This is a genomic window from Streptomyces sp. Inha503 (genome assembly GCF_047215865.1).
In the GTDB taxonomy this organism is placed as follows: Bacteria; Actinomycetota; Actinomycetes; order Streptomycetales; family Streptomycetaceae; genus Streptomyces; species Streptomyces lycopersici.
Window position 1 is genome coordinate 5,034,575 of sequence record NZ_CP178360.1, and the last position, 56,953, is coordinate 5,091,527.

At 71.0% G+C, this 56,953-nt stretch carries 50 protein-coding genes (2 of these 50 cut by a window edge); 23 read left to right on the forward strand and 27 right to left on the reverse strand.

Going from position 1 to position 56,953, the window contains the following annotated elements; all coding sequences use genetic code 11:
• The 6 genes from ACJX2R_RS20540 to iolC form a co-directional block, all read right to left on the reverse strand.
• Positions 1-526, reverse strand: partial view of a hypothetical protein gene (locus tag ACJX2R_RS20540; protein ID WP_413101318.1) — the beginning only. It extends 2,225 nt beyond the left edge of the window; only the first 526 of its 2,751 coding nucleotides appear in the window; its start codon is at positions 524-526; its stop codon lies beyond the left edge, outside the window.
• Positions 527-726: 200 nt separating this feature from the next.
• The gene (locus ACJX2R_RS20545) at positions 727-2,223 is read right to left on the reverse strand and encodes a CoA-acylating methylmalonate-semialdehyde dehydrogenase (RefSeq protein WP_413101319.1); all 1,497 of its coding nucleotides are present in this window, start codon (positions 2,221-2,223) and stop codon (positions 727-729) included.
• Between the two features lie 28 nt (positions 2,224-2,251).
• The gene (gene iolD, locus ACJX2R_RS20550; protein WP_413101320.1) at positions 2,252-4,138 is read right to left on the reverse strand and encodes a 3D-(3,5/4)-trihydroxycyclohexane-1,2-dione acylhydrolase (decyclizing); all 1,887 of its coding nucleotides are present in this window, start codon (positions 4,136-4,138) and stop codon (positions 2,252-2,254) included.
• Positions 4,135-5,055 (reverse strand): 5-deoxy-glucuronate isomerase, encoded by a 921-nt coding sequence (gene iolB, locus ACJX2R_RS20555; protein WP_413101321.1) that lies wholly within the window; start codon positions 5,053-5,055, stop codon positions 4,135-4,137. The genes iolD and iolB overlap by 4 nt, the downstream gene beginning before the upstream one ends.
• A gap of 29 nt (positions 5,056-5,084) precedes the next feature.
• On the reverse strand, positions 5,085-5,972 hold the full coding sequence (locus ACJX2R_RS20560; protein ID WP_044575027.1) for a hypothetical protein: 888 nt from the start codon (positions 5,970-5,972) through the stop codon (positions 5,085-5,087).
• A gap of 123 nt (positions 5,973-6,095) precedes the next feature.
• On the reverse strand, positions 6,096-7,043 hold the full coding sequence (iolC, locus tag ACJX2R_RS20565; RefSeq protein WP_413101322.1) for a 5-dehydro-2-deoxygluconokinase: 948 nt from the start codon (positions 7,041-7,043) through the stop codon (positions 6,096-6,098).
• A gap of 290 nt (positions 7,044-7,333) precedes the next feature.
• On the opposite strand from iolC, the gene ACJX2R_RS20570 reads away from it, so the two are divergent.
• From ACJX2R_RS20570 to ACJX2R_RS20595, 6 genes are all read left to right on the forward strand, one after another.
• Entirely contained in the window at positions 7,334-8,344 is a 1,011-nt protein-coding gene (locus ACJX2R_RS20570) for a substrate-binding domain-containing protein (RefSeq protein ID WP_262699651.1), read from the forward strand.
• A gap of 7 nt (positions 8,345-8,351) precedes the next feature.
• The gene (locus ACJX2R_RS20575; RefSeq protein ID WP_413101323.1) at positions 8,352-9,422 is read left to right on the forward strand and encodes an ABC transporter permease; all 1,071 of its coding nucleotides are present in this window, start codon (positions 8,352-8,354) and stop codon (positions 9,420-9,422) included.
• A gap of 5 nt (positions 9,423-9,427) precedes the next feature.
• Positions 9,428-10,303, forward strand: coding sequence for an ATP-binding cassette domain-containing protein (locus ACJX2R_RS20580; protein ID WP_413101324.1), 876 nt, complete (start codon positions 9,428-9,430; stop codon positions 10,301-10,303).
• A 171-nt stretch (positions 10,304-10,474) separates the two neighbouring features.
• Complete coding sequence (locus tag ACJX2R_RS20585; RefSeq protein ID WP_262699654.1) at positions 10,475-11,395, forward strand: sugar phosphate isomerase/epimerase family protein; 921 nt, start codon at positions 10,475-10,477, stop codon at positions 11,393-11,395.
• Positions 11,396-11,489: 94 nt separating this feature from the next.
• Positions 11,490-12,509 (forward strand): Gfo/Idh/MocA family protein, encoded by a 1,020-nt coding sequence (locus ACJX2R_RS20590; RefSeq protein WP_413101325.1) that lies wholly within the window; start codon positions 11,490-11,492, stop codon positions 12,507-12,509.
• Positions 12,510-12,818: 309 nt separating this feature from the next.
• Complete coding sequence (locus ACJX2R_RS20595) at positions 12,819-13,028, forward strand: helix-turn-helix transcriptional regulator (RefSeq protein WP_020871200.1); 210 nt, start codon at positions 12,819-12,821, stop codon at positions 13,026-13,028.
• A gap of 199 nt (positions 13,029-13,227) precedes the next feature.
• On the opposite strand, the gene ACJX2R_RS20600 is transcribed toward ACJX2R_RS20595, so the two are convergent.
• Positions 13,228-15,627, reverse strand: a complete 2,400-nt coding sequence (locus ACJX2R_RS20600; protein WP_413101326.1) for an MMPL family transporter — start codon at positions 15,625-15,627, stop codon at positions 13,228-13,230.
• Positions 15,628-15,794: 167 nt separating this feature from the next.
• Here ACJX2R_RS20600 and ACJX2R_RS20605 point away from each other — a divergent pair, with 167 nt between their 5' ends.
• The 3 genes from ACJX2R_RS20605 to ACJX2R_RS20615 all read left to right on the forward strand — a co-directional run bounded on the left by ACJX2R_RS20605 (position 15,795) and on the right by ACJX2R_RS20615 (position 19,285).
• Entirely contained in the window at positions 15,795-16,454 is a 660-nt protein-coding gene (locus ACJX2R_RS20605; protein WP_413101327.1) for a TetR family transcriptional regulator, read from the forward strand.
• Positions 16,455-16,663: 209 nt separating this feature from the next.
• A complete protein-coding gene (locus ACJX2R_RS20610) occupies positions 16,664-16,888 on the forward strand; it encodes a heavy-metal-associated domain-containing protein (RefSeq protein ID WP_413101328.1) in 225 nt (74 codons plus the stop codon).
• Between the two features lie 87 nt (positions 16,889-16,975).
• Positions 16,976-19,285, forward strand: coding sequence for a heavy metal translocating P-type ATPase (locus ACJX2R_RS20615; protein WP_413101329.1), 2,310 nt, complete (start codon positions 16,976-16,978; stop codon positions 19,283-19,285).
• Positions 19,286-19,874: 589 nt separating this feature from the next.
• Here the strand turns inward: ACJX2R_RS20615 and ACJX2R_RS20620 are convergent.
• Complete coding sequence (locus ACJX2R_RS20620) at positions 19,875-21,164, reverse strand: citrate synthase (protein ID WP_262699660.1); 1,290 nt, start codon at positions 21,162-21,164, stop codon at positions 19,875-19,877.
• 152 nt (positions 21,165-21,316) lie between these two features.
• Positions 21,317-23,560 (reverse strand): ATP-dependent RecD-like DNA helicase, encoded by a 2,244-nt coding sequence (locus ACJX2R_RS20625; protein ID WP_413101330.1) that lies wholly within the window; start codon positions 23,558-23,560, stop codon positions 21,317-21,319.
• A 187-nt stretch (positions 23,561-23,747) separates the two neighbouring features.
• Between ACJX2R_RS20625 and ACJX2R_RS20630 the strand changes: the two genes are divergently transcribed.
• From ACJX2R_RS20630 to ACJX2R_RS20665, 8 genes are all read left to right on the forward strand, one after another.
• Positions 23,748-24,764, forward strand: coding sequence for a LacI family DNA-binding transcriptional regulator (locus ACJX2R_RS20630; protein ID WP_413101331.1), 1,017 nt, complete (start codon positions 23,748-23,750; stop codon positions 24,762-24,764).
• A complete protein-coding gene (locus tag ACJX2R_RS20635; RefSeq protein ID WP_262699663.1) occupies positions 24,761-26,329 on the forward strand; it encodes a sugar ABC transporter ATP-binding protein in 1,569 nt (522 codons plus the stop codon). Before ACJX2R_RS20630 ends, ACJX2R_RS20635 begins: the two co-directional genes overlap by 4 nt.
• Entirely contained in the window at positions 26,319-28,268 is a 1,950-nt protein-coding gene (locus ACJX2R_RS20640; RefSeq protein WP_413101332.1) for a substrate-binding domain-containing protein, read from the forward strand. The genes ACJX2R_RS20635 and ACJX2R_RS20640 overlap by 11 nt, the downstream gene beginning before the upstream one ends.
• 19 nt (positions 28,269-28,287) lie before the next feature.
• Complete coding sequence (rbsK, locus tag ACJX2R_RS20645) at positions 28,288-29,214, forward strand: ribokinase (RefSeq protein WP_413101333.1); 927 nt, start codon at positions 28,288-28,290, stop codon at positions 29,212-29,214.
• Complete coding sequence (rbsD, locus tag ACJX2R_RS20650; RefSeq protein ID WP_413101334.1) at positions 29,211-29,606, forward strand: D-ribose pyranase; 396 nt, start codon at positions 29,211-29,213, stop codon at positions 29,604-29,606. Before rbsK ends, rbsD begins: the two co-directional genes overlap by 4 nt.
• 331 nt (positions 29,607-29,937) lie before the next feature.
• On the forward strand, positions 29,938-30,351 hold the full coding sequence (locus ACJX2R_RS20655; protein WP_413101335.1) for a hypothetical protein: 414 nt from the start codon (positions 29,938-29,940) through the stop codon (positions 30,349-30,351).
• Positions 30,352-30,420: 69 nt separating this feature from the next.
• Positions 30,421-31,053, forward strand: coding sequence for a SigE family RNA polymerase sigma factor (locus ACJX2R_RS20660; RefSeq protein WP_413101336.1), 633 nt, complete (start codon positions 30,421-30,423; stop codon positions 31,051-31,053).
• The gene (locus ACJX2R_RS20665; protein WP_413101337.1) at positions 31,050-31,415 is read left to right on the forward strand and encodes a hypothetical protein; all 366 of its coding nucleotides are present in this window, start codon (positions 31,050-31,052) and stop codon (positions 31,413-31,415) included. Before ACJX2R_RS20660 ends, ACJX2R_RS20665 begins: the two co-directional genes overlap by 4 nt.
• Before the next feature lies 1 nt (position 31,416).
• Here the strand turns inward: ACJX2R_RS20665 and ACJX2R_RS20670 are convergent, their stop codons facing one another.
• From ACJX2R_RS20670 to ACJX2R_RS20685, 4 genes are all read right to left on the reverse strand, one after another.
• Positions 31,417-32,061 (reverse strand): response regulator, encoded by a 645-nt coding sequence (locus ACJX2R_RS20670; protein ID WP_413101338.1) that lies wholly within the window; start codon positions 32,059-32,061, stop codon positions 31,417-31,419.
• Between the two features lie 4 nt (positions 32,062-32,065).
• Positions 32,066-33,451, reverse strand: a complete 1,386-nt coding sequence (locus tag ACJX2R_RS20675; protein ID WP_413101339.1) for a sensor histidine kinase — start codon at positions 33,449-33,451, stop codon at positions 32,066-32,068.
• A gap of 69 nt (positions 33,452-33,520) precedes the next feature.
• On the reverse strand, positions 33,521-34,747 hold the full coding sequence (locus tag ACJX2R_RS20680) for a Clp protease N-terminal domain-containing protein (protein WP_413101340.1): 1,227 nt from the start codon (positions 34,745-34,747) through the stop codon (positions 33,521-33,523).
• 160 nt (positions 34,748-34,907) lie between these two features.
• Positions 34,908-35,564: a TetR/AcrR family transcriptional regulator gene (locus ACJX2R_RS20685; protein WP_413101341.1), complete on the reverse strand. Its 657-nt coding sequence runs from the start codon at positions 35,562-35,564 to the stop codon at positions 34,908-34,910.
• A 162-nt stretch (positions 35,565-35,726) separates the two neighbouring features.
• Between ACJX2R_RS20685 and ACJX2R_RS20690 the strand changes: the two genes are divergently transcribed.
• The 5 genes from ACJX2R_RS20690 to ACJX2R_RS20710 all read left to right on the forward strand — a co-directional run bounded on the left by ACJX2R_RS20690 (position 35,727) and on the right by ACJX2R_RS20710 (position 41,746).
• A complete protein-coding gene (locus ACJX2R_RS20690) occupies positions 35,727-36,737 on the forward strand; it encodes a hypothetical protein (RefSeq protein ID WP_413105913.1) in 1,011 nt (336 codons plus the stop codon).
• Between the two features lie 442 nt (positions 36,738-37,179).
• Complete coding sequence (locus tag ACJX2R_RS20695) at positions 37,180-38,514, forward strand: family 43 glycosylhydrolase (protein WP_413101342.1); 1,335 nt, start codon at positions 37,180-37,182, stop codon at positions 38,512-38,514.
• A gap of 48 nt (positions 38,515-38,562) precedes the next feature.
• Positions 38,563-40,035 (forward strand): sulfatase, encoded by a 1,473-nt coding sequence (locus ACJX2R_RS20700; protein ID WP_413101343.1) that lies wholly within the window; start codon positions 38,563-38,565, stop codon positions 40,033-40,035.
• A 79-nt stretch (positions 40,036-40,114) separates the two neighbouring features.
• Positions 40,115-40,723, forward strand: coding sequence for an N-acetylmuramoyl-L-alanine amidase (locus tag ACJX2R_RS20705; RefSeq protein ID WP_413101344.1), 609 nt, complete (start codon positions 40,115-40,117; stop codon positions 40,721-40,723).
• Between the two features lie 60 nt (positions 40,724-40,783).
• Positions 40,784-41,746: a formylglycine-generating enzyme family protein gene (locus ACJX2R_RS20710; RefSeq protein ID WP_413101345.1), complete on the forward strand. Its 963-nt coding sequence runs from the start codon at positions 40,784-40,786 to the stop codon at positions 41,744-41,746.
• Positions 41,747-42,101: 355 nt separating this feature from the next.
• On the opposite strand, the gene ACJX2R_RS20715 is transcribed toward ACJX2R_RS20710, so the two are convergent.
• The 11 genes from ACJX2R_RS20715 to ACJX2R_RS20765 all read right to left on the reverse strand — a co-directional run bounded on the left by ACJX2R_RS20715 (position 42,102) and on the right by ACJX2R_RS20765 (position 54,112).
• Complete coding sequence (locus ACJX2R_RS20715) at positions 42,102-42,935, reverse strand: sugar phosphate isomerase/epimerase family protein (RefSeq protein WP_413101346.1); 834 nt, start codon at positions 42,933-42,935, stop codon at positions 42,102-42,104.
• On the reverse strand, positions 42,932-44,101 hold the full coding sequence (locus ACJX2R_RS20720; RefSeq protein ID WP_413101347.1) for a dihydrodipicolinate synthase family protein: 1,170 nt from the start codon (positions 44,099-44,101) through the stop codon (positions 42,932-42,934). Before ACJX2R_RS20720 ends, ACJX2R_RS20715 begins: the two co-directional genes overlap by 4 nt.
• A complete protein-coding gene (locus ACJX2R_RS20725; protein WP_413101348.1) occupies positions 44,098-45,258 on the reverse strand; it encodes a Gfo/Idh/MocA family protein in 1,161 nt (386 codons plus the stop codon). The genes ACJX2R_RS20720 and ACJX2R_RS20725 overlap by 4 nt, the downstream gene beginning before the upstream one ends.
• A gap of 115 nt (positions 45,259-45,373) precedes the next feature.
• A complete protein-coding gene (locus tag ACJX2R_RS20730; RefSeq protein WP_413101349.1) occupies positions 45,374-47,206 on the reverse strand; it encodes a hypothetical protein in 1,833 nt (610 codons plus the stop codon).
• Positions 47,203-47,787: a hypothetical protein gene (locus tag ACJX2R_RS20735; RefSeq protein WP_413101350.1), complete on the reverse strand. Its 585-nt coding sequence runs from the start codon at positions 47,785-47,787 to the stop codon at positions 47,203-47,205. Before ACJX2R_RS20735 ends, ACJX2R_RS20730 begins: the two co-directional genes overlap by 4 nt.
• 2 nt (positions 47,788-47,789) lie before the next feature.
• Positions 47,790-48,662 carry a carbohydrate ABC transporter permease gene (locus ACJX2R_RS20740; RefSeq protein WP_037953065.1) on the reverse strand — a complete coding sequence of 291 codons (873 nt, stop codon included), beginning with the start codon at positions 48,660-48,662 and terminating at the stop codon, positions 47,790-47,792.
• Positions 48,659-49,621: a carbohydrate ABC transporter permease gene (locus tag ACJX2R_RS20745; protein ID WP_413101351.1), complete on the reverse strand. Its 963-nt coding sequence runs from the start codon at positions 49,619-49,621 to the stop codon at positions 48,659-48,661. The genes ACJX2R_RS20740 and ACJX2R_RS20745 overlap by 4 nt, the downstream gene beginning before the upstream one ends.
• On the reverse strand, positions 49,618-50,925 hold the full coding sequence (locus ACJX2R_RS20750; protein WP_413101352.1) for an ABC transporter substrate-binding protein: 1,308 nt from the start codon (positions 50,923-50,925) through the stop codon (positions 49,618-49,620). Before ACJX2R_RS20750 ends, ACJX2R_RS20745 begins: the two co-directional genes overlap by 4 nt.
• A 319-nt stretch (positions 50,926-51,244) precedes the next feature.
• A complete protein-coding gene (locus tag ACJX2R_RS20755) occupies positions 51,245-51,985 on the reverse strand; it encodes a cupin (protein ID WP_413101353.1) in 741 nt (246 codons plus the stop codon).
• Between the two features lie 14 nt (positions 51,986-51,999).
• The gene (locus tag ACJX2R_RS20760) at positions 52,000-52,947 is read right to left on the reverse strand and encodes a PmoA family protein (RefSeq protein ID WP_413101354.1); all 948 of its coding nucleotides are present in this window, start codon (positions 52,945-52,947) and stop codon (positions 52,000-52,002) included.
• Positions 52,948-52,954: 7 nt separating this feature from the next.
• Entirely contained in the window at positions 52,955-54,112 is a 1,158-nt protein-coding gene (locus tag ACJX2R_RS20765; RefSeq protein WP_413101355.1) for a Gfo/Idh/MocA family protein, read from the reverse strand.
• Between the two features lie 180 nt (positions 54,113-54,292).
• Here ACJX2R_RS20765 and ACJX2R_RS20770 point away from each other — a divergent pair, with 180 nt between their 5' ends.
• Complete coding sequence (locus ACJX2R_RS20770; RefSeq protein ID WP_413101356.1) at positions 54,293-55,342, forward strand: LacI family DNA-binding transcriptional regulator; 1,050 nt, start codon at positions 54,293-54,295, stop codon at positions 55,340-55,342.
• A 51-nt stretch (positions 55,343-55,393) separates the two neighbouring features.
• Here the strand turns inward: ACJX2R_RS20770 and ACJX2R_RS20775 are convergent, their stop codons facing one another.
• The 3 genes from ACJX2R_RS20775 to ACJX2R_RS20785 all read right to left on the reverse strand — a co-directional run.
• The gene (locus tag ACJX2R_RS20775) at positions 55,394-55,684 is read right to left on the reverse strand and encodes a hypothetical protein (protein ID WP_413101357.1); all 291 of its coding nucleotides are present in this window, start codon (positions 55,682-55,684) and stop codon (positions 55,394-55,396) included.
• The gene (locus ACJX2R_RS20780; RefSeq protein WP_413101358.1) at positions 55,681-56,274 is read right to left on the reverse strand and encodes a hypothetical protein; all 594 of its coding nucleotides are present in this window, start codon (positions 56,272-56,274) and stop codon (positions 55,681-55,683) included. The genes ACJX2R_RS20775 and ACJX2R_RS20780 overlap by 4 nt, the downstream gene beginning before the upstream one ends.
• A gap of 167 nt (positions 56,275-56,441) precedes the next feature.
• Positions 56,442-56,953 carry the end of a helix-turn-helix domain-containing protein gene (locus ACJX2R_RS20785; protein WP_413101359.1) on the reverse strand. Its footprint extends 721 nt past the window's final position, so only the last 512 of its 1,233 coding nucleotides appear in the window; its start codon lies off the right edge, out of view; it ends in the stop codon at positions 56,442-56,444.

A 56,953-nucleotide genomic window follows, 5' to 3' on the forward strand; every position in this document is an offset into this window, starting at 1 on the left:
CCGCGATCCAGCCCGGCCCCGCCGTACTGCCCGCCGCGCCGTCACCGCCTTCGCCGCCGAACGCCCACAACGCCCGCAGCAGCGGCCCTCGTTTGAGCCGCTGTGCGTAGGCGTGGTCGCGCAGCGCGTCGCCGTCGGGCTCGGCGGCCCGCGGGTCCAGCGCCTGCTCGACGATGTCCCGCATCAGCCAGAAGTCCGCGAGCCGCAGACCGCCGGTGCGGCGGGGCACATCGACGCACAGCTCCCGGCCGAGGTCCAGCGTCAGCGGCCGCCGCCCGGCGGCCGCGCGGACCTCATCGGGGCCCAGCGCCGCGTACGGCACCCGCTTGGCGCCATCCGGATTGAGCATCCGGCGCAGCCCCCGCATCGCCCGGTGGGCGCGGCCCGGCGCCCCCTCGCCGCTCGCGAGCAGCAGCACGGGCGGCAGCAGATCCCGCGCCTTGGCCTTTCGGTCCCGAGGCACCACGGCGCCCTTGAACGCCTCGATGAACTCCTCGGTCCCTTCTCCCTCCATGAACCCAGGCACGTCGGCTCCCCCGCTTTCCCCCGGCTTTCCGTGCTTGTTGCGCCTGGGATCCCCGCCCCTCACAACGGCGAAACCCCCTGCCGGACCGGGTCCGGCAGGGGGCGGTGAAACCACTCAAACGTGCGAATCACACGTCACATACGCCTCAGTGGTTCTACAGCTACGCCTCGGTGGTTCTTCACCCTCAGCGGTTCCACGCCTCAGTGGTTCTTCGGGAAGCCGAGGTTGATGCCGACCTCCTCCGACGGCTCAGGCCAGCGGGTGGTGACGACCTTGCCGCGGGTGTAGAAGTGCACCCCGTCGTTGCCGTAGATGTGGTGGTCGCCGAAGAGCGAGTCCTTCCAGCCGCCGAAGGAGTGGTAGCCCACCGGCACCGGGATCGGCACGTTGACGCCGACCATGCCCGCCTCCACCTCCAGCTGGAAGCGGCGGGCGGCGCCGCCGTCGCGGGTGAAGATGGCCGTGCCATTGCCCCACTGCGAGCTGTTGATCAGCGCGATGGCCTCGTCGTAGGTCTCGGCGCGCACCACGCACAGCACCGGGCCGAAGATCTCGTCACGGTAGGCGTCGGCCGTCGGCGGGACCCGGTCCAGCAGTGAGACGCCGATGAAGAAGCCGTTCTCATGGCCCTCCACGGTGTACCCGGTGCCGTCCACGACCACCTCGGCGCCCTGGGCCGCGGCCCCGTGCACATAGGAGGCGACCTTGTCGCGGTGCTCCTTGGTGATGAGCGGGCCCATCTCGGAGGCCGGGTCGTTCCCGGGGCCGATCCGCAAGCGGGCGGCCCGGTCGGCGATCTTCTTCACCAGGTCGTCGCCCGCGTCGCCGACCGCGACCACGACGGAGACCGCCATGCAGCGCTCACCGGCCGAGCCGTAGGCCGCGTTGATGGCGTTGTCCGCCGCGAAGTCCAGATCGGCGTCGGGCAGCACCAGCATGTGGTTCTTGGCGCCGCCGAGCGCCTGCACCCGCTTGCCGTGCTCGACGGCCCTGGACTGGATGTACTTCGCGATCGGGGTCGAGCCCACGAAGCTGACGGCCGCGACGTCCGGGTGCTCCAGCAGCCGGTCGACGGCCACCTTGTCGCCGTTGACCACGTTGAGCACGCCGTCCGGCAGCCCCGCCTCGGAGGCCAGCTCGGCCAGCCGGCGGGAGGCCGAGGGGTCCTTCTCGCTGGGCTTGAGGACGAAGGTGTTACCGCAGGCGATGGCCACCGGGAACATCCACAGCGGCACCATGGCCGGGAAGTTGAACGGCGTGATGCCCGCGACCACACCCAGCGGCTGGCGGATCGAGGAGACGTCGACCCCGGTGGAGACCTGGGTGGACAGCTCGCCCTTCAGCTTCTCGGCGATCCCGCAGGCCAGCTCCACGATCTCCAGACCGCGGGCCACCTCGCCGAGCGCGTCCGAGTGGACCTTGCCGTGCTCGGCGGTGATCAGCTCGGCGATCTCGTCGCGGTGGGCGTCCAGCAGCTCGCGGTACTTGTAGAGGATCGCGGTGCGCCTGGACAGCGAAATGGTGCCCCAGGAGCGGTACGCCTCCTTGGCCGCGGCCACGGCCGCGTCGACCTCGTCCACGGAGGCCAGGGCGACCTGGGTGTCCTGGGCGCCGGTGGCGGGGTTGTAGACCGGTCCGTACGCGCCGGTCGCGCCCTCGACGGTCTTGCCGCCGATCCAGTGGTTGACGGTCTTCATGGGTGCGGAGCCTTTCTCTAGAAAAACGTCAGAGGTGGCGGCGGCGTGCGGCGGCCTGCCGGTCGTAGTCCTCGCGGGCCTTCACGGCGGCCGGACGGGTCGCGGTCTGGGCGACAGGCACATCCCACCACGCCTGTGCCTCGGGTGCGCCGGACACTGTGTCGGCCGTTTCGGTCTCCACATAGACACATGTGGGCCGGTCCGAGGCGCGGGCCTCGGCGAGCGCCGACCTGAGCTCGCCCACGCTCTCCGCGCGCAGCACGTCCATGCCCAGCGAGGCGGCGTTGGCGGCCAGGTCGACCGGGAGCGGATCGCCGGTGTACTGCCCGTCGGCCGCCCGGAAGCGGTAGGCGGTGCCGAAGCGCTCGGCGCCGGTGGTCTCCGACAGACCGCCGATCGAGGCGTAGCCGTGGTTCTGGAGCAGCACGATGTTGATGTTGATGCCCTCCTGGACCGCGGTGACGATCTCGGTGGGCATCATCAGATACGTACCGTCGCCGACCAGCGCCCAGACCGGGGTGGCGGGCGCCGCGAGCCGGACGCCGATGGCGCCGGGGATCTCGTACCCCATGCAGGAGTAGCCGTATTCGAGGTGGTACTGGCGGGGGGAGCGGGCGCGCCACAGCTTGTGGAGGTCGCCCGGCAGCGAGCCCGCCGCGTTGATCACCACGTCCTCGTCGCCGACGACCGCGTCCAGCGCGCCCAGGACCTGGGTCTGGGACGGGCGGGCGGTCTCGTCCCCGGCGGCGTACGCGGCGTCCACCCGGCGCTCCCATGCGGTCTTCCCGGTGCGGTACTCGGCCTCGTACATCTCGTCCACCCGGTGGCCCGCCAGCTCGGCGGTGAGCGCGTCGAGCGCGGCGCGGGCGTCGGCGACCACGGTGGTGGCACCGAGCTTATGGGCGTCGAACGGCGTGATGTTGAGGTTGAGGAAGCGGACCGCCGGGTCCGCGAACAGGGTCGCGGAGGCGGTGGTGAAGTCGCTGTAGCGGGTTCCCACGCCGATGACCAGGTCGGCGGTGCGGGCGAGGTCGTCCGCGACGGCGGTGCCGGTGTGGCCGATGCCGCCGATGTCGGCGGGGTGGTCGTAGCGCAGCGAGCCCTTGCCCGCCTGGGTGGAGGCCACCGGGATGCCGGTCGCGTCCACGAGGGCGCGCAGGCTGTCCTCGGCCTCGCTGTGGTGGACCCCGCCACCCGCGACGATCAGCGGCCGGCGGGCGGCGCGGACGGTCCGCGCGGCGGCGGCCACCTCGGCCGCCTCGGGGGCGGGGCGGCGCACGTGCCAGACCCGGTCGGCGAAGAACTCCTCGGGCCAGTCGAACGCCTCGGCCTGGACGTCCTGCGGCAGGGCCAGGGTGACGGCGCCGGTCTCGGCCGGGTCCGCCAGCACCCGCATGGCCTGGAGCGCGGCCGGGATCAGCGCCTCGGGGCGCATCACCCGGTCGAAGTAGCGGGAGACCGGGCGCAGCGCGTCGTTCACCGAGATGTCGCCCGCGTAGCCCACTTCGAGCTGCTGGAGCACCGGGTCGGCGGGCCGGGTGGCGAAGATGTCGCCGGGCAGCAGCAGCACCGGCAGCCGGTTGACGGTGGCGAGCGCGGCACCGGTGACCAGGTTGGTGGCGCCGGGGCCGATGGAGGTGGTGACGGCCTGGGCGGCGAGCCGGTTGTTCTGCCGGGCGTAGCCGACCGCGGCGTGGACCATCGCCTGTTCGTTACGGCCCTGGAGGTACGGCATGGTGTCCGGCCCGGCCTCCAGCAGCGCCTGGCCGAGCCCGGCCACATTGCCGTGGCCGAAGATCCCCCAGGTGGCGTTGATCAGGCGATGCCGCTGCCCGTCCCGCTCGGTGTACTGGTGGGCCAGGAACTCCACCAGCGCCTGGGCGACGGTGAGGCGGCGCACTGCCGAACCGTTCATCGTGGGTCTCCAGCGGGTGCTTGATAGAGGGGCAGACGGGGGTCGACGGGCTGGTCCGGCCAGGTGGAGCGGATCCAGGCGTGGTCGGGGTGGTCGCGGATGAGCCAGGCGCGCTCCGCCTCCGGGCCCGCCATGACATTGAGGTAGTACATGTCATGCCCGGGGGCGGCGATGGAGGGGCCGTGCCAGCCGTCGGGGATCAGGACGGTGTCACCGGAGCGGATCTCGGCGAGCACATCGGTGCCGCGGCCGTGGCCGGACGGGGAGACCCGCTGATAGCCGACGCCCTCGTTGCCGTGGGCCTCGGCGATCTCGAAGTAGTAGATCTCCTCCAGCTCGCTCTCCTCGCCGGGGCGGCACTGGTCGTGCTTGTGCGGCGGGTACGAGGACCAGTTGCCGCCCGGGGTGAGCACCTCGACGGCGATCAGCTTGTCGCATTCGAAACCGCCACCTGACTTTCCGGCCGCGGCGGCGAAGTTGTTGACCTGGCGCGAGCAGTTGCCGCTGCCGCGCAGCTCGACGGGGACGGCGGAGGCCGGTCCGTAGCGCGCGGGCAGCCGGCGCTCGCAGCGGGCGCCGGTGAGCGCGAAGCGGCCGCCCGCGCCGCTGGCGATCTGGGCGTGGGAGTCGCGCGGCAGATAGACGAAGTCGCTCACCCCGCTGAACACGCTCTCCCGGCCGTGCAGTTCGAACGTCTCGCCCTCGGCGATCACGGTGCAGCCGCCGCTCAGCGGCAGCACGATCCACTCGCTGTCGCCGGTGGCCAGCGAGTGCGAACCGCCGGGCGGCAGATCGAGGATCCGCAGGCTGGAGTAGCCCCAGCCGGCCCGCTCGGGGTCGATGTCCACGGCGTAGGGGCCGTCGGCCGCCTTGCCGGCCTGCACATGGCAGTCGGGGAACGGATCGGTGGTGGTCATGGCGTGAAGTCTCTGCCTTTCTTACAGCGTCACAGCAGGCCGACGGCGGTGTCCACGGCGGTCTCGACACTGCCCTCCGCCGGATAGAGCAGGGAGCGGCCGACGACCAGCCCCTGCACGGTGGGCAGGCCCAGCGCCTTGCGCCACTTCTCGTACGCCTCCTCCTGGTCCTGCGGAGACTTGCCCACGTCGCCGCCGAGCAACACCGCCGGAAGGGTGCTCGTCTCCATCACCGCCGCCATCTCGTCGGCGTCGTCGGTGACCGGCACCTTCAGCCAGGTGTAGGCGGAGGTTCCGGCGAGGCCGGAGGCGATGGCTATGGACTTGGTGACGGCCTCGGCGGACAGGTCGTTGACGACCTTTCCGCCCGTCCGCCGGGAGATGAACGGCTCGACGAAGACGGGCAGCCGCCGCTCGGCCATGTCGTCGATGGCGCGGGCCGTGGTGACCATGGTGGTCAGCGAACCGGCGTCCTCGTAGTCGATGCGCAGCAGCAGCTTGCCGGCGTCGAAGCGGAGGCGCTCGATGTCCTGGGGGCGGTGTCCGGTGAACCGGTCGTCGAGCTCGAACGAGGCCCCGGCGAGGCCGCCGCGGTTCATCGAGCCCATGACGACCTTGCCGTCGAGGGCGCCGAGCAGCAGCAGGTCCTCGAGGATGTCGGCGGTGGCGAGCACCCCGTCGACCCCGGGCCGGGACAGCGCCACGCACAGCCGCTCCAGCAGTTCGACCCGGTTGGCCATGGCCAGCTTGTGGCCGCCGACGGCGAGGGCGCCGCGCGCCGGGTGATCGGCGGCCACGATCATCAGTCGGCCGCTGTCACCGATGAGGGGGCGGCGGACCCGGCGGGCGGCCGCCTCGGCGATGGCCTCCGGGTGGCGGCTGCGCACCGTCACGAGGTCGGAAACGCTGATACTCAAGGGATTTCCTCTCATTTCGAGGCTCGGTTCGCCTCCAGCTACCGCTGGGAGGTGCCCCCGGCCGGTCGGACGGAGACACCCGTAACGATGGGCACCCAGCGGCCTCCCCACTGGGCCCCGGGGTCAGCCTCCACCGAGCAGAGCCTCGACCTCCGCTTCCGTGGGCATCGCGGAGGAGCAGGCGAGGCGGGACGCGACGATGGCGCCCGCCGCGTTGGCGTACCGCATCACGCGCTCCAGGGGCCATCCGGAGAGCAGCCCGTGGCACAGGGCGCCGCCGAACGCGTCGCCCGCGCCGAGCCCGTTGACCACCTCGACCGGGACCGGCGGGACCTCCGCGGTGGTGCCGTCGCGGTGCACGGCGAGTACCCCGCGCGGGCCCTGTTTGACGACGGCGATCTCCACGCCCGCGTCCAGCAGCGCCTGCGCGCACGCCTTGGGCTCGCGCGCGCCCGTGGCGATCTCGCACTCGTCCACGTTGCCGACGGCGACGGTGGCGTGGCGCAGCGCCTCGGCGTAGAAGGGGCGGGCGGTCTCCGGATCGGCCCAGAACATCGGCCGCCAGTCGAGGTCGAAGACGGTGGTGCCGCTCTTGGCGCGGGCGGCGAGCGCGGCGAGGGTGCTGGTGCGGCTGGGCTCCTCGCTGAGCCCGGTGCCGGTCATCCAGAAGATCCGGGCGGCGCGGATGGCGTCGAGGTCCAGCTCAGCGGAGTGGATCTCCAGATCGGGTGCCTTGGGACGGCGGTAGAAGTACAGCGGGAAGTCGTCCGGCGGGAAGATCTCGCAGAAGGTGATCGGGGTGGGGTACTCCTCGACGGGGGTGACGAAGCGGTCGTCCACCCCGAACGCCCGCAGCTCCTGGTGGATGTAGTCGCCGAACGGATCCGCCCCGGTGCGGCTGATCACCGCGGAGCGGTGGCCGAAGCGGGCCGCGGAGACCGCGACATTGGTCGCCGAGCCGCCCAGGAACTTTCCGAACGATTCGACCTGCGGCAGTGGCACACCGGTCTGGAGTGGATAGAGGTCCACTCCGATGCGGCCCATCGTGATCAGGTCGTGCGGCTCACTCATGCCTGCCCTTTCGGGAAAGACGCAGCTCAGGGTCTGGTACTCAGAACTCCGGGATCCATCCCGGCCCTTCAGGTCTAGACGTGTGCCCCGCCCACTGTCAAGACTTTGTCCTTACATACGGACGTAATCATCCGGGCCCGCAGGCCGCGTTATCGCCTCGTTACGTCCAGATGAAATGTTGTCATGACAAAGTCTTGACAGTGGCCATCCGCGGGGAGAGGCTCCCGTTCTGCAACGGCCGTGCTAATTCGACGGACCTGGCTTTGAGCTTTTGAGAGGTGCTGGAACGGATGGACCTCAGACTCAATCGACACCGCAGAGCGGGCCTCGCCGCACTCGCCACCGCGGCCGCCCTCCTGGCGGCGGGGTGCAGCAGTCAGGGTGGCAAGAAGGCCCAGGAAGCCGACGCGGGCCTCGCGGCCGGCAAGGCCGACACCCCACGGATGAGGATCGCGATGATCACTCACGCCGCCCCGGGCGACACCTTCTGGGACACGGTGCGCAAGGGCGCCAAGGCCGCGGCCGCCAAGGACAACGTCGACCTCGTCTACTCCAGCAACCCCAACGGAGCCGACCAGGCCAACCTGATCCAGAACGCGATCAACCAGAAGGTCGACGGCATCGCCGTCACCCTCGCCAAGCCCGACGCCATGAAGGGCGCGATAGCCAAGGCGAAGAAGGCCGGGATCCCGGTCGTCGCCTTCAACGCCGGACTCGACCAGTGGAAGGACATGGGTCTGCTGGAGTACTTCGGCCAGGACGAGAACATCGCGGGCCAGGCGTTCGGCAAGCACCTCAACGAGATCGGCGCCAAGCACGACATCTGTGTGATCCAGGAGCAGGGCCATGTCGCCCTCGAGGCCCGCTGCGCGGGCGTGAAGAAGACCTTCAAGGGCAAGACCGACATCCTGTACGTCAATGGAACCGACATGCCGTCGGTCAAGTCGACGATTTCCGCGAAGCTCAAGCAGGATTCGAGCATCGACTATGTCGTCACCCTGGGCGCCCCGTTCGCCCTGACCGCCGTGCAGTCCGCGAAGGACGCCGGTGACAAGGCCAAGGTGGCCACCTTCGACCTCAACAAGGACCTGGTCTCGGCCGTGCAGAGCGGCGATGTCCAGTTCGCCGTCGACCAGCAGCCGTATCTCCAGGGCTATCTGTCCATCGACTCCCTGTGGCTCTACAAGAACAACGGCAACTTCAGCGGCGGCGGCGAGCAGCCCGTACTGACCGGGCCCGCGTTCGTCACCAAGGACAACGTGGACACCATCGCCAAGTTCGCCCAGAAGGGAACGCGGTGAGCCGGTCATGACCCATACCGCCACCCCCGCGGCGGCGACACCGCCCGCCTCCCCCGCGGTCCCGCCGAAGAGCCGCACCGCCGAGCGCTCGCTGGCCCGGCGGGCGCTGGCCCGGCCCGAGATCGGGGCGCTGGTCGCGGCCGTCGGCGTCTACCTCTTCTTCTTCGCCGTGGCCCCCACCTTCCGGCAGGCCGACTCCTTCGCCACCGTCCTCTACCAGGCGTCCACCATGGGCATCATGGCGCTGGCCGTCTCCCTGCTGATGATCGGCGGCGAGTTCGACCTGTCGGCCGGAGTCGCCGTCACCTCCTCGGCGCTGGCCGCGAGCATGCTCAGCTTCCAGCTCACCACCAATGTCTGGGTGGGTGTGCTCGTCGCCCTGCTGGTCTCGCTCACCGTGGGGCTGATCAACGGACTGCTGCTGATCAAGACCGGGCTGCCCAGCTTCCTGGTCAGCCTCGCCAGCTTCCTGATGCTCCAGGGCGCCAACCTGGCCATCACCAAGCTGCTGACCGGCAATGTCGCCACCGACTCCATCAGCGACATGGACGGCTTCGACCAGGCCAAGTCGGTCTTCGCCGCCGAGATCGACGTCTTGGGCGTCGATGTGAAGATCACCGTGCTGTGGTGGCTGCTCTTCGCCGCCATCGCCACCTGGGTGCTGCTGCGCACCAAGTTCGGCAACTGGATCTTCGCGGCCGGTGGCTCGAAGGAGAGCGCCCGGGCCGTGGGCGTCCCCGTGAACCTCACCAAGATCGCCCTCTTTATGACGGTGGGCTTCGCGGCCTGGTTCGTGGGCATGCATCTGCTCTTCGAGTACAACACCGTGCAGGCCGGCGAGGGCGTGGGCAACGAGTTCTACTACATCATCGCGGCCGTGATCGGCGGCTGCCTGCTCACCGGCGGCTATGGCTCCGCGATCGGCGCGGTCCTCGGCGCCTTCATCTTCGGCATGGTCAACCAGGGCATCGTCTACGCCAACTGGAACCCCGACTGGTTCAAGTTCTTCGTCGGCGTGATGCTGCTGCTCGCGACCCTCGTCAATCTGTGGGTGCGCCGTCAGGCCGCCAGGAGGTGATCGGAATGGCAACGAACATCACCAAGGACAGCGCCGCACAGGCTCCCGCACCGGACGAGGAGCCGGTGATCCGGCTGCGGGGCGTGGGCAAGCTCTACGGGAACATCCGCGCCCTGGAGGGCATCGACCTGGCCGTCCGGCCGGGCCGGGTGACCTGTGTACTCGGCGACAACGGCGCAGGCAAGTCCACCCTGATCAAGATCATCTCGGGGCTGCACCAGCATGACGAGGGCGAATACCTCGTGGACGGCAAGCCGGTGCGGCTGAACACCCCGCGCGACGCCCTGAACCTGGGCATCGCCACCGTCTACCAGGACCTGGCCACCGTGCCGCTGATGCCGGTGTGGCGGAACTTCTTCCTCGGCTCCGAGCTGACCCGCGGCCCCTGGCCGGTGCGGCGGCTGGACATCGAGCGGATGAAGCAGATCACCGGCGAGGAGCTGTCCGCCATGGGCATCCACCTCGACAACCTGGAGCAGCCCATCGGCACCCTCTCCGGCGGCCAGCGGCAGTCCGTGGCCATCGCACGGGCGGTCCACTTCGGCGCCCGGGTGCTGATCCTGGACGAACCGACCGCGGCGCTCGGCGTCAAGCAGTCCGGTGTGGTGCTCAAGTACATCGCGGCGGCGCGCGAGCGCGGGCTCGGCGTCATCTTCATCACCCACAACCCGCATCACGCCTATATGGTCGGCGACCACTTCGCGGTGCTCAGGCTCGGCGCCCTGGAGCTGAACGCGGCGCGCGAGGACGTCAGCCTCGAAGAGCTCACCAACCATATGGCCGGCGGTGCCGAACTGGCCGCGCTCAAGCATGAGCTGGCCCAGGTCCGCGGGGTCGATGTGGATGAGCTGCCGGAGGAGGTGACCGCCCCTTCCTCCTGACGGACACGGACACCACCTGACGGACGCCATCTTCCGACGTCTTTCCCTCCCCTTTCCCTGACAAGACGTCCGAATGTCCTGACGAAGCCTTGACGGCCGCCCGCCCGGCCGGTGAAGCTGCCCAAAACAGTACGACGCGGGCACCCCAGCACACCGAGGAGACCCTCTGCCATGACTGCCGACGCCTCCCCCGTACCCGCCCTGGACCGCATCCGGGTCGGCTCGGCCCCCGACTCCTGGGGGGTGTGGTTCCCCGACGACGATCAGCAGGTCCCCTGGCAGCGCTTCCTCGACGAGGTCACCGAGGCCGGTTACGAGTGGATCGAGCTGGGTCCGTACGGCTATCTGCCCACGGACCCGGCCCGGCTCACCGAGGAGACCGGCCGGCGCGGTCTCACGGTCTCCGCGGGCACCGTCTTCACCTCGCTGCACCGCGGCCCCGAGGTCTGGGACGCCACCTGGGAGCATGTCTCCCAGGTCGCCGAGCTGACCCGGGCGATGAACGCCAAGCACCTCGTGGTCATCCCCTCCTTCTGGCGGGACGACAAGACCGCCGAGCTGATCGAGCCCCCGAAGCTCACCGCGGAGCAGTGGCGCCATCTGTCCACCGGGATGGAGCGGCTCGGCCGTGAGGTACGGGAGCGCTTCGGGCTCGACATCGTCGTCCACCCGCATGCCGACACCCATATCGACACCGAGGAGAACGTGGCCCGCTTCCTGGACGCCACCGACGCGGACCTGGTCAACCTCTGCCTGGACACCGGCCACTACGCCTACTGCGGCGGCGACAGCGTCAAACTGATCGAGACCTACGGCGAGCGCATCGGCTATCTCCACCTCAAGCAGGTCGACCCGGAGATCCTCGCCGATGTGGTCAAGAACGAGGTGCCGTTCGGCCCCGCCGTCCAGCGCGGTGTGATGTGCGAACCGCCCAACGGCGTTCCGGAGCTGGGCCCGGTCCTGACCGCGGCCCAGAACCTGGATGTGGATCTGTTCGCCATCGTCGAGCAGGACATGTACCCCTGCCCGCCCGGCCAGCCCTTCCCCATCGCCGAGCGCACCCGGCGCTTCCTGCGCTCCTGCGGCGCCTGACCCCTCCCTTTCCGCCGGGCCTTCAACTCACACGGCCTTCACCCCATGGGCCTTCGAACCGTCCAGAGAGCAGAGAGAGAAGAGAGAGAAGTCTATGACCCAGCAGGGAACGCTCGGGGTCGCCGTCATCGGGACCGGCAAGATGGGCGCCGACCATGTCCGCCGCATCAACGACGTGATCAGCGGCGCCCGGGTGGCCGCCGTGGTCGACATCGACGAGGCGCGGGCCAAGGCGGTCGCCGACACCGCCGACGGCTGTCAGGCGTTCACCGACCCGGCTGCCGCGATGGCCGCGCCCGGCGTGGACGCGGTGCTGATCGCCTCGCCAGGGCCGGCGCACGAGGCCGCGCTGCTCAGCGCGTTCGAGCGCGATCTGCCGGTGCTGTGCGAGAAGCCGCTCACCCCGGACTCCGCGTCCGCGCTGCGGGTGCTGGAGGCCGAGCAGCGGCTGGGCCACCGCCGGGTGCAGGTGGGCTTCATGCGCCGCTACGACACCGAGTTCATGAAGCTCAAGGCGCTGCTGGCCGGGGGCGAGCTGGGCCGCACGCTGCTGCTGCACTGCCGCCACCGCAATGCCTCGGTGCACCCGTACTTCACCAACGAGATGATGATCACCGACTCGGTGGTGCACGAGATGGACCAGTCGCGCTGGCTGCTGGAGCAGGAGATCGCCGCGGTCACCGTGCTCAAGCCGACCCCCAGCTCGCTGTCGCCCGAGCCGCTCAGCGACCCCCAGCTGGTGGTCTTCGAGACAACCGGCGGGGCGATCGTCAATGTGGAGATCTTCGCCACCTGCGGCTTCGGCTACCAGGTACAGGCGGAGGCGGTGTGCGAGCGGGGCACCGCCCGTGTCGGCGACGCCCACGGGATGCTGGTCAACCGGCCCGGCACCTGGGGCGGGGAGATCGCCCCCGACTTCGTGGCCCGCTTCGAGGAGGCGTACGACCGCGAGGTGCAGAGCTGGGTCAACGCCACCCGGCGCGGGGAGGTCGAGGGCCCCAGCGCCTGGGACGGCTATGCCGCGACCGCCGTCAGCGAGGCGGGGATCCGGGCCCAGGCCACGGGCCGGCGCACCGCCGTCGAGATGATCGAGCGCCCCGCCTTCTACAGCTGACGCCCGTCTCCAACGGACACCCCCCTTCAGCTGACGCCCCGTCTCCATCTGACGCCCAGCGGGCCGGCCGTGACCTCACGGCCGGCCCGCTGTGGTCATGGCGTCCGAGTCCCGTCCGGTGCGTCACCCGTGCGTCACAGCGGTCACATCTCCACACGTCTCCGTCACAGGTGTTCAACAGCCCCAGGCCGCCCTTCACTCAGCGTCGTTGACCGGGCACAGGCTGATGGAATGTGAGCAGGCGCGCCGTGGCTCCCCCGACGGCCCCACCGGGCCGTGACCGCGACGCCCTGCGGAAGGGCATAAGAGATGACCGACCGGAGGCTGTGGTCGTACAAGGAGATCGCCGCGCATATCGGTGTGCAGACCGACACCGTACGGTCCTATCGCAAGCACGGTCTGCTGCCGCCCCCCGATCACGTGGAGGGCGGCAAGCCGTATTGGTACGCGGATACGATCCGCTCCTGGGTGGTCCGCAGACCCGGCAACCGCCGCGCCCGACGTGATGGCAAGGACTAGTGGTGCGGTATTCGCGTGAGCCACTAAGCGGCCTCGCTGAAGCCCGGTGCGGTTCGGGTGCGCCCCGAAGGGGCGCGGGGCTGTGTCGATGTGCGGCTCCGCCGCGGCTGTGTCGATATGCGGCTCCGCCGCGTGGGCGACCGGCCACGACGCAGCCGCGGATGAACGACCGCACCTCGCGGCACTTCCCGCGGAGCGCTCAGCGGCCCGTACTCACCCGGTCCCACGCCCTCTCCGCCTCTCCCCGAACCCCGCCCTCACCGTGCGGTCCGTCCTCACCGTGAGACCCGCCTTCACCGTGAGACCCGCCTTCGCCGCGAGGCCCGCGCTTGCCGCCGCACCGCCGACCGTCGGCCTCGCTGCCCGTGGCGGCATGCGTGGATTCGCCCTCGCTCAGCCCGAACCGGGTGTGCAGCCGGCGCAGCGGGCCCGGGGCCCACCAGGTGGCCCGGCCGGTCAGCTTCATCACCGCCGGCACCAGCAGCCCACGCACCACCATCGCGTCCATCAGCACGGCCAGGGCGATACCCAGCCCCAGCATCTTGGTGTTGGTGACCCGCGAGGTGCCGATGCCCACCATCACCACGGCGAGGATCAGCGCCGCCGCCGTGATCAGGCCGCCGGTGCGCCGCAGCCCGAACTCCACCGCCGCCTGATGGTCCCCGGTGCGGTCGTACTCCTCCTTGATCCGGGAGAGCAGGAAGACCCCGTAGTCCATGGAGAGCCCGAAGGCGACGCAGAACATCAGGACGGGCAGGGTGGTCTCGATATCGCCGGAGGTGGTGAAGGAGAGCGGACCGGACAGATGCCCGTCCTGGAAGACCCACACCACCGCGCCGAACATCGCGGTCAGACTGAGCGCGTTGAGCAGCACGGCCTGAATCGGTATCAGCACGCTTCCGGTGAGCAGGAAGACCAGCAGCAGGGTGACGGCGACGATGATGGCCGCGGCCCAGGGCAGCCGGTCGGCTATGGAGTCCTTGGTGTCCACCAGGACGGCGGCGGTGCCGGTCGCCGAGGTGGTGAACGGCGGCTCCTGGGCGCGGATCGTCCGCACCAGATCCTGGCTGGCGGTGTCCACGGCCTCGCCCTTGGGCTGCACGGTGATCTCCGCCGAGCCATCGGACAGCCGCGCCGCCTCCGCCGGCCCCGGCTCGGCCACCCGCCGCCCATCGGCGAACCGGCCCGCCGGGCTGTCCACCCGAAGCACCTGGGGGAGTGCGGAGATCTTGGCGCTGTAGTCGGCGAGGGCCTTGGTACTCCCGGTGCCGCCGCCCTCGGCGAGGACCTCCACCGCGCCCCCGGGACCGCCGGGGAACCCCTCCCGGATGTGCTGCTGCACCACATGGGACTCGGCGCTCGACGGCAGCTGGCGGTCGTCCGCGGTGCCGAACTCCACCCTCAGGAACGGCAGTCCCAGCGCGACCAGACCGGCGACGGTGGCCAGCGCGAACACCGGGGCGCGCCGCATCACCAGCCGCGCGAGCCGCGCCCAGCCCGCTCCGGGCTCCCCGCCGCGGGCCGGGCGGCCGCGGCGCAGCAGCCGGGTGAGATCCAGTGCGTTGACCCGGTCGCCCAGGAGGATGAGCGCCGCGGGCAGGACCACCAGGGCCGCGGTGGCGGCGATCAGCACCACCGCGATCCCCGCATAGGCGAAGGAACGCAGGAAGTACTGCGGGAAGACCAGCATGGCGGCGAGCGAGGCGGCGACGGTCAGCGCGGAGAAGAGCACGGTGCGCCCGGCGGTGCGCAGTGTGGCCGCGACGGCGGGCAGCTTCTCCGCGCCCCGCCCCAGCTCCTCGCGGAAGCGGCGCACGATGAACAGGGCGTAGTCGATGGCGAGTCCGAGGCCGAGCGCGGTGGTCAGGTTCTGCGCGAAGACCGAGACATCGGTGAATTCGGTGAGCCCGCGCAGCACCGCGTCGGTGCCGAGGATCGCGATGATGCCGACGCCGAGCGGCAGCAGGGCGGCCACGGCGCTGCCGAAGACCATCACGAGCAGCACCAGGGTGATGGGCAGGGCGATCATCTCGGCCCGCAGCAGATCCTCCTGGATGGTGGACTGCAACTCATGGCGGACCGCGACCATCCCGCCGACCCGCACCTCGACCGGTCCATGGGCGCCCCGGTAGTGCGGCGCTATGCGCTCCAGCGCCTTGCCCGCGGCCGACTCATCGCCCAGGATCCGCGCGGCGATGATCGCCTCGCCCCGGTCCCGGGCGCGAAGCGAGGGCGCTCCGGTGGCCCAGTACGAGGTGACCCCGGTGACCGCCTTCTCGTCCGAGAGCTTCTTGGCCAGTGACCGGGCCTCGGCGGCGACGGCCGGATCGTCCACGGTCTTCTTACCGCTGTCGACGAGCAGGATCAGATTGGGCTGGGAGGCGGGGAAGCGCTTCTCGAGCGCCTTGGTGGCATACGCGGACTCGGACGCGGGGTCCTCCCAGCCGCCGCTTCCCATCCGGTCGGCGACCCCACTCCCGGCTACGACGGCCAGCGCGGTGAAGATCAAAGCGATCAGCAGGGACAGCCGAGGACGCGCCGTGACCAGGCGGGTCCACCCTCCGATCCGGTCTTCGGGTGGGCGGTTGACATCGGTCATGGCGCGGTGTCCCCTTCACCTGTGCCCCATGCCGCCACCAAATGTCCATAGGCGGCACGGGTCGCTGATTACCATGGGCGGTAAACACGAGCCACCGCTCGCGTTTCTCAAGAATGCGAGCGGGCGCTCGTGTTTGTCAATCGAACACGGAGAGCCGGGGAAAACAGGTGAGCGAGAGCAAGGCGGACCAGCCCGACGAGACGGCGAGGCCACGCCGCAGACAGGCGCGCGGCGAGCGCCGGATCCAGCAGCTGCTCGACGCCGCCGCCAGCGTCTTCTGCCGCACCGGCTACACCTCCGCGAGCACCAACGCCATCGCCCGCGAGGCCGGGGTCTCCCCCGGCACGCTGTACCAGTTCTTCCCGAACAAAGAGGCCATCGCCGTCGAGCTCGGCGAGCGCCTCAACCGCCGGATGCTGGAGACCCACGGGGTGGTCTTCACCTTCGAGAACACCGCGCTACCCCTGCGCGAACTGCTCGACGCGGTCCTCGATCCGATGATCGAGTTCAACTGCGCGAATCCCGCCTTCTGGACGCTGCTCCAGTCCTCCGACGCCCCGGGCCACTTCCTCGAGGAGCACGCCGCCCTGCACGACTCGATCCAGACCCGCATCAGCGAGCTGATCGGCGTCCGCAACCCCGGCCTCTCCCCCGAGCGCCGCACCCACACCGCGAACATGGCGTTCGCCCTGTTCAAGGCCGGACTGGGGCTGATCCTCGGCCATGAGGGCGCGGAGCGGGAGGCGTACGTAGCGGAGTTGAAGACCGCCCTGTACGGCTATCTCGCCCCGGTGCTCGGCACCGAGGGAGTCCCCGCCCAGCCCTGACCCCCGCACCACACCTCGTCACCCGCCCCTCCCCCGCCCCGGGCCGCGGAGGGGTGCGCGCGGGCGCGCGGCACCTGTCACCGACCGGCGCACCACCGACTTCCATCCATACCCCCTAGGGGTATAGAGTGGAGATTGCCAGGAACCGCTGAGACATTCCGGCGCCTCCTGCGCACCGACCGTCACGCTCACCCACACAGGAGAACCCCATGAGCTCCGAGGCAGTCACCACCGTCTACAAGGTGACCGGAATGACCTGCGGCCACTGCGAAGGCGCCGTCACCGAGGAGATCGGCGCCCTCGACGGCGTCACCTCCGTCAAGGCCGTGGCGTCCACCGGCCAGGTCACCGTGGTCTCGGCCGCCCCGCTGGACGACGAGAGCGTCCGCGCCGCCGTGGACGAGGCGGGCTACGAGCTCGACGGCCGGGCCTGAGCGAGCCCCCACCAAACCCCCGCCGGACCGTGCCGCCCTGCTCATACAGTCGCCGTACGGCCCGGCCCTCCTCCCAGGAGACCAGACATGACCAGCACGGCACCCCCCACCGGGCCCGCCGCCGACACCACGGCGACGACCGGCGGGCCCTCGCAGGTCGAGCTCGCCATCGGCGGGATGACCTGTGCGTCCTGCGCCGCCCGTGTCGAGAAGAAGCTCAACCGCCTCGACGGCGTCACCGCCACGGTGAACTACGCCACCGAGAAGGCCAAGGTGTCCTACGGCGAAGGGATCGAGGTCGCCGACCTGATCGCCACCGTCGTCAAAACCGGGTACACCGCCGAGGAACCGCGCCCCACCGTGCCCGAGCCGCGCGCCCCCGAGGACGCCGCCGCACCGGAGGCCGACCCGCGCGGCGACGCCGCGCCGGACTCCCTGCGCCACCGCATGCTCGTCTCCGTCGCGCTGTCCCTGCCCGTCGTGGTGCTGGCGATGGTGCCGTCCCTCCAGTTCGACAACTGGCAGTGGCTCTCGCTCACCCTCGCCGCGCCGGTCGTCGTCTGGGGCGGCGTGCCCTTCCACAAGGCCGCCTGGACGAACGCCCGGCACGGCGCGGCCACCATGGACACCCTCGTCTCCATCGGCACCCTGGCGGCCCTCGGCTGGTCCGTGTGGGCGCTGTTCTTCGGCCACGCGGGCATGCCCGGTATGCGGCACGGCTTCGACCTCACCGTATCCCGCACCGACGGATCGTCCTCGATCTACCTGGAGGCGGCGGCCGGAGTGACCGCGCTGATCCTCCTCGGCCGCCATCTGGAGGCGAAGTCCAAGCGGCGGGCGGGCGCGGCGCTGCGCGCCCTGCTGGAGCTCGGCGCCAAGGACGTGGCCGTGCTCCGCGGAGGCCGGGAGGTACGGATTCCCGTCGGCGAGCTGGCCGTCGGCGACCGCTTCGTGGTGCGCCCCGGCGAGAAGATCGCCACCGACGGCACCGTGGTCGAGGGCTCCTCCGCCGTGGACGCCTCGATGCTGACCGGCGAGTCGGTTCCGGTGGACGTGGGGGTCGGCGACGCGGTGGCGGGCGCGACCGTCAACGCGTCGGGCCGGATCGTGGTCGAGGCCACCCGGGTCGGCGCGGACACCCAGCTGTCCCGCATGGCCAAGCTGGTCGAGGACGCGCAGAACGGCAAGGCAGAGGTGCAGCGGCTCGCCGACCGGGTCTCGGGGATCTTCGTACCGATCGTGCTGCTGATCGCCGTCGGCACCCTGCTGGGCTGGCTGCTCACCACGGGCGACACGGCCGCCGCCTTCACCGCGGCCGTCGCCGTCCTGATCATCGCCTGCCCCTGCGCCCTGGGCCTGGCCACCCCGACCGCGCTCATGGTCGGCACCGGCCGCGGCGCCCAGCTGGGCATCCTGATCAAGGGACCCGAGGTGCTGGAGTCCACGCGCCGGGTGGACACCGTCGTGCTGGACAAGACCGGCACGGTGACGGCCGGGCAGATGCGGCTGCGCGGGGCCGTCACGGCGCCCGGCGTGGACGAGCGCGAGCTGCTACGGCTCGCGGGCGCCCTGGAGCACGCCTCCGAGCACCCGATCGCGCGGGCCGTCGCGGACGGCGCGGCCGAGCGGATCGGCGACCTCCCGGCGCCCGCGGACTTCCGCTCCGAGCCCGGCCTCGGCGTCCAGGGCACGGTGGACGGCCACGCGGTGCTGGTCGGCCGCGAGAAGCTGCTGGGCGCCTGGGCCATCGAGCTGCCCGAAGACCTCGCGGCCGCCAAGGCGGCGGCCGAGTCGGAGGGGCAGACGGCGGTCGCGGTGGCCTGGGACGGCGAGGCGCGCGGCGTCCTCCTGGTGGCCGACGCCGTCAAGGAGACCAGCGCCGAGGCGGTCGCCCAGCTGCGGGCGCTCGGCCTCACCCCGATCCTGCTGACCGGCGACAACCGGCTGGTCGCCGAGGCGGTGGCCCGCGAGGTCGGCATCGACGACGTCATCGCCGAGGTGCTGCCCCAGGAGAAGGTGGACGTGGTGAAGCGGCTGCGGGACGAGGGCCGTACGGTCGCCATGGTGGGCGACGGAATCAACGACGCGGCCGCCCTCGCCACCGCCGACCTGGGGCTCGCGATGGGCACGGGCACGGACGCGGCCATCGAGTCCGGGGATCTGACCCTGGTCCGGGGCGATCTGCGGGTGGCGGCGGACGCGATCCGGCTGGCGCGCAGGACCCTCGGCACCATCAAGGGCAATCTCTTCTGGGCCTTCGGCTACAACGTCGCCGCGCTGCCGCTCGCGGCGGCCGGACTGCTGAACCCGATGATCGCGGGAGCCGCGATGGCGTTCTCATCCGTGTTCGTGGTGACGAACAGTCTGCGACTGCGGACCTTCACAGCATCCACATAGATTCACCAAGTCCCCATAAGCCGCACAACACCCATACGGCGGAGCCTTGATCTTCAAATCGAGGCTCTTGCCCTTTTATGGCCCTTATGGCAAGAGACGCAGATCACAGGCAACCCAACGTAACCATTGCGGGGGGTCGCGAGTCTAATGGGACGGTGGGGATACGTCTTGGGGGACGGATCCCGCTACGCGTAGCCGGGACGACGTACTCGGGGAGCTTTGAGCGGCCCTCCCGTAGGTACGCGTCCCGGCAGATCGCGTCACCATACGGCCCGCAAGGGCCCGTGGACACCCGGCCGGATCCCGTGGGGGGAATCCGCTCCGGGGCAAGGGAAGCGCCCCGCTCCGACCCGTGGGGGGATCGGCAGCGGGGCGCTTCTCGCACCTTCTTTTTTTGAGGCTCGGTTCGCCTCCGGGGCGCTTCAGTCTCCCCCAGCTACCGCTGGGAGGTGCCCCCGGCCGGAAGACCCAAGGCCGGATACGACTGAGGTGCCCGGCCCTCTCAGAGGGGCGCCCGGCTGGGGCCAAGCACCCACATACGCGAAGTGCCCCCGGCCCAAGCAGGACGGGGGCACCGGAGAAGTGAGGGTCAGCGCTCCTCGACCGGGACGAAGTCGCGCTCCACCACACCCGTGTAGATCTGGCGGGGGCGGCCGATGCGGGAGCCCGGCTCTTTGATCATCTCGTGCCACTGGGCGATCCAGCCCGGCAGCCGGCCGAGCGCGAACAGCACGGTGAACATCTCGGTCGGGAAGCCCATCGCCCGGTAGATCAGACCGGTGTAGAAGTCCACGTTCGGGTAGAGCTTGCGCTCCACGAAGTAGTCGTCCGCGAGCGCGTGCTCCTCCAGCTTGAGCGCGATGTCAAGCAGCTCGTCGGACTTGCCGAGCGCGGAGAGGACATCGTGCGCCGCCGACTTGATGATCTTCGCCCGGGGGTCGAAGTTCTTGTAGACGCGGTGCCCGAAGCCCATGAGCTTCACGCCGTCTTCCTTGTTCTTCACCTTGCGGATGAAGGTGTCGACGTCGCCGCCCGAAGCCTGGATGCCCTCGAGCATCTCCAGCACGGACTGGTTGGCGCCGCCGTGCAGGGGGCCCCACAGGGCGTTGATGCCCGCCGAGATGGAGGCGAACATATTGGCCTGCGAGGAACCGACCAGCCGGACCGTGGAGGTCGAACAGTTCTGCTCGTGGTCGGCGTGCAGAATCAGCAGCTTGTCGAGCGCGGAGACCACGGTCGGGTCGAGGTCGTACTCCTGCGCGGGGACCGAGAAGGTCATCCGGAGGAAGTTCTCGACATAGCCGAGGTCATTGCGCGGGTAGACAAAGGGGTGGCCGACCGACTTCTTGTACGCATAAGCGGCAATGGTCGGCAGCTTGGCCAGCAGCCGGGTCGTCGAGAGGTTGCGCTGCTTCTCGTCGAAGGGGTTGTGGCTGTCCTGGTAGAAGGTCGACAGCGCGCTGACCACGGAGGACAGCATCGCCATCGGATGGGCGTCACGCGGGAAACCGTCGTAGAACCGCTTGACGTCCTCGTGCAACAGCGTGTGGCGGGTGATGTCCTCACGGAAGGCCGCCAGTTCATCGACGGTCGGCAGCTCCCCGTTGATCAGCAGGAAGGCGGTCTCCAGGAAGGAGGCGCGCTCCGCCAGCTGCTCGATGGGGTAGCCGCGATAGCGCAGGATGCCCTGCTCACCGTCCAGGTAGGTGATCGCGGATTTGTACGCGGCGGTGTTGCCGTAACCGGAGTCCAGGGTCACCAGACCGGTCTGGGCGCGCAGCTTGCCGATATCGAAGCCCTTGTCGCCGACGGTGCTGTCGACCACCGGGTAGGCGTACTCGCCGTCCCCGTACCGCAGTACTACAGAGTTGTCGCTCACGTCATCCCTCACCGACGTCTGGTTCTCTTCTTCGAGGTGCCCTGACTCCCCCCACCTTCCCCTACTCGGGTAGCGAACGTGCACTCGGGGTCGGCCGAAGAGCCTTTTGGCGGCACTCAGTGCCGCCTTTCACGGCCATCCTGCCCCGTTCGTCATCGTTCGGAAACCCATCTGACACGCTCGACTGTCACATCGCCGCCGAGTCGGTGATCCAGCGCGGTGCAGCGCCTGCCCGCCGAGACGGTGCGCACCGCCTGCCCCAGCGCGCGGCGCGAGCCGACCAGCACCACAAGGCGCTTGGCGCGGGTCACGGCCGTGTACAGGAGGTTGCGCTGCAACATCATCCAGGCCCCGGTGGTCACCGGGATCACGACGGCCGGGTACTCACTGCCCTGTGACCGGTGGATGGTCACCGCATAGGCGTGAGCCAGCTCGTCCAGCTCGTCGAAGTCGTACGGTACCTCCTCGTCCTCGTCCGTCCGCACGGTCAGCCGCTGCTCATCGGTGTCGAGTGAGGTGACGACGCCAACCGTGCCGTTGAAGACCCCGTTGGCCCCTTTCTCATAATTGTTACGGATCTGGGTCACCTTGTCGCCGACGCGGAAGACCCGGCCGCCGAAGCGGCGCTCCGGGAGGTCCGGGCGGGCCGGGGTGATGGCCTGCTGAAGCAGCCCGTTGAGCGTGCCGGCGCCCGCCGGGCCGCGGTGCATCGGGGCCAGAACCTGCACGTCACGGCGGGGGTCGAGGCCGAACTTCGCGGGGATGCGGCGGGCCGCGACATCGACGGTGAGCCGCCCTGCCTCCTCGGTGTCGTCCTCGACGAAGAGGAAGAAGTCGGACAGGCCCTGGGTGACCGGCGGCACCCCCTCGTTGATCCGGTGGGCGTTGGTGACCACTCCGGACTGCTGGGCCTGGCGGAAGATCCGGGTCAGCCGCACTGCCGGGACGGGGCTGCCGGGGGCCAGCAGATCGCGCAGCACCTCCCCGGCGCCCACGCTGGGCAGCTGGTCCACATCGCCGACGAAGAGCAGATGGGCACCGGGCGGGACGGCCTTGACCAGCTTGTTGGCCAGCAGCAGATCGAGCATGGACGCCTCGTCGACCACCACCAGGTCCGCGTCGAGCGGGCGGTCCCTGTCGTACGCCGCGTCCCCGCCGGGCTTGAGCTCCAGCAGGCGGTGGACGGTGGACGCCTCGGCGCCGGTCAGCTCGGACAGCCGCTTGGCGGCCCGGCCGGTGGGCGCCGCGAGCACCACCTTGGCCTTCTTGGCGCGGGCCAGCTCCACCACGGACCGCACGGTGAAGGACTTGCCGCAGCCCGGCCCGCCGGTGAGCACCGCGACTTTCTCGGTCAGCGCGAGCCGCACCACCTGGCTCTGCTCGGGCGCCAGGTCGGCGCCGGTGCGGCCGGCCAGCCAGCCCAGCGCCTTGTCCCAGTCCACGCCCCGGAAGGCGGGCATCCGGTCCTCCTCGGTGCGCAGCAGCCGCAGCACCTGGCCCGCGAGGGAGATCTCGGCGCGGTGGAAGGGCACCAGATAGACGGCGGAGACCGGCTCGCCGTCCGCCGGGCCCGGGACCGGCTCGCGCACCACGCCCTCGTCCTCGGCCGCGAGCTCGCCCAGGCAGTCGATGACCAGGCCGGTGTCCACCTGGAGCAACTTCACCGCGTCCGCGATGAGTTGCTCCTCGGGGAGATAGCAGTGGCCCTGGTCGGCGGACTGGGACAGCGCGTACTGGAGACCGGCCTTCACCCGGTCGGGGCTGTCATGGGGGATGCCGACCGACTGGGCGATCTTGTCGGCGGTGAGGAAGCCGATGCCCCAGACGTCGGCCGCCAGCCGGTACGGCTCGTTCTTCACGACCGAAATCGAGGCGTCGCCGTACTTCTTGTAGATCCGCACCGCGATGGAGGTGGAGACGCCGACCCCCTGGAGGAAGACCATCACCTCCTTGATGGCCTTCTGCTCCTCCCAGGCGGCGGCGATCATCTTGGTGCGCTTGGGGCCGAGGCCGGGGACCTCGACCAGCCGCTTGGGCTCCTGTTCGATGACGTCGAGGGTGTCGACGCCGAAGTGCTCGGTGATCCGGTCGGCGATCCGGGGGCCGATGCCCTTGATCAGCCCGGAGCCGAGATAGCGCCGGATGCCCTGGACGGTGGCGGGGAGGACGGTCTGGTAGTTCTCGACCGTGAACTGTTTGCCATATTGCGGATGGGAACCCCAGCGGCCCTCCATCCGCAGCGACTCGCCCGGCTGGGCGCCCAGCAGCGAGCCGACGACGGTGAGCAGATCTCCGGAGCCACGGCCGGTGTCGACCCGCGCGACCGTGTAGCCGTTCTCCTCATTGGCGTAGGTGATCCGCTCCAGGACCCCTTCCACCACCGCGAGTTTGAGCATGCCTCGACCGTACCGCCGGGAGCCGACAGGCGGTTCGGGGCCTGTGGACAACGCCCGTGGGGAAGGAACGCGGGTGTGCGTTCCGCGGCGGAATATCACGATCCGGTTTCACCGTGGGCCGACCCCTTGCCTCCCTCCATGTAATCGATTCCAATCTCATGTAATCGATTCCACAAGGAGGTGGACGATGCCGGCCATCAAGGATGTGGCGCGGTGTGCCGGGGTCTCCGTGGCGACGGTCTCACGGGTGCTCAACGACCACCCCTCCGTCCGCGCGGACACCCGCGAACGGGTGCTCGCCGCGGTCGCCGACCTCGGCTATCGCCCCAACGCGGTGGCCCGCTCGCTGCGCACCGATCAGACCCGGACCCTGGGCCTGGTCATCAGCGATGTGCTGAACCCCTTCTTCACCGAGCTCGCCCGTTCGGTCGAGGACGCCGCCCGCGAGCTGGACTACAGCGTGGTCATCGGCAACGCCGACGAGCGGCCCGACCTCCAGGACCACCATGTGCGTACCCTCATGGACCGCCGCATAGACGGACTGCTGGTCAGCCCCACCGACGGCGGCTCCCCGATGATGCTGGCCGCCGCCCGCGCCGGCACCCCCATGGTCTTCGTCGACCGCTGGATCGAGGGCGAGGGCCTGGACCGGGTGCCGGTGATCCGCACCGACGGGCGGGGAGCCATCCGCGCCCTGGTGGCCCATCTGTGCGCCCTCGGCCACCGCCGGGTCGCGATCATCGCGGGCCCCGCGGCCACCACGACCGGGCGCGAGCGGGTGGACGCCTTCCGCTCCGCGCTGCGCGAGTTCGGCCTGGAGCTGCACGAGGACCACATCGGCCAGGGCGACTTCCAGGCGGACAGCGGCCGCCGGGTGACCGCCCGCTTCCTCGATCTGCCGCACCCCCCGGACGCGATCTTCGCCGCGGACAACCTGATGGCGCTCGGCGCGATGGACGAGATCCGCGCGCGGGGCCTGCGGGTGCCGGACGACGTGGCACTCGCCGCGTTCGACGACATCCCCTGGTTCGTCCACACCGATCCGCCGATCACCGCCATCGCCCAGCCGACCGGGGCCCTCGGCCGTGCCGCCGTGACGGCGCTGATCGATCTCGTCGAGGGGCGGCCCGCCGAGTCGGTGACCCTGTCCGCCCGTCTGGTCACCCGCCGCTCGTGCGGCGAGCCCGAAGGGAGCAAGCCATGAGTGCCGAGTCCGAGCCGACCTCCCCCGGCGGGGCGGAGCTGCTGCGCATGGAGGGGGTCCGTAAGACCTTCCCCGGGGTGATCGCGCTGGACGGGGTGGACTTCGATCTGCGCCGGGGCGAAGTGCATGTCCTCCTGGGCGAGAACGGCGCCGGCAAGTCCACGCTGATCAAGATGGTCTCCGGCGCCCACCGCCCCGACGGCGGGCGGATCCTGGTCGACGGCGAGCCGGTGCGGATCAACAGCGCGCAGGACGCCGAGCGGCTCGGGATCGCCACCATCTACCAGGAGTTCAACCTCGTCCCGGACCTCACCGTGGCCGAGAACATCTTCCTGGGCCGCCAGCCGCGCCGCTTCGGCATGATCGACCGCAAGGCCATGGACGCGCGGGCCGCCGAACTGCTGGCCCGCGTCGGGGTGGACGTCTCGCCCCGGACCCGCGTCCGCGACCTCGGCATCGCCCGGCTCCAGATGGTGGAGATCGCCAAGGCGCTGAGCCTGGAGGCCCGTGTCCTGATCATGGACGAGCCGACCGCCGTGCTCACCACCGAGGAGGTCGACAAGCTCTTCCGGATCGTGCGCACCCTGCGCGCGGACGGTGTGGGCGTCGTCTTCATCACCCACCACCTGGAGGAGATCGCCGCCCTGGGCGACCGGGTCACCGTGCTGCGCGACGGCCGCAGCGTCACCCAGGTCCCGGCAAGCACCGACCAGGACGAACTGGTGCGGCTGATGGTGGGCCGCTCCATCGAGCAGCAGTACCCGCGTGAGCGCGGGGACGCCGGTGAACCACTGCTGAAGGTCCGGGGACTCACCCGGAACGGCAGCTTCCAGGACATCGGCTTCGAGGTGCGTGCCGGGGAGGTGGTGGGCCTGGCCGGGCTGGTCGGCGCGGGCCGTACGGAGGTCGTCCGGGCGCTGTTCGGCGCCGACCCGTACGACTCCGGCTCCGTCGAGGTGCTGGGCCGTCCGCTGCCCGGCCATGACGTGGTGGCCGCCATGCGGGCCGGGATCGGCCTCGTCCCCGAGGACCGTAAGGGCCAGGGACTGGTCCTGGACGGCTCCGTGCAGGAGAACCTGGGCCTGGTCACGCTGCGCGCCGCCACCCGCGCCGGACTGGTCGACCGGGCCGCCCAGCGGCGCTCGGCGGCCGGTGTCGCCGAGCGGCTGGCCGTCCGGATGGCCGGTCTCGACCAGCGGGTGCGCACCCTCTCCGGCGGCAACCAGCAGAAGGTCGTCATCGGCAAGTGGCTGCTCGCCGACAGCAAGGTGCTCATCCTCGACGAGCCGACCCGCGGGATCGACGTGGGCGCCAAGGTCGAGATCTACCAGCTCATCAACGAACTCACCGCGTCCGGCCACGCCGTACTGATGATCTCCAGCGATCTGCCCGAGGTGCTGGGGATGAGCGACCGGGTCCTGGTCATGGCCCAGGGCCGGATCGCGGGCGAGCTGACCGCGCGGGAAGCGACCCAGGACGCCGTGATGGCCCTGGCAGTGAAGGACGTCAAGGACGCCGACGAAGGGGTCGGCGGCAAGGAAAAGGAGGGCTCCCGTGGCCACTGACACGATTGACGCCACGAAGGACCCCGGGGGCTCGGCGGCCCTGCGCCGCGTGCTGCTCGACAACGGCGCCCTCAGCGCCCTGGTGCTGCTGGTGGCCGCCATGGCGCTGCTGTCCGGCGACTTCCTCACCACCGACAATCTCCTCAACGTCGGCGTCCAGGCGGCGGTCACCGCGATCCTCGCCTTCGGCGTCACCTTCGTCATCGTCTCCGCGGGCATCGACCTGTCGGTCGGCTCGGTGGCCGCGCTGTCCGCCACCGTGCTCGCCTGGTCCGCCAGCTCACAGGGGCTGCCGGTGTGGTTCGCGGCGCTCCTGGCGCTCACCACCGGTGTCGCCTGCGGTCTGGTCAGCGGGGCGCTGGTCTCCTTCGGGAAGCTGCCGCCGTTCATCGCCACGCTCGCGATGCTGTCGATCGGCCGCGGCCTGGCCCTGGTGATCTCCCAGGGCAGCCCGATAGCCGTGCCCGACTCGGTGTCCGGCCTCGGCGACACCCTCGGCGGCTGGCTGCCCGTGCCGGTGATCGTGATGGTCGTGATGGGCCTGATCACCGCGGGTGTGCTGGGCCGTACGTACCCGGGCCGGGCGATGTACGCGATCGGCGGCAACGAGGAGGCGGCCCGGCTCTCCGGGATCCGGGTGACCCGTCAGAAGCTGGTCGTCTACGCGCTCTCCGGCGGATTCGCGGCCGTCGCGGGCATCGTGCTCGCCTCCCGGCTGTCCTCCGCGCAGCCCCAGGCCGCGGTCGGCTACGAGCTCGACGCGATCGCCGCGGTGGTCATCGGCGGTGCCAGCCTGTCCGGTGGCGTCGGTAAGGCGTCCGGCACGCTCATCGGCGCGCTGATCCTCGCGGTGCTGCGCAACGGGCTCAACCTGCTGGAGGTGTCCGCCTTCTGGCAGCAGGTCGTCATCGGTGTCGTCATCGCGCTCGCGGTGCTGATGGACACGGCGCGCCGGCGTGCCGGGGCCGGACCGGGCGCGCCCGGGGCCGCGGCGGGCGGACCGTCCGGTGGCGGCCGTAAGAAGGCCGTCAACGCGGGCAAGTTCGCGCTGGCCGCCGTGGTCGTCGCCGCCATCGCCTTCGGCGCCTCCGTCTGGCGCTCCGGCTCCTCCGGGGGCGCGGACACCAAGGTCGGTCTGTCGGTCTCCACCCTCAACAACCCGTTCTTCGTGCAGCTGAAGGCGGGCGCCCAGGAGGAGGCCAAGCGCGCCGGTGTCAGCCTTACGGTCACCGACGCCCAGAACGACGCCTCCCAGCAGGCCAATCAGATCCAGAACTTCACCAGCCAGAACATGAAGTCGATCATCATCAACCCGGTCGACTCCGATGCCGCGGGCCCGTCCGTCCGGGCGGCCGACAAGGCAGGCATCCCGGTGCTCGCCGCCGACCGCGGCGTCAACAAGGCGAAGATCGCGACCCTGGTGGCCTCCGACAACATCACGGGCGGCAAGCTGGCCGCGAAGACGCTCGCCGAGCGGCTCGGTAAGAAGGGCACGATCCTGGTGTTGCAGGGCACCCCGGGCACCTCGGCCTCGCGTGAACGCGGTAAGGGCTTCGCGGAGGGCCTCAAGGCGTACCCGGACATCAAGGTCGTCGGCAAGCAGACCGCCGACTTCGACCGGGCCAAGGGGCTGGATGTGACCACCAATCTGCTCCAGGGCCACCCGGGAATCGACGGGATCTTCGCCGAGAACGACGAGATGGCGCTTGGCGCGGTCAAGGCGCTCGGATCCAAGGCGGGCAAGTCCGTCGCGGTCGTCGGCTTCGACGGCACCCCGGACGGGCTCAAGGCCGTCGAGAACGGCACCCTCGCCGCGACCGTCGCCCAGCAGCCGAAGGAGTTGGGCCGGATGGTGGTGGAGAACGCCGTCAGGGCCGCCAAGGGGCAGAAGATCGACGGCACGGTGAAGGTGCCGGTGAAGGTCGTCACTGCGAAGTGACAAACGAAAGGACGTGCGGATGCACGACTACGACCTGCTGGTCGTGGGGTCGGCCAACGCCGATCTGGTGATCGGAGTCGACCGCCGCCCCGGGGCCGGAGAGACGGTGCTCGGGTCCGACCTGGTGGTCCATCCGGGCGGCAAGGGCGCCAACCAGGCCGTCGCCGCCGCCCGGCTGGGGGCCCGGACGGCCCTGCTGGCCCGGGTCGGCGACGACGACTACGGCCGGCTGCTGCTGGACTCGCAGCGGTCGGCCGGGGTCGACACCGTGGGCGTGCTCGTCGGCGGCGCGCCCACCGGGGTCGCGCTGATCACGGTGGACCCCTCGGGCGACAACAGCATCGTGGTCTCCCAGGGGGCCAACGCCCGGCTGACCCCGGGCGACGTCCGCGCCGCGGCGAGCCTGCTGGCCGCGGCGCGAGTGGTCTCCCTACAGCTGGAGATCCCCCTGGAGTCGGTCGCCGAGGTGGTCCGTACGGCGGCCGCGGGCTCCGGCGGCCGCCCCGGGCCGCGGGTGGTGCTCAACCCCTCGCCGGCCGCGCCGCTGCCCAACGATGTGCTGGCCGCCTGTGATCCGCTGGTGGTCAACGAGCACGAGGCGCGGTTCCTGCTCAGCGACGGCCCGGCGGGCTCCTCCGACGACCCCGAGGAGTGGGCCGACGCCCTGCTCTCGCGCGGTCCGCGCTCGGTCGTGGTGACCCTGGGCGGCGAGGGCGCGCTGGTCGCCGACGGCGACCGTACGGTGCTCGTGCCCAGTCCCGCGGTGACGGCCGTGGACACCACGGGCGCCGGGGACGCCTTCACCGGCGCGCTCGCCTGGCGCCTCGGCGCCGACGACGACCTGGTGACGGCGGTGCGGTTCGCGGTGCGCGTGGGCGCGGCCGCGGTGACCCGGGCCGGGGCGCAGGCGTCCTTCCCGAACGCCGAGGAGGTGGCGGCCCTGTGAAGCGGTCCGGGATCCTCAACCGCCATCTGAGCGCGGGCATCGCGCTGTTGGGCCACACCGACACGGTGATGGTGTGCGACGCGGGCCTGCCGATACCGGACGGGCCGTTCGTGGTGGACCTCGCCTTCACGGCCGGGGTGCCGTCCTTCGAGCGGGTGCTCACCGGGCTGCTGGACGAGCTGGTGGTCGAAGGGGCCACGGCGGCGCGGGAGGTGAGCGACCACAACCCCGGGGCGACCGCCCTGCTCGACCGCCTCTTCCCGGCTCCCGCGCTGGATCTGGTCCCACACGAGGAGCTGAAGACGCTGACGGCGGGGGCGCGGCTGGTGGTGCGTACGGGCGAGGCGCGGCCGTACGCGAACGTGCTGCTGCGGTGCGGGGTGCCGTTCTGAGGGTGTGACGAGGGTGTGACCAGGGTTTGATATTTCGAGGGGCCCGGCCGTGGTCCGGGCCCCTCGTTCTCCCCTCCCAGGGCTTCCTCTCGAAATCCCCCCGGATCCCCCCCAGGAAGCCCGATGCCAGGTACGACCCGCCAAGGGCCGGAACGGTTGCACGGCGATCGGCGAAAGATTTTTCCGGGGTGCGACAACCTCGGGTGGGGCCGCACGTCTGGTGGGTTGAAGGCGGGCTCCGGAACGGGTCCTCGGGTTCTCGTGGTCCTCGGGTCCTCGGCGCACGCCTCACCCATCAGCGTTCGCTCAACCCTTTCGGGAGTCGTTCCATATGCAGCACGTCCGCGCCAAGAAGCCGAACCGCCGTCTGCGCCCCTGGATCGTGGGGTCGGCCGCCGGAGTCGCCCTGATCGTGGGCGGGGGCATCGCCGCCCAGGCGGCCACCTCCGACCACTCCCGCCCGGCCAAGCCGGCCCCGACGGCGACCGCGAAGCCGGAGCCCACGAAGCCGCCCACCAGCAAGCCGGAGCCCACCAAGCCGCCCACCACCAAGCCCGAGCCCACCAAGCCGCCCACCACCAAGCCCGAGCCCACCAAGCCGCCCACCACCAAGCCCGAGCCGACCAAGCCCGCGCCCACGCCGCCGCACACCAGCGTGCCCGAGCCCACCAAGCCCGCGCCCACGCCGCCGCACACCAGCGTGCCCGAGCCCACCAAGCCCGCGCCCACCAAGGCCAGCCGCTAGCCCGACCACGGGTGGGGCGGGGCCGGATCCGGAGCCGGTCCCGCCGCACCGATGAGGTGAACGAGGACGATGCAGCTCACTCTTGTCCTGCCCTGGTGGGCCCGGCTGCTCCGCCGTGCCCGGACGACCGCCTCGACGCCCCCGGTGGGGACACCGCGCGCCGGGCGGCGGCTGCGGGCGCTGCGGCCGGTGGGCGGCCGGGGCGACGGGGAGCCCGGTCCGACCCTGGACGATCTGTACCGGGCCCGGCGGCTGGACATGATCCGGCTGGCGGTCTTCCTGGTGGACGACCTGCACACCGCCGAGGACGTCGTCCAGGACGCCTTCGCCGCCGTCTGCCGCCGGCACGGCTCACGGCTGGACAGCCTCCAGGACGCCCATGCCTATCTGCACACCGCCGTGGTCAACGCCGCCCGCTCGGTGCTGCGCCGACGGCGTACGGCACGCGCGTACACCCCGCCGTACCAGGGACCGGGGGCGCCCGTGGACGAGCCGCTGCTGCTCGCCGAGGAGCACCGCCAGGTCCTCGACGCGCTCACCGACCTCACCCCGCGCCAGCGCGAGGTGCTGGTGCTGCGCTACTGGTCGGAGCTGACCGAGGCCCAGATAGCCGAGGCGCTGGGCGTCTCCCGAGGCACCGTGAAGTCGACCGCGAGCCGTGCGCTCGTCACCCTGGAGAAACTGCTGGAGGCGGCCCGATGAGCACTCCCTCCCCCATCGAGGAACGGCTGCGCGCCGCGCTCGACGCCCGTGCGCGGCTCATCGACGCCCACGATCTGTCCCCGTACCGTCCCCCCACCGGCCCGGCCTGGGGCAGGCGGCGGGTCCGGCGGGTCGTGTCCGCCGTCGCGGTGACGGTGGCGGCAGCGGCGGCCGTCGCCTTCCTGCTGCTGTCCGGCTCCCCGGACCGCCCGCATCCGACACCGCCCGCCCGGGACCCCCGCACGCCTCCGGCCACCTCGGCGCCCTCGACGCACGGCTCGCCCACGTCCAAGCCCTCCCCGACCTCACCCCCCGAAACCGCGCCCAACACCGGTCCCGGGGCCACTCCCCCGGCACGCTGACTCAGTCGAGCAGTCCCGCCTCCTGCGCCAGCACCGCCGCCTGGACCCGGTTGGTGCAGTGGGCGCGGGTGAGGATGCTGCTGATGTGGGCCTTGACCGTGCCGGAGCTCAGGTGGAGCTGTGCGGCGATCTCGGCGTTGGAGAGCCCGGTGCCCAGCAGTCGGAGGACGTCCCGTTCGGCCGGTGTCAGGTCCGCGATCCGACGTGATGCGGCGTCGCTGCCGTGGCCCAGCCGGATCCGGAAGTCGACGAGTTGGCGGGTGACCTGCGGGGCGAGAACGGGTTCTCCGGCGGCGGCGCGGCGTACGGCGTCGATGAGGTCGCGGGGGCCGGTGTCCTTGAGGAGGTAGCCGTGGGCTCCGGCGCGCAGGGCGCTGGTAACGGTCGATTCCTCGCCGAAGGCCGTCAGCATCACCACCCGGGTGCGGGACGAATGCCGGGTGATCTCGGCGACGGCGGCGATGCCGTCTCCGGGCATGCGGATGTCGAGGAGGGCGACGTCGACGGGGTGGAGGTGGCAGGCTTCGACGGCCTCGCGGGCGTCCTGTGCCTCGGCCACGATAAGGAACTCGTCGTCGTTCTCCAGGATAAGCCGGATCCCGGCGCGCATCAGCGCCTCGTCGTCGGCGATCAGGACTCGGATCACGGGTTCAGTGTAGAACCGCCATGATCAGCAGGGCGATCGTGCATGCGACCGTCGGCAGCAACACCAGCATCGCCGCGCAGCCGCCGCCCAGGAGGCGGGGCCACGTGAGGACATCCGTGGACAGCGGGGGTCGGGAGCCCGCCCCGCCGGACACCGGCGCGGGCGAAGTGGCGTACACGGGCGGCGAGTCGGGCCGGACGGGTATACGGGCGGAGAGGACGAAGCCGCCCTCCGGGCGCGGTCCGGCGTGGAGGGCGCCCCCGAGCAGGCTGATCCTTTCCTGGAGGCCGATGAGTCCACTGCGGTTCCCGTCCCCGGGCGGACGGGGCACCGGCGGGGCATCGTTGACGACGGTGACCACCAGGGCTTCCCCTTCGTCGTGGAACGTCACGCGGACGGGCGCGCCGGGCGCGTGCTTCAGCGCGTTGGTGAGTCCTTCGCGGGTGACACGGTGGACGGCCTGACGGCTGCGGGCGTCCGTGTCCGCCTGCCTGGTCGCGTTCCAGTGCAGTTCGGCGTCGGCTCCGGCGCTCCGGGCATCCGCGACCAGGGTCGAGAGAGCGTCGCGGGTCCCCCGCTCGCCGATGTTCTCGCCGGGCTGGTGACGGAGGACGCCGAGGATGCCGCGCAGTTCGTCCATGGCCGTTCCGGCAGTGGTGCGCAGAAGTTCGGCCTGGGAGGCCAGCGGGGGCGCCTGTCGTTCGGCGGCGAGCTGGAGGGCTCCGGCGTGCACCGAGATGAGGCCGATGCGGTGGCCGAGCAGATCGTGCATCTCGGAGGCGATGCGCGCCCGTTCCTCCATGCGGGCCGCCTCGTCGGTGAGCAAGCGGTTCTGTTCGAGGTAGGCGTTGCGTTCCCGCAGCAGCCTCGTCAGCGGGCGGCGGCGCCCCAGCATCATGCCGGACAGCGCGGGCAGCAGGATGAACAGCGCGGCCATACCGGCGCCGGCGGCCAGGTACGGCATCGTCGGGAGTCCGCTGAGGGATTGGGCGGCAATCGATACGAGCACGGCGCCGGCACCGCTCGCCCCGACCACTGCCCAGGCGCGCCGTGCGGGGGAGATGCGGCGCACGGCGGACCACACGACGCACGGCACCACCACCATCGCCCACACGTTGTCCCCGGCGATCAACGGCACGCAGCACAGCACCGTGAGGGTCGGGTACATCCGCCGCGCGGGCACGAGCAGCGCCGCCCACACCCCCAGGAGGGCCACCGACACCGGGTGGGCCGGCGGAATCAGCGGAACCGGCACCAGTGAGCACAGCAGGACCAGACCGGCGAGTACGGACTCGGTGACGACCGTCCGCCGGGGCGCGGCGCGCACCGCCTCCCGGATAGCGGCGGCCTCGCGGCGCATCCGTCTCCACGGTCGCACTGCCGGGCTCATGGTTTCCTCCGTATGGCTGCCGTCCTCAACGGCTCTGCTGGTCATGCGCGTTGGCGGGCCACCGCGGCCTCAGGCGGCCTCGGCCGCTCCGCCCGGGACCCGGAGCTCCGGCTCCGCCCGCAGCCCGGCGACATCCGCCCCGCTCTCGGTCAGCACACGCTCGATCTCCGCCGCGGACTCCGCGTCCGTCCCGGTCTCGTCCAGCAGCGCGGCCAGCAGGTGGGTCGTGCCGACCGTGGACGAGCCCTGAGCGGAGGCGGTGAGCTCCGTGACGTGCAGGAGCCGCCGTTCGAAGCCGGCGGTGTCGCCGACCTCCGGGGGCTCCCCCTCCGCGACCCCGGTGGTGGGAAGCAGTACCCGGGTGAGGGCATCCTGCCGTACGCCGTGCCGGCGCAGGAGTTCCGCCCCCCGGTTCGCCGCCGTCAGCTTCTCGGGCAGCTCACGCCCCGCGACGGTCAACGACCGCTCCAGCGCCAGAATGCCCAGCAGCACATCGACGGGTTCCTCCTCCGACGCTCCGCGCCGCACCGCGCTCCGTCGTGCCTCCGAGAGCACCACGCCCACGACCGCGGAGCCGAACCCGGCGCCGCCCCCGAATATCCAGGCGGTGAACTTCCGGGTCAGCGGATTGCCGCTCTTCCCGAACGTCCCCGCCTTGCGCAGCACCAACACCGCGGTGGGCTCCGGCGCTTCGTCGCTCCCCCGCAACGCGTCGAGCGCCCTCAAGGCAGCCGAGACGTCCAGCTTCCTCACCGCCAAGGCCTCGCGGGCGCGTGTATCGGGCAGCTCGACCAGTGCGCGCGCCACATGCCGGACGCGCACGGAAATGGTGCCCTCCTCCCGTGCGGCCTCCAGCGCCTTGCGCAGACAGGTCCGCACCGCACCGGTCATCGGCGGGAGTTCAAGGCTTTGCCGCTCCTCCCCCTCCTTCTTCTTCCGGTTCTTCCAGCGCAGCCTCTTGGCCTCCTCCTGCCGGACCCCCCGCCAGCAGGCGTCGATCTCCCGCTCGTCGTCCGGGCTTCCCGCCGCGCCGTCACCCGCGTCGTCGCTGACCCACACGGATGTCCCCCGGGTCCCGATCGAAGCGCTGAGCGAGCCGGAGGCCCGCATCCCGGGTGCGATCGCGGAACCCGCGGCCCAGTCACCCGACACGAGGGCATACAGCACGCTTTCCGTACCCAGGTCCTCGCGTTCCTGCTTGGCCACCGCGCGCATCGCCTCCAGCAACAGCTTGAGGACGTCCCTCTCGAACTCGGTGGTCACGCCGGTGTCGCGGTCGGACGTGTGCTGATCCATCGTGCCTTCCCCTCCGTGGTGGTACCCGCCGAAAGGGACGCTAGCCAAGGTTCTCCGGCTCCGCGTCGCCCGACCGGCCATGCTTCCGGTCCGATCGGCCAGGTTCCTCCGCCCGGGCGGCCGGTTGGGTCGACTTCACGGCTGAGTACGTCGCTCGACTTCACGGCTGAGTACGTCGCTCGGCGGCGTCGAACGCGGGCGCGAGCGGGGCCAGCGCCGCGCGGAGCTGGTCGGGCAGTGAGCCGGAGGGCACGACCAGCCCTCCGGCGCCGAAACCCCCGGCGGCCTCCGCGTTCCCGGCCGGGCGGAGCCAGCCTTCCAGCGCGATGCGAACCGCCGCGGCCACGCTTGCCGCGAGAACGCGGGCCGTATGCGCTACGGCGTCACCCAGCCGTTCGGCGATCGCCGCCGTGAGAGGGGGCTCGATACCGGCGGTGGTATCGAGGAACGCCGCGCGCAGCGCGGTCCGGGTAGTGATCAGCAGCAGCGCCTCCTGTTCGCGCTCACCGGTGTTCGTGTACTGCTCGACCACTGCTTCGGTAACGGCGTCAGCCAGACGCACTCCTGCGGGCCGGGCCGCGACCGCCGCCGCGATCCGCTCCTCACGGTCCGCGGTGACAGCGGAGACGATCGCCTGCTCGCGGCTGGCGAAGTAGTTGTTGTAGGTGCGCGGCGAGACCCCGGCCGCCTCGGCGATGTCCTCGACCCGCACCTGGTCCGGTCCGCGCTCCACGGCCAAGCGCAGGGCCGCCTCGCGTAGCGCCTCGCGCGTGGCCCGCTTCTTCCGCTCCCGCAGCCCTGGGGGTGGTGTCGTCACGGTGTCAGCGTTCCACACAGGACTGCGTGCACGCAAACTTGCGCGCACGCACTTTTCTTGTCAGCCTCGACCCGACCGAGACCGACGGACCCGAGACCGACGGACCCGAGACCGACGGACCCGAGACCCGACAGAGAGGACGTCACCATGCGAGCAAGAGGAATGACCTACGACACCGGATTCGTCGTGCACGGCCAGATGTCCCGCGAGCACCTCGACCCCGCGGTGGTCCGGCGCGAGCTCGCCATCATCCGCGACGACCTGCACTGCAACGCGATCCAGATCATCGGCGGCGACCCGGACCGACTGGAGCTGGCCGCCGGTGCCGCCGCCGAGCTCGGCCTCGAGGTCTGGTTCTCGCCCTATCCGCTGGAGCTGGACCCGGAGCAGATCCTCACGCTCTTCCGCGACTGCGCCGAGCGGGCGGAACGGCTCCGGCGACAGGGAACCACAGTCGTGTTCGTCGCAGGGGTCGAGCTGAGCGTGATGAACCGCGGATTCCTGCCCGGAGAGAGCCCCGAAGAGCGGGTCGAGCGGCTGATGAGCCAACCCGAGCGGCGGGCCGAGGCGACGCGCGAGCTCGGCGTGCGCATCAACGCGTTCCTCCGCGACGCCGCGGCCACCGTCCGCGAACGCTTCCAGGGCAAGCTCACCTACGCATCCATCCAGTTCGAGCAGGTCGACTGGGCTCCCTTCGACATGGTGACGTTCGAGCTGATCCGCTCCGCCGAGGTCGCCGACCGCTTCCGGGACGCGGTGCGCACCCTGGCCCAAGGCCCGAAGCCGCTCGCCATCACCGGGTTCGGCACCGCGGCCTACCGCGGCGCGGGCGACCGCGGTGGGCGGGTGCTGGAAGTGGTCGAGCACGACCCGGAGACCAGGGCCCCGGTACGGCTGAACGGCATATACGAGCGCGACGAGGCCGGCCAGGCCGCATATCTGAGCGAACTGCTGGAGATCTTCGAGACCGAGGGCGTGGACAGCGCGTTCGTGTTCCTGTTCGCCTTGCCCGGCTACCCGCACCGCCCGGACGGCGACCCCAGGGACGACTTGGACCGGGCCGGCCTGGGCATCGTCAAACTCCTCGAAGGGCGCCGGGGGCAGACCTACCCCGACATGGAATGGGAACCCAAGGCCGCCTTCGCGGCAGTGGCGCAGCGATACCGGAGGTGACCGGCCCCGCGCACGCCATCGCCGACGAACCGGAAGGACGAACGCGACCACCCTTGAGGCGGAACGCCGCCGCTTTCCGGGTGGCGCCGAGGGGCATCCCCGGCAGGCGGCGACCCCGGTCGCCGACCTCCACACCGTCGCGACCAGGGGCTGTGCATCAAGCTCGGCGAGGACGGCCTCGCGGCGGTCACCGCCGACCGGGTCCTGACCGCAGCCCTTGGCGGCGGTGCGCCGCGGCCCGGAATAATTCTCCGACTTATTGACGAAAACCGCAGAGCGTTCGCAAGCTGAGCCGTAGGCCGTCCAGGAACGCAGTCCGACATGCCCGACGAGGGCATCGACAACGCCTGTTCGCGCTGCTGGGCGCGGCGGTGCCGCCGGGTCCGGTGGCTTGGCCCGCAGGCAGCACCGGCGTCCGTGACGACGAAGGGGTGTACGACTGATGAGCACGGCTCCCGAGGACGGGTCACCCATTGGCCGCCGGTCACTGCTGGCGGGTATGGCCGGTATGGCGGGTATGACCGGAACGCTGGGCACCGCGGCACAGGCCGTGGCCGACGTTCGCACCGACAGTCCACCGAGGGGGCACTACCCGTCGAACTGGCCCGATCCCTCACCGTACGGCCTCGCCGACACCCGGCTCGACCTGTGGCCGCGCGGGGACAACTCCTTTGTCCTCCCGCTCGAGCGCCGTCCCCGCGACGAGGAGCCCGGCCGTGTGTGGATGCGAGACACCTACGTCAACTGCTTCGCCGTCCACGGCCATCCGCTCTACGTGGCGACGGGCACTACCCGCGTGCCCGGTCTGGAGACGGCGGATCCGTGGAACGACGGCATCTTCGTCTGGACGGCACGTTCGCTGTACGGTCCGTGGCGGCTGGCCGACACCACCGGCATCCGGCCCGGCGCCGAAAAGGGCAAGGTGTGGTCGCCGGAGTTCGCCGGTGAGAACCGGCCCGGCCGCACCGTGGTCGCGCCGTGGCAGGAATACTGGTATGACGACCTGTTCGGCAAGCGCGGTGAGGTGTGGGCCCCTGAGCTCCACTACTTCCGCGGCCGGTGGTACCTCGTCGCGTGCATGGGCGCCCACTCCCGCAAGGTCGGTTCGTTCATGCTCGTGAGCGAGGGCGGGGTCGAGGGCCCCTACCGGCTTGTCGAGGGCAATCTCGACAAGCCGTTCGGCGACCCGTACGACGGCGGGGCGGACTTCATCGAGCCCGGCGCGCGCCACCACATCGACGGCAGCCTCTATACCGAGGGCGATGACGCCTTGCTTGTGCTGCACAACGACTTCTACGCGAAGTTCCGCGACGACATGGAGGACATCGTCCCGACGACGAACCTGCCGCGCTTCCAGCAGTCCCCCTACTCCCCCGAGCCCTACCTGGAGGGCGCGTACGTCTTCAAGCACGGAGGCAGGTACTACTTGGTGCACGCCGCCTGGGACCGGACGTCGGCCAACCCCGACGGCAGCACCCGTTACGCCTACGCCCCGCCCGGCACCGGCCGGACGCAGTACCAGTACGACGCCATCGTCGCCGTCGCGGACCACTTCGAGGGCCCGTACTCGAAGCGCTGGACCGCAGGCGTGGGCGCCGGCCACAACAACTTCTTCACCGACCGCGACGGCAACCTGTGGGGGACATTCTTCCGCAATCCCAACTTCGGCTACTGGGCCGACCCGTCCCGCGTCGCGGACGCTGCTGTCCCCGGCGTCGTCCGCCTGGAGTGGACCGGGCCGAAGGGCAACCGCCTGTATGTCCGTCGCGCGAACTGAGGCCGTCCGACCGCTTCGACGTCGTTCTCCGCACCGGAAAGGGACATCGTGACCTGCCCGACCGCTCCGAACATCGTGCTCGTGATGACCGATCAGCACCGCGCCGGCTTTACCGCGGGCGAGGGGTTCGCCCTCGACACCATGCCCTTCCTCGACTCGCTGGCCGCCGACGGCACCCGGTTCCGCCGCGCATATACCACCGCCCCGGCGTGCGTTCCGGCGCGCACCAGCCTGCTCACCGGCCGCTGGCCCAGCACTCACCGAGTGCGGCAGAACTCCACCCCGGATGAGGTGACGCGCGGCGACGACCTGCTCGATGTGCTGGGCGGCGCGGGCTACCAGCTGTTCTACGCCGGCAAGACGCACATGTACCGCGGGAAGGCAGAGTACTTCGACGCCTTCTCCGGCCCGTACGGACACGTGAGTGGGCCGGACACGACCACCGAACAGCGCGCCTTCGCCCAATGGATGAACTCCATCGACATGGGGCCGACTCGCGAACCCACCCCGTTCCCGGTGGAGCTCCAGTTCGCGCACCGGATCGTCTCCGACGCCATCAAGCAGGTGGACGCGAGGGACCGCGACAAGCCCTTCTTCTCCTGGGTATCGATGCCCGAGCCGCACAACCCGTACCAGGCCCCGGAGCCGTACTTCTCGCTGTTCGACGAGGACGAGGTCCCGAAGCGGACCTGCGGCCCCCAGGCCGCGGAGGACAAGGGTGGCGCGTACAAGTGGCTCCGCGACCTGGTGGAGGAGAAGCGCCCCGGCTACGACCGACTCCACCGCCGCTACCGAGCCACCTACTGCGGCATGCTCCGCCTCATCGACGACCAGCTACGCCGCCTCGTCGACCACTTGAAAGCGCAGGGCGTCTGGGAGAACACCCTACTGGTCTTCGTCGCCGACCACGGCGACTACGCGGGCGAATACGGCCTCCAGCGCAAGGGCGCCGGAATGCCGGAGGCACTGACACACATCCCCATGGTGGTGCACGGCTGCGACATCCAGTCCCGGGACAACGACCGGGACTTCGTGTCGATCGCCGACATCTTCCCCACCCTCTGCGAAACAGTCGGCCGAGGCATCCCCCTCGGCGTCCAGGGCCGCAGCCTGTGGCAGATGCTCACCGGCGCGGACTACCCGGCCGCGGAGTTCGCCGACATCGTCACGGAGCGCGGCTACGGCGGCCTGCCGTATCCCGAGGACGCCCGGCCCGAGCTGCACTTCCCTTACGAGGGCACCAAATACGACGAGCTCAACAGCGTGACCCAGAGCGGCTCGTCGCGGGCGCTGCGGCACGACCACTACAAGATCCATCAGCACGTCGACGGCGGTGGCGAGCTCTACGACCTCGCCACCGACCCGATGGAACTGACCAACCGATGGAACGACCCGAAGCTGCGACAGGTCCAAGCCGATCTCATGCAGCGACTACAGCGGTGGTCACTCCGGCTCACCGACGACCTCCCCGACGGGAACTACGACCCCAACCTCCCCCGGCACAACTGGCACCGGACTTGAAGGGCGACCGCACAAGCACCTGACAGCGACTCACCTCACCGTGCAAGCTCAACTCTTCACTCTCCCCACCGGAGACATCATGCCCTTGCACCTTCCTTCTCGCCGTACGATCCTGTGTGGCGCCGGGGTCACCCTGGCCACGGCAGCCACACCCGGAACCGGCCTCGCGGCCAGCGGAACCCCTGCCCGTGTGACCGTCGACTACCCGGGCGCGCAATGGTCACCCGCCTCTCCCGACAACTACCGCACCGCGCGGCGCCCTGGCAGCGATCCAGTCGACCGCGTGGTCATTCACGTCACGCATGAACACTTCGACGACGTCCTCTCCATCTTCCGGAATCCCGACCGGAAAACCTCGGCCCACTATGTGGTCCGCTCGGCCGACGGCCACATCTGCCAGTGCGTTCGGGAGAAGGACATCGCCTGGCATGCCGGAAATCCCGACTACGACAACCGCAGCATCGGTATCGATCACGAGGGCTGGACCAACGGCCCCACCTGGTTCACCCAGGAGATGTACGCCTCGTCCGCGGCGCTCACCGCGGCTGTGTGCGCGCGATATGGGATTCCGCTGGACCGCACCCACATCCTGGGCCACAACGAGGTGCCTGGCGCCATCTGTACCGACCCCGGAGCCAACTGGGACTGGGACCACTACCTCGAACTGGTACGGAACGCGAGGAGCTGAGGTCCTGAAGCCTTCTCCGGCTGAGCGGGCCGTGGCTGCGAAGGAGTTCGACGAGCATCCATGACCACCGAAAACCGACCCTGCTGCACGCCGAGCGCCGCCACGCCCGACGCCGGACCGCCCTCGCCGGTGCGAGCCCCCGCTGTCCGCTGTCCGTCCACCAAGGGACAGGTCCGCCTGCCAGGGGGCGACTTCGCCATGGGCGACGCCTTCGACGAGGGCTATCCCGCCGACGGCGAGACTCCGGTGCACCAAGTACGCCTCAGCCCCCTCTACATGGACGAGGCAGCGGTGACCAACGCCCAGTTCGCCGCGTTCGTCAAAGCGACCGGTCATGTGACCGACGCCGAACGCCATGGAAGCTCGGCGGTCTTCCACCTCGCTGTCGCCGCGACCAGTGCCGACCAACTGGGCAGTGCGGCCGGAACTCCGTGGTGGATCAACGTGAGGGGCGCACAGTGGCGCCACCCCGAAGGACCACGGTCCACCACCGCCGACCGGCGTCATCACCCCGTCGTCCATGTCTCGTGGAACGACGCGACCGCATACGCCTCCTGGGCCGGTAAGCGCCTGCCCACGGAAGCCGAATGGGAGTACGCGGCACGCGGTGGCCTGGCCAGTCGTCGCTACGCGTGGGGCGACGAGCTGACACCGGACGGCCGCTGGCGCTGCAACATCTGGCAAGGTCGTTTCCCGGACGTCAACACCGCCGAAGACGGTCACCTGACCACCGCCCCGGTCAAATCCTTCCGCCCCAACGGCTTCGGTCTGTGGAACACCGCGGGCAACGTGTGGGAATGGTGCTCCGACTGGTTCTCGCCCACGTACTACACCGAGGCGCCGCCCGAAAACCCCCTCGGCCCGGAAACCGGCGTTACCCGTGTCCTGCGCGGCGGCTCCTACCTGTGCCACCACTCCTACTGCAACCGCTACCGGGTGGCCGCCCGCTCCTCGAACACCCCCGACTCGTCCTCGGGGAACCTCGGATTCCGCTGCGCCAACGATGCGCCGGCACAGGCGTAGGCTCCGCCTCACGGTCGGCTTTGACCGGGACACTGAATCGTTGGCACAGCGGGAGGGCCGGGTCAATGAGCAGCGTCTCGCCCTTCCGGATCCGATCCGGGTGAACCCGGGCCTTCCCGGAGGCACAGGCCACCGCCGGCCAACTCGGCCACGACGAACTGCTGCGCGGCACCGTCTTCGGCCCCAGTCAGGTGCTGCTCCACCAGATCTCGACACGCCGCACCACAGGAGGTCCGCCGCGGCTCCGTGCGGACGATGGCCGCCGGGCATGGCTCAGCGTGTCTCGGAGTTCCTCGCACCGGGGTGCGTTCGGCCGCCTGGCCGCACGCCTGCCCGACACACCCCGATCCAGTCGCTACAGCACCAGCGTCCGGTACCGCTCGGCGACCTCCGCCAGGACCTCCGCGCCGTCCCCGGCCCATAGGTCCGGATTGAAGATCTCCACCTCGATCGGGCCGGTGTAGCCCGTCGCGTCGACCCGCTCGCGGAACCAGCGGAAGTCCACCGAGCCGTCGCCGAGTTGGCCCCGGCCCAGCAGGACACCCTCCGGGAGCGGTGTGACCCAGTCGGCGAGTTGGAAGGCGGCGATGCGGGCGCCCGCGCCCGCGCGGGCGATCTGGGCCGCGACCGTGTCGTCCCACCACAGGTGGTAGGTGTCCACGACCACGCCCACCTGCTCCGCCGGGAAGCGCTCGGCCAGGTCGAGGGCCTGGGCGAGGGTGGAGACCACGCAGCGGTCGGACGCGTACATGGGGTGCAGGGGCTCGATGGCCAGGCGGACGCCGTGGTCGGCGGCGTACGGGGCGAGTTCCCCCAGCGCGTCGGCGATGCGCTCGCGGGCGGCGAAGAGGTCGCGGCTGCCGGGCGGGAGACCGCCGGAGACCAGGACCAGGGTGTCGGTGCCCAGGGTGGCGGCCTCGTCGATGGCCCGGCGGTTGTCGGCCAGGGCCGTGGCGCGCGCCTCGGGCTCGCTCGCGGTGAAGAAGCCGCCCCGGCACAGGCTGGTGACGGTCAGGCCCGCGCCGCGCACCAGTTCGGCCGCGGCCGCCACGCCGTACTTCTGGACCGGTTCGCGCCACAGGCCCACGCCCGTAACGCCCGCCTTGGCGCAGCCCTCCGCCAGCTCGGGCAGCGACCACTGTTTGATCGTTTCCTGGTTGAGGCTCAGGCGGGGCACAACGGGGCTCATTGGGTGACTCCGTACACGGACAGCAGGTGTTTCATGCGGGTCTCGGCCAGCGCCGGGTCCGGGAACAGGCCCAGCCCGTCCGCCAGTTCGTACGCCCGCGCCAGATGCGGCAGCGAACGGGCCGACTGGAGGCCGCCGACCATGGTGAAGTGCGACTGGTGGCCCGCCAGCCAGGCCAGCAGCACCACACCCGTCTTGTAGTAGCGGGTCGGGGTCTGGAAGAGGTGGCGGGAGAGCTCCACCGTCGGGTCCAGCAGGGCGCGGAAGGCGGCCGCATCGCCGGTGTCCAGCTTGCGCACGGCCTCCGCCGCCAGCGGGCCCAGCGGGTCGAAGATGCCGAGCAGGGCGTGGCTGAAGCCCCGGTCGTCGCCCGCGATCAGTTCGGGGTAGTTGAAGTCGTCGCCCGTGTAGCAGCGCACCCCGTCCGGCAGCTTGCGCCGCAGGTCGATCTCGCGCTCGGCGTCGAGCAGGGAGACCTTGATGCCGTCGACCTTGTCCGGGTGGGCGGCGATGACGTCGAGGAAGGTGCGGGTGGCGGCATCCAGGTCGGTGCTGCCCCAGTAGCCCTCCAGGGCCGGGTCGAACATCGGGCCGAGCCAGTGCAGGATCACCGGCTCGGCGGACTGGCGCAGCAGATGGCCGTAGACCTCGGAGAAGTCCTCGGGGCCCTTGGCCACGGCGCACAGGGCGCGCGAGGCCATCAGGATGGCCTGGGCGCCGGATTCCTCGCAGACGGCCAGCTGCTCCTCGTACGCGGCCCGGATCTCGTCCAGGCCGTACGGATAGCCGATCTCGGTGGCGGACAGCTGGTCGGTGCCGACGCCGCAGGCGATCCGGCCGCCGACCGCCTTCGCCTCGGCCGCCGAGCGGCGGATCAGCTCGGCGGCGCCCGCCCAGTCCAGGCCCATACCGCGCTGGGCGGTGTCCATGGCCTCGGCCACGCCCAGCCCGTGGGACCACAGGTGGCGGCGGAAGGCCAGGGTGGCGTCCCAGTCCACGGCGGCCGGGCCGTCGGGGGTCACATCGGCGTACGGGTCGGCCACCACATGGGCGGCCGAGAAGACGACGCGGGAGGTGAAGGGGGCCCCGGGGGCCGGCGACAGCGGCTCGGTGCGGGGTTCGTAGGGGCGGGTCGTACCGCCCGGCGCGGGAAGGTGGATGGTCACAGGCTCAGCTCCGGTACGTCCAGCCGGCGGCCCTCCGCCGACGACTTCAGGCCCAGCTCGGCGAGCTGGACCCCGCGCGCGCCCGCCAGCAGGTCCCAGCGCCAGGGCTCGTCGAGCGCGACATGGCGCAGGAAGAGCTCCCACTGCGCCTTGAAGCCGTTGTCGAACTCCTCGTTGTCCGGCACCTGCTGCCACTGGTCGCGGAACGCCTCGGTGGCGGGCAGATCGGGGTTCCAGACCGGCTTGGGGGTGTGCGAGCGGTGCTGGACGCGGCAGTTGCGCAGGCCCGCGACGGCCGAGCCCTCGGTGCCGTCGACCTGGAACTCCACCAGCTCGTCGCGGTTGACCCGGACCGCCCAGGAGGAGTTGATCTGTGCGATGGCGCCGCCGTCGAGCTGGAAGACGCCGTAGGCCGAGTCGTCGGCGGTGGCCTCGTACGGCTTGCCGCGCTCGTCCCAGCGGGTCGGGATGTGGGTGGCGGCCTGCGCCTGGACGGTGCGCACGGGGCCGAACAGCTCGTGGAGGACATACTCCCAGTGCGGGAACATGTCGGAGACGATGCCACCGCCGTCCTCGGCGCGGTAGTTCCAAGAGGGCCGCTGGGCGGCCTGCCAGTCGCCCTCGAAGACCCAGTAGCCGAACTCCCCGCGCACGGAAAGGATTCTGCCGAAGAAGCCGCCGTCGATGAGGCGCTTCAGCTTCAGCAGCCCCGGCAGGAAGATCTTGTCCTGGACGACCCCGTGCTTGACGCCCGCCGCCTCGGCCAGCCGGGCCAGCTCCAGGGCGCCCTCCAGATCGGTGGCGGTCGGCTTCTCGGTGTAGATGTGCTTGCCCGCCGCGATGGCCTTCTTGATGGCCTCCACGCGGGCGGCGGTGACCTGCGCGTCGAAGTAGATGTCGACGCCGTCGTCCGCGAGCACGGCGTCCAGGTCGGTCGAGACGTCCGCGACCGGGTCGAGGCCGTGGTGCTCGGCGATCTCCTTGAGCGCGTGCTCCCGGCGGCCGACGAGCAGCGGCTCGGGCCACAGCACGGTGCCGTCGCCGAGGTCCAGGCCGCCCTGTTCGCGAAGGGCGAGGAGAGAGCGGACGAGGTGCTGGCGGTAGCCCATCCGGCCGGTCACACCGTTCATGGCGATCCGCACTGTCTTGCGTGTCACGTGGGTTCTTCTCCTCACAGCGAGTGACAGTAAGCGCTTTCTAATACTCACGCTAGCCGCCCCGCCCCATCCCTGTACAGAGGACCGAACACAGGGGCGGGGTCCGGTCAGCGCTTCAGCGCAGGGTCAGCCGGTAGCGCAGCGGCGAACGCCCGGTGATCAGGACCCGCTGCCCCGCCGGGGTCAGATCGCCGCCCATCCAGCTGTAGCGCTCGCCGGAGTCCACGACGGCGGGCTGGCGCGGGCCGCTGCCGTTACCGGGCCCGAAGGTGATCACGTCATCGCCGGCCGTATAGGTCCCGTACCCCTTGACCAGCTGATACGTGTCCTTCTGGCCGGGCACGGGATCGACCCCGGCCAGCTTTCCGCCGCTGCGGAAGCACAGTTCGAGGGCGAGCGGAACCTCGGACTCGCCGATCTCGACGTCCAGGTTCCAGCCGCCGTCCGCCTCCGCTATCCGCACCTCGGTGCGCAGGGTGCGCCACTCCTTGGGGCGGTGCGGAAAGTCCATCGCGGACCAGAACCGGCCGTCGTCGGTCAGCGGATACCGCCCGTCGGGGCGACGGTGCTGGGGCGGCAGCGGAAGGTGGAATCCGGCCCGCACCTCGGCCCACAGCCGCCAGCCGTCCGCCGTGCGCTCCACGTCCTCGGCCCGGAAGTGGCCGAGCGAGAAGAACTGCGGGGACAGCCGGAGCGAGTCCAGGATGGCCGAGCCCTTGCGCCACTTGAAGAACGTCGGGTTGGTGGACAGGCCCGAGGAGATCGCGTGGACATCGGGGAAGTCGGTGCCGCCGAAGATCGTGGTCCGCGTCCTCCCCTTCGCGATCCGGACCAGCCCGCAGTCCTTGTCGCGCCAGGTGAACTCCTCCGGAGCCGCGGTGGCCTCGGGCAGCGGCGCGGCCAGCTCCGGATGGTCCAGCACCTCGGCGAGGAAGTCCCCGAGCGGGGTCTCGTCGAAGGTCTGATCCGCGCCGCGCCGCTGGATGGTGGCGGCCACGTCGGCGAACCGCCCGTCCCGCTCCCGGAGCGCCAGGGCCCGGAACTGGAGCCAGTACTCGGACAGGTGCTTGACCGTCTTCTGGTCCTGGCGGCGCGAGTGCACCGTCTCCACCTCCCCGTCGGGCTCCAGGAGGTGGAGGGTGGCGTCCAGGTTGCGGCGTACGTGCTCGTAGAGGGCCGGGCGATCGGTGAGCCGGGCCAGGGTCAGCAGCGAGGGGTTGGTGACGATGGGCGCGTAGGTGGCGCTGCGCTCGCTGTACTGGCCGCTGTCGTACCTGTCGATGCCCTCGGCCAGCCAGGCGTCGATGCGGCGGGTGTAGCGCGCGTCGGGCCAGAAGGAATTGATCCGGGCCAGCGCGGCGCACATCTTCCAGCGGTGGTTGGGGGTGTGCACCCCGCCGGTGGACAGGCCCTTGCCCGCCTTGAGCAGGATCTTCTTCAGGGTGCCGCGGATCGCCCGGGTGCCGGTGTGGCCGTCCGCGTCCAGCAGGCCGTACACCAGGCCCAGATCGACGATCGAGAAGGCGGTGTCCGGGGGCGAGTGGACGGCGCCCTGGTCGTAGAGGCCGTCGTCGAACTGGGCGGCGGCCAGCGCGTCCACGAGCCGGGTCATCGGCGCGATCAGCGCGCCGTCGTGGTGGTGGGCGGCGTCGCCCCAGACGTGGACGGAGGTGAGCAGCCGCAGGCCACGGGCGGCGGGGCGGGCCTGGCCGAGGTTGTTGAGCTGGCCCAGGACCGTCTCGAGCCCGTCCACCACCTCGGCCACCCGGGCGTCGGCCGCCTCGGTGAGCAGGGCGAGAAACGGCTTGTCGACTCGGCCCGCGGCCGGGGTCCGACCATCGGCCGGGGTCCGGCCCTCGGCCGAGGCGCCGCCCGGGGCGCCGACGGCCAGCAGTCCGCCCGCCACGGCGGTCCCGGCGAGCAGATGACGGCGGTGCAGGGGTGTCATAGGTGGTGCTCCGTGGCTCGGGCCGCCAGGGCGAGGGGGCCGGGGACGAGGAAGGCGAGCGGCGGATAGGCCCAGGCGCAGACCGCGGCGGTGGCCACGGCCAGCAACAGCACACCGCTCGCCCGGGGCTTGCGCACACCGTCGTACGCCGCCGAGCGCAGCGCCACCCGCCAGCTCGTGGCCGACTCGGGGCGGGCGCAGGCCCGCAGCAGGACGACGGCGAGCAGCCCGCCCGCGATCAGCAGCACGGGCCGGAAGACCACCGCGCCCGGCAGCCCCGCCCCCGCCGCGAGTACGTTGAACAGCAACAGGGCGCCGCCGGCCAGCAGCCCCGCCCCGGCCAGCAGATCGCCGGTGCGCAGCCGGTCCCGCAGCGCGCGGAGGTAGCCGCCCGCCGTGGCGGGCACGTCCTCGCGCACCCGCCGGTCCAGGACGGCGCAGGCCGTGGACATCGCGGCCGGGGCGGTGAGGAGGGGCAGCGAGGCGGCGGCGGTGGCCAGCCCCACGGCCAGGACGTCGGCGAAGAGCGCGAAGCGCGGGCCGAACAGCTCGCCGGGTTCGCGTTTGGTGGCGGTGGCCATGCTCATCCCTTCAGTCCGGAGCTCGCCATGCCCTCGACCAGGAACCGCTGGAAGGCGAGGAAGAAGAGCACGATGGGCAGCAGCGCGAACACCGACATCGCGAACATCGGGCCGAAGGCCGACTGGCTGGAGGCGTCCACGAAGGAGCGCAGGGCCAGGGTCAGGGTGAACTTCTCCGGCTCGAAGAGGTAGATGAGCTGGGTGAAGAAGTCGTTCCAGGTCCAGATGAAGGTGAAGATCGCGGTGGTGATCAGGGCGGGCCGGGTCAGCGGCAGGATGACGCTGAAGAACGAGCGGAACGGCCCGCAGCCGTCGATCCGCGCCGCCTCCTCCAGCTCACGCGGCAGTCCGCGCATGAACTGCACGATGAGGAAGACGAAGAAGGCGTCGGTGGCCAGGAACTTCGGCAGGATCATCGGCCAGTAGGTGTTCACCATGCCGAGCTGGTTGAAGATGATGTACTGCGGAATGAGGATGGCGTGGTGCGGCAGCATGATCGTCGCGATCATGAACGCGAAGAGCGGCCCGCGCATCCGGAACCGCAGCCGTGCGAAGGCGTACGCGGCGAGCGAGCAGCTGATGACGTTGCCGAGCACCGCGCCGCACGCGATGAGCAGTGAGTTCCACAGCAGCCGTCCGACGCTGACCTCGTTGACCCCGTCCAGCGCGGTGGAGTAGTTGCCCCATTCGAAGTGGCTGGGCAGCAGCTTGAGGCTGGCGATGACCTCGTCGGCGGGTTTGAACGAGGTGGCCAGCAGCCAGGCCAGTGGATAGAGCATCACCAGCAGCACGGCGATCAGGCAGATGTGCAGCACGATCCGGCCGGTGGGGCGCCGCCGCGCCGCCGGGGCGGTGGTGATCGGGGCGGTGGTCATCGGGCCCCCTCGTTGTTGTCGTTGGCGTAGAAGACCCAGGCCCGGGAGGTGCGGAAGAGCACCGCGGTGACGATCCCGATGGCCAGCAGCAGTGCCCACGCCATGGCGGAGGCGTAGCCCATGTGGGAGGCGGTGAAGCCGCGGTCGTAGAGGTAGAGCGTGTAGACGAGCGTGGAGTCGGCGGGTCCGCCCTTGCCCGCGCTGACCGCGAAGGCGGGGGTGAAGACCTGGAACGCCTGGATCATCTGGAGCACCAGGTTGAAGAAGAGCACCGGGGAGAGCATCGGGATGGTGATCGAGCGGAACTGCCGCCACCAGGAGGCCCCGTCCACCGCGGCCGCCTCGTAGAGCTCGGCGGGTATCTGCTGGAGCCCGGCCAGGAAGATCACCATGGGGGCGCCGAACTGCCAGATGGTCAGCAGCGCGACCGACATGATGGCCCAGCCCGGTTTGTTGATCCAGCCGCCGATGTCGATGCCCATGCCGGAGAGCAGGTTGTCGACCGAGCCGCCGTCGTTGAAGATCGCCCGCCAGACCAGGGCGATGGACATCGACGCGCCGAGCAGCGAGGGGGCGTAGAACGCCGAGCGGTAGAAGCCCTTGCCGCGCTTGACCGACTTCAGCGCGATCGCGACGGCCAGCGCCAGCAGGAGCTGGAGCGGCACCGCGATCACGACGTAGGTCAGGGTCGTGATGACCGACCGCCAGTAGCGGGGGTCCTCGGTGAACATCTGGGTGTAGTTGCGGAAGCCGATCCACCGGGGTGCGTCGAACATGTCGTAGTCGGTGAACGACAGATACAGGGACACGGCCATGGGCAGCAGCGTCAGCACGGCGGCGCCGAGCACCCATGGCGACAGGAACACCCAGGCGGCCCCCTGCCGTTCGCGCTTGGGCGCCCGCTTGCCGCCGGTGGCGGGGGGCGCGGCGTCCGGGGGGCGGGTCGCGGTCGCGGTCATTGCCTCAGCTCCGCCTTCGCCTCGGTGATGTAGTTCTCCGCCGCCTCACGCGGCGACATGCGCTCGTAACTGACCTGGTCGTAGTCGCGCGAGAAGGTGGTCTGAAGGGCGGCGTCGCCCTTGGGCGGCGCGGGCGGCGGGTCCTCGAGCTTGCCCTCGAACTGCTTCTGGTACGCGGAGACGACCTGGTCGAAGCCCTCCAGCTTGGGCAGTACGTCCTGCCGGATGGCGTCGTTGGCCGGGATGCCGCGGGTGGCGCCGAGGATGGCGCCCGCCTTCTTGTCGTTGAGCAGGAAGTCGATGAACTGGGCCGCCTGCTTGGGGTGTGCGGTCTTGGCCGAGGCGCCGAAGAACATCGACGGTTTGAAGTACTGCCCGGGGGTGCCGTCCTCGCCGACCGGCAGCGGCGCCAGCTTCAGCCCCTCGCCGACGATGGGCGCGAAGCCGCTGGAGGGGGCGTCCCAGTTGAAGTCGGAGACGGACTTGAGCCGGCCCAGCGGGGTGTTCTCCACCGTCCCGTCCATCTGGGTGGTCTGCTCGGCGGGCACGACCGCGCCCTCCTCGCGGAGCTTGGTGCACCACTCCCAGTAGCGGGTCAGATCGTCGGCGGTGAAGCCCAGCTTCTCGTCCTTGGTGTAGAGGGACTTGCCCCGGCTCCGCAGCCAGATCTCGAAGACGTCCTCGCTCTGGCCCGGGTCGGTGGAGCCGCGCCGCCCCTGCGTCGCCTTGGACGCCGAGAGCTTGCGCATGGCGTCGGCCCAGTCGTCCCAGGTCCAGGTCAGGGTGGGTTGGGGGACGCCCGCCTTGCGCCACAGCGCGGCGTCGTACGCCACCGTCTCGGTGCCGCGGGCCACCGGCAGCGCGTACTGCTTGCCGTCGACCACGCCGGTGGCCAGCAGCCCCTTGTCGATCTCCGAGGTGCGCAGCTCGGAGTGTTCGCCGAGGTTCAGCAGGATGCCGGAGGTCGCGTACTGGTTGATCTGCCGGTAGTCCAGCTGCATCACATCGGGGGCGTCACCGCCCGCCGCCTGGGTGGCCAGCTTCGCCTTGTAGGTGTCGAAGCCCGCGAAGGACGTCGCGATGTCGATGTCCGGGTGGCGCTGCTCGAAGAGCTTGACGACCTCCTCGGTGCGGGCGGCCCGGTCGGGGTTTCCCCACCAGGTGAACCGCAGGCTGACCTTGCCGCCCGAGCCGCCGCCGCCATCGCCGCCGCAGCCCGTGAGGGTCCCTCCGAGCGTGAGCACAAGGGCCAGCGCCAGGGATGCCCTTGTCCTACTTGTCCCGCTTATTCCGCTTCCGCGCATATCGGAGCCGACCTCCCTCCATGATCATTTCGTTGAGCGTGCGTGGTGGTGCATCAGTGCGCCCTACGGGGTGTCCGGCGGGCCACGCGGCGGAGCCGCATATCGGCGCTTTCCCCTCCCCGCCCCTTCCCTCAACTGGGGCTCCGCCCCAGACCCCGCTCCTCAATCGCCGGAGGGGCTGGTTTCAGCCCGTCCGGCACTTGAGGACACGCCCGAAGGGCGTCCGGGGGCCAGGGGGCGGAGCCCCATGCTTCGGGAAGGGGCGGGGAGGGGAAAGGTCCGCCGGACACCTCCTAGGTGACCAGCCCGCCTACGGCGGCTATTCGCCGTAGTACGGGAGCGTGATGCCGGGCAGTTCGTACTCGTCCCGGCGACCGCACATGCCGTAGCCGCCCCGGCGGCTGGGCCCGGTCGCGGTGACCCGCGCCTTGGCGAGGTGCGCGGCGTCGCCCGCGGCGAGCGCGGTGAGCTGCTCACCGGTGCGCCGCGCGGCGGCGAGCGCCCCGTCCCGCCAGCGCGGCTCCCACTCCTTCACCTTGGGCGCCACGATCCGCGCCGCCGCCTCGTGGAAGGCGCGCAGCGGCGCTTCGTCGCCCTTCTCGGCGGCGGTCCGCAGCGTCAGATAGCCCTCGACCGCGAGGTCCCGGCGGCGCCGGGCGGCCGCGTCGGCCTCCGGCCCCTCCTTGGCGGGCAGCGCGGCGGCGGCCGCGTAGCGCTCGGGGTCGGCCAGCACCTCGGGCGGGAAGGTGAAGACGGCGTCCCCGGCCTCCGGCAGCCCGCTGTTCTGCATCAGCACGGTCACCTTGAGGCCGCCGCCCTGCACCATGCGGTGGATGGTGCCGGGGGTGAACCACACCACCGAGCCCGGCTCCAGCGGGGTCTCGGTGAAGCCGTCCGCGAGGGTCAGGGTCTGCACGGCGCCGCGTCCGGCGGTGACCACATACGCCTCGGTGCAGGCGAGGTGGAGATGGGGGCTGCCGCCGCACACCCCGTCGGCGGCCTCCCACTCGTACGCGCTGATGTGGGAGAGGCCCACACCGCCCGGCAGTGGGGCGGACATCGCGGTCACTCTCCTCACCACCCGTGGTTCTTGAGGTAGTTCTCGGCCCGCGCCCGGTCCCAGGCGCCGTCGGCGACCACCACCCGGTAGCGGTAGCCGAAGGACTCCTCCGGCGGAAGCTCGAACTCCTCGAAGAACGCCCAGGACGGGGCCACCGAGGGGATCGGCTCGGAGCGCACGAACCAGTGGGAGGCGTGGATGGATTGGGCGTTCTCCGGGGCGTGGGCGAACAGCAGCGTGGAGTGCCCGTCCACGTCGTCGTGCTCACCGGTGAAGGCGACCCAGGGGGCGTCGGCGGCCGGGGTGCCCATCAGGTCCGAGGCGCCCTTCTCGCCGTCGCCGCCGCGCCCGTCCGGGCCGATGACGTCGCCGCCGGTGAAGTCGCGCGGGCCGCGCCAGTTGAGCCCGGTGTACCCGGCCATCTCCCGGCCCGCGGTGGTCGGGGAGCCGAAGTGCAGGGCCTCGCCGCGGATGTTGGTGAGGTGGATGGACCAGTCCAGGGCCCAGGTGCCCTCCTCCGGCTCCACCGAGTGGAGTTCGATGGTGCGCAGCTCCCGCGCCCACTCCTGGCCGCCGTTCTCCACCCACGTCAGCTTCTCGATGAAGCGCAGCCGGTCGTCGGTGACGGTGAACTCCTCGAAGCCGTCGTGGCGCATCGAGCCGACGCGCTCCTCGACCCGCTGGTAGCCCTGGTCGGGGCCGAGGTAGGAGTTGCCGCCCCAGAAGTTCTGGCCGGACAGATGGCTGGAAGTCATCTGGAGGCCCTTGTGCCAGCGGTGGTCGTTCGGCCGGTAGCCGGAGACCGGGTTCCCGGCGAGGGTGCGCAGCGGGTGGGCGTAGGGCTTACGGGCCTCGAAGGCATCCGGGTCGGGCCGGTAGACGTAGGCCATCAGCTCGACGCCGGCGGCGGCGACCGAGATCTGTTCGCCGTGGGTGTGGGTGACGGTGATGCGCTGGGTCATGGCGGCCTCAGCTCTCCTTGGTGGTGGCGGTCGCTGCCTTCGGCGCCCAGGCGGGGTGGTCGCCGTGCATGGCGTCGTAGTACGGGTCCCCGGGCACGATCTCGCCCGCGCGCACGGGCCGCCCGGTGAAGGCCGCCTTGTAGAGCGCGGCGATGAACTCGAGGGTGCGGCGGGCGTCCTGTCCGCTGCCGGGCGGCCGTACGCCGTCGCGCATCGCGTCCAGCAGCCCGGTCAGCTGGGCCCCGTGGGAGCTGGGCAGATCGGCGGCCGGGGTGAGCCAGCGCCGCTGCCGGTCGGGCTCGTCGCGGACGTGCGGGGCGGGGGTGTAGACCCAGTCGTCGTTGCGGTGGCCGTAGAGGTGGGTCAGCTCGACGGTGGCATCGGCGCAGTCGATACGGATCCGGCTGACCTCGTCGGGCGAGAGCACGCTGTTGACGACGGTGGCCATGGCGCCGCTCTCGAACCGCACCAGCGCGGTGGAGACGTCCTCGCTCTCCACGGTGTGGACCAGCCGTCCGGCCATGCCGCGGATCTCGGTCCAGTCGCCGAGGAGGTGGAGCAGCAGATCCATCTGGTGGATGCCGTGGCCCATGGAGGGGCCGCCGCCCTCGGTCTCCCAGCGGCCGCGCCACGGCACCGCGTAGTAGGCGGTGTCGCGGTGCCAGGTGGTCTGGCAGTGGGCCACCAGCGGCCGGCCCAGGGCGCCCTCGGCCAGCAGCTCACGGGCGTGGACGGCGCCCGAGCCGTAGCGGTGCTGGAAGACCACCGAGGCGTACGGGCCGCCCGCCTCCTTCTCGGCCCCGGCTATCTCGTCGTACTCGGCGAGCGTGAGGCACAGCGGCTTCTCGCACAGCACCCAGGCACCGGCCTCGAGGGCCGCCACGGTCTGCTCGCGGTGCAGGGAGGGCGGGGTGCCGATGAGGACCAGATCGGGGCGCTCGGCCTCCAGCATGGCGGCCATGTCGGAGTAGCCGCTGATGTCGAAGGTGCCGCCCTCGGCCGCCGCGGCGCGGAAGGCGTCGAGCCGGTCCGCGGCCACGTCGACGGCGGCGACGAGGTCCACGCGGTCGGCGTGATCACGCAGTGCGGGCAGATGGCTGCCGCTGACGATTCCTCCGGTGCCGACCACTGCGGCACGGATACGGGCGGTGGCTGCTGCGGCCATGGGCTGAGGTCTCCTCGCCGTCGCCTGGGGTAAGCGCTTGCTGGGGAGGACCCTAGGCATGGTCCGGATGACAGGACAAGACCCTGGCGTGCAGAATCACGCCTCTCATGGAGTGAGAACATGGAGGCGCCCAACCAGCGCGCACGGTGTACCAGAAGGTGACCACCCAACGGAGGAAATATGGCAGTGACCCTGGCCGATGTGGCGGCACGGGCTCGGGTCTCGGCGGCCACCGTGTCGCGCGTCCTGAGTGGTAACTACCCGGTCGCGGAGTCGACCCGGAACCGGGTGCTGCGTGCGGTCGACGAGCTGGAGTACGTGGTCAACGGCCCGGCAAGCGCTCTCGCCGCCGCCACTTCCGATCTGGTCGGGGTGCTCGTCAACGACATCGCGGACCCCTTCTTCGGGATCATCGCGGGCGCCGTACAGGCCGAAATGGTCACCCCGGCCGGGGAGTCGGGCCGGGGCGGCGAGAAGCTCGCCGTCATCTGCAACACCGGTGGCTCGCCCGAGCGCGAGCTCAACTACCTCACCCTGCTCCAGCGGCAGCGCGCGGCCGCCGTCGTGCTCACCGGCGGCGCGGTCGAGCACCCCGACCACGCCGCCGCCGTGGCCACCAAGGCGTCCCGGCTGGCCGCATCCGGCACCCGGGTGGTGCTCTGCGGGCGCCCGCCGATCGAGGACGCCACCACCCTCACCTTCGACAACCGCGGCGGCGCCCGCCGGCTCACCGAACACCTGCTGACCCTCGGCCACCGCCGGGTCGGCTATGTGGCGGGCCCCGCCGAGCGCACCACGACCCGCCACCGTCTTGAGGGCCACCGGGCGGCGCTGGCCGCCGCCGGGCTGGACCAGGACGCGGAGCGGCTGACCGTCCACGGTCTGTACGACCGCGCCTCCGGCTACGACGCCACCCTCGAACTGCTGCGCCGCGACCGGAGCCTGACGGCCATAGTCGCCGCCAACGACACCATCGCGCTCGGCGTCTGCGCGGCCCTGCGCGACCAGGGGCTGCGGATCCCCGAGGACGTCTCGGTGGCGGGCTTCGACGACCTCCCGTTCAGCGCGGACGCCGTCCCGGCCCTCACCACGATGCGGCTGCCGCTGCACGAGGCGGGCGCGCGGGCCGGGCGGCTGGCCCTGGGCCGCGAGCCGCAGCCGCCGGGCGGGGTGGCGATGGTACGGGCCGAGCTGATGGCCCGCGCCTCCACGGCGCCGCCGCGCGGCTGAGCGATGCGCTCCGCGCGGGGCGGGTCTCCTTTGTACGAGGTACGAGGCCGTCTATGCGCCCGTCCGCCGGCGAGGCGCGCGGATCACCGGGCGGTCGCCGTCCGGCCGGGCGGGGCGCTGTGCGGCGCGGGCCGCCTCGCACGAGGGGGCACAGGCGTACAGCCGGTACGTCTCGGTGACGTTGCCGTAGTCCACCTCCACCGTGCAGATCGGCCGGTCCGCGTAGAGGCGTGCCGCGCACAGGGCGCAGTTCCAGCCCTGGAGCTGGCCGAAGACCCACTTCCTGCCCGGGGCCTGTAGTTCCGCTATCCGCTCCCGCTCGGTGCGCTCGTCCTCCGTCACCAGGTGTGCCCCCGTTCGCGGGCGCGGCGCATGGCGGCGGCCTCGGCGACCGGGTCACGCCGGTGGGCCAGGGCGTGGGGAGGGCAGGCGTACACCGTGCGGCCGGGTCCGCTGCCGCCGTGCTGGACGTCCACGATGACCGGCTCGTCGGTGGGCAGCTCGCAGCGGTAGCAGGTCTGGCGCCCCTGCGGGACCGGGCCGAGTTCAACGCGATCGGCCTCGGCCAGGGCTCCCCACAGCTTCCAGGCGTCGGTGAGGTAGTGGTCGGCCGAGAGCGGAACCCGCCAGTGGGTGCCGGGCGGCGTGGTCCAGGAGTTGGGCGGCACGCCGAGGTAGGCGCACTCGTCCGTCAGCTCGGTCAGGACCCGGACCTGCCGCAGATGCCAGCTCGTGGCGCAGCCCACCGCGACGAGCCAGTACAGGGTGCCGTACTTGTCCTGGATGACGGCCCCGTTCTCGTCGCCGAGGAGTTTCAGGGCGCGTTCCCCGACTGTCGGCGCGGCCCGCACGGCGTCCCACCATTTGCCCGCGGGTAACGCCTGGACGTCTGTGGCGGGCGGCGGTGTCCACGGTAAGGCTCTGGTCGTCACGTCGGGCTCCCCTGCTGATCTGCGAGGGGCGGCGCCGAACAGGTTCCTGGCGGGAGCGAGGGCCGACGCCGCCTCGATGCGGATCACGCTAGGTGTGCGCGCGGTCACAGCCCAGTGACGAAGTGCCGTAGTCCCGCCTCAGTTTTCGACGGGACTACGGCACTTGTTCATGCCGCCGAGTCCACGCCCAGCCGCACCGCGAGCTTTCGCAGGTCTCGGTCGCGGCGCCGCTCGGTCTCCAGCAGTCCCCCCACTGTGGATGCTGCGAGCATCTGGTGGGTCAGCCACTCAGGATGCTCCTCGTCGAGGGTGAGCAGCACATCACGGGCTCCCTCGTCGTCATGCGTCTGGTAGCGGGCGAATGCCAGATCCAGCCGGTGCCTGGCGCGCGAGATCTTCCACGGCAACTCATCCACGTTGACCCGAGTGGCTGTGGCCAAAGCCTTGTCCGGATGGCCAAGCGACACCTGAACGGTGGTGGCCTGCATGCCCACACTCGCCGGGCCGAAAGCGGTGCCTCGCACCCGTACCGGCCCGGACAGCGCGGCCGCCGCCTCCGCCTGCCTGAGGAAGGTGAGCGCGTCATCCTTTGCGCTGTCTGACTCATCGCGGTTCGCCCGTGCTGCCGAGACGGCACCGGACAGCAGCAGGATCCCGAACATCGCGAACTTCTCGGGGC

What these genes read in the sequence shown, in the direction of transcription:
- ACJX2R_RS20635 (WP_262699663.1), top strand. Translation starts at nt 24,761, where the DNA reads ATGAGTGCCGAGTCCGAGCCGACCTCCCCCGGCGGGGCGGAGCTGCTG.
- ACJX2R_RS20610 (WP_413101328.1), top strand. Translation starts at nt 16,664, where the DNA reads ATGAGCTCCGAGGCAGTCACCACCGTCTACAAGGTGACCGGAATGACC.
- ACJX2R_RS20750 (WP_413101352.1), bottom strand. Translation starts at nt 50,925, where the DNA reads ATGCGCGGAAGCGGAATAAGCGGGACAAGTAGGACAAGGGCATCCCTG.
- ACJX2R_RS20575 (WP_413101323.1), top strand. Translation starts at nt 8,352, where the DNA reads ATGACCCATACCGCCACCCCCGCGGCGGCGACACCGCCCGCCTCCCCC.
- ACJX2R_RS20730 (WP_413101349.1), bottom strand. Translation starts at nt 47,206, where the DNA reads ATGACACCCCTGCACCGCCGTCATCTGCTCGCCGGGACCGCCGTGGCG.
- ACJX2R_RS20680 (WP_413101340.1), bottom strand. Translation starts at nt 34,747, where the DNA reads ATGGATCAGCACACGTCCGACCGCGACACCGGCGTGACCACCGAGTTC.
- ACJX2R_RS20695 (WP_413101342.1), top strand. Translation starts at nt 37,180, where the DNA reads ATGAGCACGGCTCCCGAGGACGGGTCACCCATTGGCCGCCGGTCACTG.
- iolC (WP_413101322.1), bottom strand. Translation starts at nt 7,043, where the DNA reads ATGAGTGAGCCGCACGACCTGATCACGATGGGCCGCATCGGAGTGGAC.
- ACJX2R_RS20625 (WP_413101330.1), bottom strand. Translation starts at nt 23,560, where the DNA reads ATGCTCAAACTCGCGGTGGTGGAAGGGGTCCTGGAGCGGATCACCTAC.
- iolB (WP_413101321.1), bottom strand. Translation starts at nt 5,055, where the DNA reads ATGACCACCACCGATCCGTTCCCCGACTGCCATGTGCAGGCCGGCAAG.
- ACJX2R_RS20760 (WP_413101354.1), bottom strand. Translation starts at nt 52,947, where the DNA reads ATGACCCAGCGCATCACCGTCACCCACACCCACGGCGAACAGATCTCG.
- ACJX2R_RS20770 (WP_413101356.1), top strand. Translation starts at nt 54,293, where the DNA reads ATGGCAGTGACCCTGGCCGATGTGGCGGCACGGGCTCGGGTCTCGGCG.
- ACJX2R_RS20675 (WP_413101339.1), bottom strand. Translation starts at nt 33,451, where the DNA reads ATGAGCCCGGCAGTGCGACCGTGGAGACGGATGCGCCGCGAGGCCGCC.
- ACJX2R_RS20580 (WP_413101324.1), top strand. Translation starts at nt 9,428, where the DNA reads ATGGCAACGAACATCACCAAGGACAGCGCCGCACAGGCTCCCGCACCG.
- ACJX2R_RS20735 (WP_413101350.1), bottom strand. Translation starts at nt 47,787, where the DNA reads ATGGCCACCGCCACCAAACGCGAACCCGGCGAGCTGTTCGGCCCGCGC.
- ACJX2R_RS20710 (WP_413101345.1), top strand. Translation starts at nt 40,784, where the DNA reads ATGACCACCGAAAACCGACCCTGCTGCACGCCGAGCGCCGCCACGCCC.
- ACJX2R_RS20745 (WP_413101351.1), bottom strand. Translation starts at nt 49,621, where the DNA reads ATGACCGCGACCGCGACCCGCCCCCCGGACGCCGCGCCCCCCGCCACC.
- ACJX2R_RS20655 (WP_413101335.1), top strand. Translation starts at nt 29,938, where the DNA reads ATGCAGCACGTCCGCGCCAAGAAGCCGAACCGCCGTCTGCGCCCCTGG.
- ACJX2R_RS20765 (WP_413101355.1), bottom strand. Translation starts at nt 54,112, where the DNA reads ATGGCCGCAGCAGCCACCGCCCGTATCCGTGCCGCAGTGGTCGGCACC.
- ACJX2R_RS20615 (WP_413101329.1), top strand. Translation starts at nt 16,976, where the DNA reads ATGACCAGCACGGCACCCCCCACCGGGCCCGCCGCCGACACCACGGCG.
- ACJX2R_RS20595 (WP_020871200.1), top strand. Translation starts at nt 12,819, where the DNA reads ATGACCGACCGGAGGCTGTGGTCGTACAAGGAGATCGCCGCGCATATC.
- iolD (WP_413101320.1), bottom strand. Translation starts at nt 4,138, where the DNA reads ATGAACGGTTCGGCAGTGCGCCGCCTCACCGTCGCCCAGGCGCTGGTG.
- ACJX2R_RS20690 (WP_413105913.1), top strand. Translation starts at nt 35,727, where the DNA reads ATGACCTACGACACCGGATTCGTCGTGCACGGCCAGATGTCCCGCGAG.
- ACJX2R_RS20590 (WP_413101325.1), top strand. Translation starts at nt 11,490, where the DNA reads ATGACCCAGCAGGGAACGCTCGGGGTCGCCGTCATCGGGACCGGCAAG.
- rbsK (WP_413101333.1), top strand. Translation starts at nt 28,288, where the DNA reads ATGCACGACTACGACCTGCTGGTCGTGGGGTCGGCCAACGCCGATCTG.
- ACJX2R_RS20715 (WP_413101346.1), bottom strand. Translation starts at nt 42,935, where the DNA reads ATGAGCCCCGTTGTGCCCCGCCTGAGCCTCAACCAGGAAACGATCAAA.
- ACJX2R_RS20570 (WP_262699651.1), top strand. Translation starts at nt 7,334, where the DNA reads ATGGACCTCAGACTCAATCGACACCGCAGAGCGGGCCTCGCCGCACTC.
- ACJX2R_RS20660 (WP_413101336.1), top strand. Translation starts at nt 30,421, where the DNA reads ATGCAGCTCACTCTTGTCCTGCCCTGGTGGGCCCGGCTGCTCCGCCGT.
- ACJX2R_RS20755 (WP_413101353.1), bottom strand. Translation starts at nt 51,985, where the DNA reads ATGTCCGCCCCACTGCCGGGCGGTGTGGGCCTCTCCCACATCAGCGCG.
- ACJX2R_RS20600 (WP_413101326.1), bottom strand. Translation starts at nt 15,627, where the DNA reads ATGACCGATGTCAACCGCCCACCCGAAGACCGGATCGGAGGGTGGACC.
- ACJX2R_RS20585 (WP_262699654.1), top strand. Translation starts at nt 10,475, where the DNA reads ATGACTGCCGACGCCTCCCCCGTACCCGCCCTGGACCGCATCCGGGTC.
- ACJX2R_RS20665 (WP_413101337.1), top strand. Translation starts at nt 31,050, where the DNA reads ATGAGCACTCCCTCCCCCATCGAGGAACGGCTGCGCGCCGCGCTCGAC.
- ACJX2R_RS20630 (WP_413101331.1), top strand. Translation starts at nt 23,748, where the DNA reads ATGCCGGCCATCAAGGATGTGGCGCGGTGTGCCGGGGTCTCCGTGGCG.
- ACJX2R_RS20705 (WP_413101344.1), top strand. Translation starts at nt 40,115, where the DNA reads ATGCCCTTGCACCTTCCTTCTCGCCGTACGATCCTGTGTGGCGCCGGG.
- ACJX2R_RS20545 (WP_413101319.1), bottom strand. Translation starts at nt 2,223, where the DNA reads ATGAAGACCGTCAACCACTGGATCGGCGGCAAGACCGTCGAGGGCGCG.
- ACJX2R_RS20740 (WP_037953065.1), bottom strand. Translation starts at nt 48,662, where the DNA reads ATGACCACCGCCCCGATCACCACCGCCCCGGCGGCGCGGCGGCGCCCC.